This window comes from Streptacidiphilus monticola (assembly GCF_042658505.1).
GTDB lineage: Bacteria > Actinomycetota > Actinomycetes > Streptomycetales > Streptomycetaceae > Streptacidiphilus > Streptacidiphilus monticola.
On record NZ_JBHSQJ010000022.1, the window covers coordinates 1 to 49,363 of the forward strand.

Here is a 49,363-nt window from a genome sequence, read left to right on the forward strand (position 1 = left end):
ACCGCGGCGACCAGCCTCTGTCCATGCCGGCGTGCGTGCCGCCGGCTCAGCCCTCGTTGACGGCGGTGTCGCCGAAGGCCGGGTTCAGCAGGCCGATCACGTTGCCGGTGACACCGGAGACGTTGACCGGGACGTGGACGGGCACCTGGCCCAGGTTGCCCGAGCCGACGCCGGGGGAGTCGGCGGCGCTGCCGGTCGCCTGGGAGCTGGCGAATGCGGCGCCGGCACCGCCGGCGACCACGCCGACGGCGACGGCGGTGAGGGCAGCGCCCTTGACCGCGTTCTTCATGTCAACCTCCGTGGGTAGAAGTCCCGCTCCGCGAGCGGGCACCCCGCACAACTCCCGCGCCGGGCGCGAAGTCACCGTCGCACCGTCAATTCACCCTGAGGCCCCCGCCGTTGACCCGATCGGATGACTGCGGCGCTGCGGGCATTTCCTGGAACCGGTCGGCTCGTTGGCATTCCCGAGGTCCGAAAAGGACACGAACCGATACGCGAAGGATTAATCGCATGAACAGCAAGCGCGGAATTCTGGTCTCCGCCGGTGTGGTCTCCCTGCTCGCGGCCGGCGCCGGTGTCGCCGCCGCCAGCTCCACCGCGACCGGTGCCGCGACCAACTCCCCCGGCGTGCTGTCCGGCAACCTGATCCAGGTCCCGGTCCACGTCCCGGTCAACGTCTGCGGCGACACCGTGAACGTGATCGGCGCGCTCAACCCGGCTTTCGGCAACTCCTGCGAGAACGAGGGCTGAGCACCCGCCGCTCGAGCCCCTCCGCTCCCCGAGGACACCCGGGAGCAGAGGGGCTCGCGGCTTCGGCACCCGCGGCGCACCCGCGCCGCGTCCGGCCCGCGCGCTGGGCTGGACGAGTGGTGCTGACGCCGCTGACGTGCCCTGCCGAGGCGCAGGGTCGTTAGCCGACATGTCCGCTCCACACGGGACGGGCACGAGATACAGAAGGACTTCCCCCATGAGCAACGTCAAGAAGGCCGCGGCGCTCTCCGCCGCCGCTGCTGCCCTGACCCTCGCCGGCGGCGGTGCCGCCATGGCCAGCTCCACCGCGACCGGCACCGCCGCCAACTCCCCCGGCGTGCTGTCCGGCAACAACATCGCCGTTCCGGTGCACGTGCCGGTGAACGTCTGCGGCGACACCGTCAACGTCATCGCGCTGCTGAACCCCGCGTTCGGCAACACCTGCGTCAACAACGGCTGAAACTGGAGTCGATCATGCTGAAGAAGACCGCTGCCGTCGCCACCGCGGCGGCCGGCCTCGCCCTCGCGGGCGCGGGCGTCGCCGCTGCGGACGCCACCGCGACCGGCGCCGCCTCCGACTCCCCCGGCGTGCTGTCCGGCAACCTGATCCAGGTCCCGGTCCACATCCCGGTCAACGTCTGCGGCGACACCGTGAACGTCATCGGTGCGCTCAACCCCGCGTTCGGCAACACCTGCGTGAACGAGACCCCGCCCTGCTGAGCAGTCGCGGAAGCACCGCCGCCCCGGCCCGACCGGGGCGGCGGCCCGACTCCCGAGGTCTCCCTCGGGAACTCCCTGAGGAATGAAGGTGCGCGAGATGTCCCGGAAGCGCCGGTTCCTGAGCGGGGTCGCGCTCGTGCTGGCCGGTGCGGCCGCCCCCGCCCCCGCGTTCGCCGCGAACCAGGTCCAGTCCCCCGAGATCGCCCCCGCGCTGGGCGGTGTCTCCGGTGCGCTGCCCTACGCGGTGCACCCGCTCGAGGCGCTGCGCCTCGACCCCATGGCCAACTCCTCCGCCGACCCGCTGGACAACGGCGTCGCCGTCCAGCCGGACAACGGCGTCCCGGAGGTCTCCTCGCTGCCGGTCACCTCCCCGCTGAGCAACGGCGGAGGCGTCGGCAGCCTCCTGGGCGGCCTGGGCAACTGAGCCCTCGCACCGCCCGAACAGAGTTTCGCCCGCTACGGCCCCGTCCTCCTTGGCCGTAGCGGGCGAATCGTTTCTGGCGCTCTCTTTGCGGGCGCTCCCTTTACCGACGAGCCGTCAGCTTGGCGAGCCGTCAGCCTGGCGGGCCGTCAGCCCGCCTGGTGCAGTGCGCCGTTGGCGCTGGCGATGACCCCGTCGAGCGGCTGCAGCAGCGACGCGTCCGAGGTCTTCTGGTCCACCGACAGCCGACCGCCGGGGCTGGTCTGCATGGTCGGGGCCTGCACCGCGGGGGCGAGGTGGTCCAGGTCCAACTGGGGCAGCGTCTGGTCGGCCGGCATCGCCCGGGTCATCCCCGGTCCGTCGTAGCTGACGGGGTGGCCCAGGCCAAGGCCCGCGCCGAGGCCGTGCACCGGCGCGGCAGGCAGGCCCAGGTGCGCGGCGTCGTCCGCGAGCGTGCCGGTGGTGGTGGGCAGCGGAGCCGAGAGGTCCAGCGCCGGGGTCCGGTCGCCGGTCTGCAGCGGCGGCACCAGCGGGTCCGGCACCAGGTCGGGACCGGCGCCCTGACCCGCCGTGGTCGGCGGGGCGAGCGGGCTCGCCGGGATCGCGCCCTGCACCCCCGCCGAGGAGGGCTTGCCGGTGATGTGCTCGAACAACCCGCCGAGCGGCACCGTGAAGGGCACCTGCTCGGGGGCCACCTGCTGCTCCACCGCCTGGGCCTGCTCCGGCGTCATCCCGGCCGCGTGTGCGGCGGTGGCGCCGGCCACGGCGAGGGCGGGGGCCGAGACGCACGCGGTGAGCGCGGCGGCCGCTCTGATCGACTGCATCCTGCTCATGCTCAACATTTCCGTTCCGTGTACGGGGACAGGCAGTACCGACCGATTGAAGCGGCGCCCCGGCCCGCAGAAACGGTTCCGCCACTCCTTCGAGGGATCGACGGGCCGTCAATTCACCTGTTTGCCACGGAATTCCGCCCGGTCGAATGACCCCGGAAACGGCGTGAAGCTGACCGGGAATCCCCCGTTCGGAGGCGCAACCGGCACTTCCCGGTCTCGTTGAACCCGACGACACGGGCGCTGAATGGCGCCCGCCTCAGAAAGGTAATCCCGTGCTCAAGAAGACCCTCGCCGCTGTCGGGCTCACCGCGGCCGCCATCGCCGCCGGTGCCGCCCCCGCCTCCGCCATCGGTGACGCGGACGGCTCGGCGCTGTCCTCCCAGGGCGCCGGCGGCACCAACGTGACCGGCACGTGGGGCGACAACAGCCCCAACTTCCACTTCCTGGACAACCCGAACATCTGCCTGCCGGAGATCCACCACGTCCAGGTCGGCGCCATCCCGGTCCAGGTCGACGTGCCGGTCGGGAACCAGCAGCTGCACCAGACCTGCAACGTCGGCCAGCCGACGCAGTCGAACGGCGACGCCCCCCTGTCGCACCTGATCGGCTGACCTTCCCCCTCTTCCCCAGCTCACGCTCACCCCGAGGAGCAATCTCATGATCAAGAAGGCTCTCGCCGGCGCCGGCCTCGTCGCCTCCGCCATGGCCTTTGCCGCCGCCCCCGCCTCCGCCATCAGCAACGCGGACGGCTCCGCCCTGTCCACCCAGGGCAACGGCGGCACCAACGTGACCGGTACCTGGGGCGACAACAGCCCGAACTTCCACACGCTGGACAACCCGAACATCTGCCTGCCGGAGATCCACCACGTCCAGGTCGGCCTCATCCCGGTCCAGGCGGACGTGCCGGTCCTCAACCAGCAGAACCACCAGATCTGCAACGTCGGCCAGACCACCCAGGCCAACGGCGACGGCCCGCTGTCGCACCTGATCGGCTGAGACATGCTGAAGAAGGCTCTGTCAGTCGTCGGAACCGCCGCCGCGGCCCTCTCCGTGGCCACGGGTTCGGCCTTCGCCCTGGGCGACACGGACGGCGGCGCGCTGTCCAGCCAGGGCGACGGCGGCACGAACATCACGGGGACCTGGGGCGACCACAGCCCCAACTTCCACGTGCTGGACAACCCGAACATCTGCCTGCCGGAGATCCACCACGTCCAGGTCGGCCTGCTGGTCCCGGTCCAGGCGGACGTCCCGGTCGGCAACCAGCAGTTGCACCAGATCTGCAACGTCGGCCACTCGACCCAGTCGAACGGCGACGGGGCGGCATCGCACCTCGTGGGCTGAGCCACGAACGCTCCGCGCGGGCGGCCGGTGAGACCATCTCCCGGCCGCCCGCTGTGCTGTGCCCGGAAGGATCCTGAACATGATCGACGTCGCCGCTCCGCGCCGGCCGGGCGCCCTGCTTCCCCACGGCATGTCACGTGCCCGTCGGGGGATCCGGTGAGCGGCACCGCCGGACGCCCGGCGGCTCCGCGGACCGGGCCGGCTCAGCCGGCCTTCGGGGTCACCGCAGGGTCCGGGCCACCTCGACGGCCCAGTAGGTGAGGATCTGCTCGGCACCGGCGCGGCGGATGGAGGTGAGGGTCTCCAGGATGGTGCGCTCGCGGTCGATCCAGCCGTTGGCCGCGGCGGCCTCGACCATCGCGTACTCGCCGGAGACCTGGTAGGCCGAGACCGGGACCGGGCTGGCGTCGGCGACCTCGCGGAGAATGTCGAGATAGGCCATGGCGGGCTTCACCATCACCATGTCCGCGCCCTCGGCGACGTCCAACTCCAGCTCGCGGAGCGACTCCCGGGCGTTGGCAGGGTCCTGCTGGTAGGTCTTGCGGTCGCCCTTGAGGGAGGACCCGACCGCCTCGCGGAACGGACCGTAGAACGCGGAGGCGTACTTCGCGGTGTAGGCGAGGATCGACACGTCCTGGTGCCCGGCCTCGTCCAGCGCCTCCCGGACGACCCGGATCTGACCGTCCATCATCCCGGAGGGCCCGACCACGTGGACGCCCGCGTCCGCCTGGACCCGGGCCATCTCGGCGTAGCGCTCCAGCGTGGCGTCGTTGTCCACGGTCCCGTCTGCGGTGAGCACGCCGCAGTGGCCGTGGTCGGTGTACTCGTCCAGGCACAGGTCCGACATGACGACGACCTGGTCGCCCACCTCGCTGACGACGTCGCGGATGGCCTGCTGCAGGATGCCGTCCGGGTTGGTGCCCTCCGAGCCGACCGCGTCCTGCACGGCGGGCACGCCGAAGAGCATGATGCCCCCGACCCCGGCCTCGGCGGCCTCGACGGCCGCCCGGCGGAGGGTGTCCCGGGTGTGCTGCACCACGCCGGGCATGGCGGTCAGCGGCTGCGGCTCGGAGATCCCCTCACGGACGAACGCGGGAAGGATCAACTCGGCGGGGTGCAGCCGCGTTTCGGCGACGAGCCGCCGCATGGCGGGTGAGACCCGCAGCCGACGCGGACGGATGAAAGGGGACTCGATTCCCATGGTGTGCCCTCACTCACTCAGTTGAGGCCCCGGCGACGCGAAGCGTCCGCGGGCCGTCTGCCAGGCGCCCCCACCGCGAGCAACGCACCACCCACGGGGGTCCGGCCCCGACCAGGACGAACCTCCCTGGGTGGTGGGCTGGTCGCGCCCACGCGGGGGAGCCGCACGGGTTCACAGCCTCGCCCCCGGCGGCTGCGCCGCCTGGGCAGGTCGCAAGCTAACGGGCCTTCCGGCGGCTGCCCGGGCGGCGTTCGCTGGGGCGGTAGACCGGCTCGCCGGCCGACAGCGCGGCGTCGCGGCGCTGCGCGCCGAACTCGGCGAGAGCGTCCGCGAGTGCGGCGACGGACGGGGCCGGGGACAGGACGTCCACGCGGAGCCCGTGCTCCTCGGCCGTCTTCGCCGTCGCGGGACCGATGCAGGCGATCACGGTCACGTTGTGCGGCTTGCCCGCGATGCCGACCAGGTTCCGAACCGTCGACGACGAGGTGAAGACCACCGCGTCGAAGCCGCCGCCCTTGATGGCCTCACGGGTCTCCGCCGGGGGCGGCGAGGCGCGGACGGTCCGGTAGGCCGTCACGTCGTCGACCTCCCAGCCCAGTTCGACGAGTCCGGCGACCAGCGTCTCGGTGGCGATGTCGGCGCGCGGCAGCAGCACCCGGTCGATCGGGTCGAAGACCGGGTCGTAGGGCGGCCAGTCCTCCAGCAGGCCCGCGGCGCTCTGTTCCCCGCTGGGGACCAGGTCGGGCTTGACGCCGAAGTCCACCAGGGCCTGGGCCGTCGTCTCGCCGACCGCCGCGACCTTGATGCCCGCGAACGCCCGCGCGTCCAGCCCGTACTCCTCGAACTTCTCCCGCACCGCCTTGACCGCGTTCACGGAGGTGAAGGCGATCCACTCGTAACGGCCGGTCACCAGGCCCTTGATGGCCCGCTCCATCTGCTGCGGGGTCCGCGGCGGCTCGACCGCGATGGTCGGCACCTCCTTGGGGACCGCGCCGTAGCCGCGGAGCTGCTCGCTCAGCGCGCCGGCCTGGTCCTTGGTGCGGGGGACCAGGACGTTCCAGCCGAACAGGGGCTTGGTCTCGAACCAGGACAGCTCCTGACGGTGCGTCACGCCCTCGCCGACGACGGCTATCACGCTGCTCTGCGGGTCCACCGGAGCGGACACCGGCGACGGCAGCACCTTCAGCGCCTTGAGCTCGGCGGCCAGCGTGCCCAGGGTCGCGCACCAGGTGCGCTGCCTGGTCGTGGTGCCGCCCAGCGTCACCGAGACCGGGGTGTCGGGCTTGCGGCCGTGCGCGACCAGCGTCTGGGCCTGGGCGGGCAGGGAGCCCAGGACCGAGCGGACGACCAGCGTGGCGTCGCTGCCGCCCAGTTCGTCCCAGACGGCGTCGGGGAGGAGGCCGGTGGCCTCGACGAAGCGGACGTCCGCGCCGGTGCCGGCGCGCAGCGGGACGCCGGCGTAGGCGGGCACGCCCACGGACTGGGCGATGCCGGGCACCACCTCGAACGGCACGCCGGCGCGGGCGCAGGCCAGCATCTCCTCGGCGGCGCGGCCGTCCAGGCCGGGGTCGCCGTCGACGGTGCGGACCACGCGCTTGCCGGCCTTGACCGCGGCGAAGAAGCGGCTGACGGTGTCGACCGCGGCCGCCGCACCGTCGCCGAGGACGGCGTCGTCGTCGAGGACGAAGGTGTCGGCCAGGTCCGCGCCGTGCAGTTCGACGTTCTCGCGGCAGTGGGCGCGGACCGCCTCGGCGGTCAGCGGGTCGGCCACCAGGACGTCCGCGGAGGCCAGCACCTCGACCGCGCGCAGGGTCAGCAGACCGGGGTCGCCGGGGCCGGCGCCCAGGAAGGTGATCTGGCCGCAGCCGGTTCGCGGGGCGGGAAGGTTCTGCACGGTGCTGGTCCCAATACTGCTCGTGGGGCTCACTTGATTCGCTCCCCCATCAGACCGGCGGCGCCCTCGGCGAGCATCCGGGCCGCGAGCGCGCGACCCAGCTCCTCGGGCGATCCCGTGCCGGTGGCGGACAACTGGACGACGGTGGCTCCGTCGACGGTGCCGACGAGGGCCCGCAGGGTGGTCTCGCCCTGCGGGGTACTGGAGGCGAGCGCGCCGACCGGGGCGGAGCAGCCGGCCTCCAGGGCGGCCAGCAGGGCGCGTTCGGCGGTGACCGCGGCCCGGGTCGGAGCGTGGTCCAACGCGGCCAGGGCACTGGCCAGTTCGGCGTCCGCGGCGGAGCACTCGACGGCGAGCGCACCCTGACCGGGCGCGGGGAGCATCAGCTCGCTGTCCAGGATCTGGGTGGCCTCGCCGAGGCGGCCCAGCCGGTTGAGGCCGGCGGCGGCGAGGACGACGGCGTCGAGCTCGCCGGAGGCGACGTAGCCGATCCGGGTGTCCACATTGCCGCGGATCGCGACGGACTCGATACTCGCGCCCGTCTCCCGCGCCCAGGAGTTGAGTTGGGCCAGGCGGCGGGGGGAGCCGGTGCCGATGCGGGCGGGGCGGCCGCTGTGCGCGGACTTCTCCACCAGCTCCTGCAGGCTCAGCCCGTCCCGGGCGACCAGCGCGTCGCGCGGGTCCTCGCGCTCGGGCACGGCGGCGAGCACCAGGCCCTCGGGGGCGGCGGTGGGCAGGTCCTTGAGCGAGTGCACGGCGAGGTCGATGTCGCCCGCGAGCAGCGCGTCGCGCAGCGCGGAGACGAACACGCCGGTGCCGCCGATCTGCGCCAGGGCCTCGCGGGAGGTGTCGCCGTAGGTGGTGATCTCCACCAGCTCCACCTGACGTCCGGTCAGTTCGGCGACGGCCTTGGCCACCATCCCCGACTGGGCCATGGCCAGCGCGCTGCGCCGGGTGCCGAGACGCAGCGGGGGGTGGTCGGTGCCGATTTGATCACTCATGAGATCATCCTGGGAGGACGGGCGGTGCTGATGCTCGAGACGGCTGCCGGGTCGAGGTCGAAGAGTTCGCGCAGGGCCTCGGCATAGGAGGAGCCGCCGGGTTCGGCGGCAAGCTGCTTGGCGCGCACGGTCGGTGAGTGCAGCAGCTTGTCCACCACGCGGCGGACGGTCTGCTGCAGTTCGGCGCGGGTGCGGTCGTCCAGCTCGGGCAGGCGCCCGTCGAGCCGGTCGAGTTCGGCGGCGACGACCTCGGACGCCATCGCGCGCAGGGCGACCACGGTCGGGGTGATCGCGGCGGCGCGCTGGGCCGCGCCGAATGCCTCGACCTCCTCGCCGACGATGCGGCGGACCACATCGACGTCGCGCGCCCCCGAGTCCGACCGCTGCGCGGCCTCGGCCAGCGTCTCCAGGTCCACCAGGTGCACGCCGTCGATCTCGTGGGCCTCGGCGGAGACGTCGCGCGGCATGGCCAGGTCGAGCAGGGCGAGCGGCGCGGTGCCGGGCGGGCGCTTGGCGGCGGCGGCCCGGATGTCGTCGGTGTCGAGCACGATCCCGGCCGCCCCGGTACAGGACACGACCAGGTCGGCCTCGGCCAGGGCCACCGCGACCTGGTCGAACGGGAGGGCGGTACCGCCGAGTTGGGCGGCGAGACGTTCCGCCTTCTCCTGGGTCCGGTTGGCGATCACCAGTTCGGCGACAGCTTCGCGGGCGAGCGTCGCCGCGGCGAGGCTGCTCATCGAACCGGCGCCGACGACCAGGGCGCGCTTGCCCGCGATCGGCCCGGCGGCCAGGGCGACCCGCTCCAGGCCGAAGGTGACCAGCGACTGGCCCGCCTTGTCGATGCCGGTCTCGCTGTGGGCGCGCTTGCCGACCCGGAGCGCCTGCTGGAACAGCTCGTTGAGGCTGCGTCCGGCGGTGTCCTGCTCCTGGGCGAGGGAGAGCGCGTCGCGCAGCTGCCCGAGGATCTGGCCCTCGCCGACCACCATCGAGTCCAGGCCGCAGGCCACCGAGAAGACGTGGTGGACGGCGCGGTCCTCGTAGTGGACGTACAGGTGCTGGGTCAGCTCGTCCAGGGCGACGCCGCTGTGCTCGGCGAGCAGCCCGGACAACTGCTCCAGGCCGGCGTGGAACTTGTCCACGTCCGCGTAGAGCTCGACCCGGTTGCAGGTGGAAAGCAGCGCCGCCTCCGCGACCGGCGCGGCCGCGGCCATGGCCTGCAGCAGCGCGTCGCGGGCGGCGCCGGTGAGGGAGGTGCGCTCGAGCAGGGCGACGGGCGCGCTGCGGTGGCTGAGGCCGACTACCAAGAGGCTCATCCGGCCGCCTCCTCCAGGGTCACGTGCGGGGCCGCGTGCTCCCGCGCCCGCCGCGAGACTACTGCGACAGAGGCCGCCTCGGGCGCAGCCACCGACTCGTCGGCGGACTTGCGCTGCTCATGGAAGGCGAGGATCTGCAGCTCGATCGACAGGTCCACCTTCCGCACGTCTACCCCGTCCGGGACGGAGAGAACGGTCGGCGCGAAGTTGAGGATGGAGGTGACGCCGGCCGCGACCAGCCGGTCGCAGACCTGCTGGGCGGCGCCGGGCGGGGTGGTGATCACACCGATGGACACCCGGTCCGCGGCGATGATCTCCTCCAACTCGTCCATGTGGCGCACCGGGAGGCCGGCGACCTGCTGCCCCGTCAGGTTGGGGTCGGCGTCCAGCAGGGCCGCGACGCGGAAGCCGCGGGAGGCGAACCCGCCGTAGTTGGCCAGGGCGTGGCCCAGGTTTCCGATGCCGACGATGACCACGGGCCAGTCCTGGGTCAGACCCAGCTCGCGGGAGATCTGGTAGACGAGGTACTCGACGTCGTAGCCGACCCCGCGGGTGCCGTAGGAACCGAGGTAGGAGAAGTCCTTGCGCAGCTTGGCCGAGTTGACACCGGCGGCCGCGGCGAGCTCCTCGGAGGAGACGGTGGGCACCGAGCGCTCGGACAGCGCGGTCAGCGCGCGCAGGTAGAGGGGAAGCCGCGCGACCGTGGCGTCAGGGATTCCCCGACCGCGCGAGCGGCGCTCGCCCGGGGTGGGGCTGCTGGGGGTGGATCGGCCAGTGGACACGATGCTCCTGCGGGTGAAGCTCGGCTGTGCACGCCAGGCTATGCGTTTGTGAACGCGTGCACAAAGATGATGTCCGATTTGTCCATAGGGAGTGACGCGCATCACGCCACCCCCGCGGAACCGGGCAGAACGCCGTACGGTACGGCGTACGCAGCGGGCCGGGGCAGGGTCGGACCCGAACGGGCACGCAGCGTCGGCCAGTTGAGCGCGGACGCGCGTTCGACGACGGCCCCGAGTTCGAGCCCTGCGGCCCGGGCCGGCATCACGCAGCGACGGAACAGGTCCGCGGTGGCCCGGGCGTCCCCGAGCGCGGTGTGCGCGTCGTGCGGAGGCAGCCCGAACGCCTCCAGGCAGGCCGCGAGCGAGCGGCCGCGGTGCGCGGACCCGAGGGCCCGCTCGGTGAGCGCCATGGTGCACAGCGTCCGCAGCTCCGGGAGCACGATGCCGATGCGCGCGAACTCACGCTGGAGAAACGCTTCGTCACAACGGACGTGATGACCTACGACCACGCGGCCGCGCAGGAGGGAGAGGAGCTTCGGCGCGATGTCCCGGAACCGGGGGGCGCCGACGACGTGCGACTGCTCGATCCGGTGCACCTCGGTGGGGCCGACGGGCCCCCGCGGATCGACGAGGGTGCTGAACTCGTCCTCGGTGCGAAGCAGGGGATAGTCGAGCAGCACCACGCCCACCTCCACGACGCGGTGCCGCCAGGGGCTCCGCCCACTGGCCTCGACGTCGACGACGGCGATGCCTCGGGATAGCACGCTCCACCTCTCGAGGTCGTACCCCCCTCGGCACAAAACCTCTCGATGGTAAGCGCACAAACGGGCAAGCCCGTAGCCCTGACATCCCCCTGTACCGGGAGATTCCGGACACAGCGATGCCGTACCGCAACCTCTTCGCAACCAGCGCTACCCCCGGGGGGCGAGCCCCCGGGGGCGCGAGGAACTGCGCGACCAGCCCGCCACTCGGGAAGGTTCGTCCCGCACATGGGGTCGGACCTCCCGCGGGGTGTGTTGCTCGCGCCGTTCCTCGCGCCCCTGAGGGCCCCGGCGGGCCCATGAGAGCGCCTGCGGGGCCTAAGCGCCCAGCGCCTTGCGGAGGCGGGCCGGGTCGACGCGCCAGAAGTCGTGCTGGCGGCCGTCGATGAGGGTCACCGGAATCTGCTCCCAGTACTTCCGGTGCAGCTCCGGGTCCTCATTGATGTTCAGTTCCTCGACGGCGAAGCCGAGTTCCTCCGCCAGCTCCGTGATCACCGCCCGTGCGTCGTCGCACAAGTGGCAGTCGGGCTTCCCGATCAGCGTGACCACGCGGTCCTTGGGCTCGGGGCGGCGACGGATGAGGCTCATACCGACCATTCTGTCCCGGCACACCACTCGGCGTTAACACGGGCTTCCCGCGCCCTGGCTATGCTCGCAGCATGGCCAGGCTGCGCAAGCTCTCCGAGGTGACGCGTCCCTCCACCCTGCTCGCCGGTGCGGCCTCCGCCGAGGCGGCGACCGAGGCCGAAGTCCTGGAGCCGGCGCCGGAGGACCCGACCGCCGCGGCCTTCTTCGACTGCGACAACACGGTCATGCAGGGGGCCGCCATCTTCCACCTGGGCCGGGGGCTCTACAAGCGCAAGTTCTTCAGCAGCCGCGAACTCCTGCGCTTCGCCTGGCAGCAGGCCTACTTCCGGCTCAACGGCGCGGAGAACGCCGGGCACATGGCCGATGCCAAGGAGAGCGCGCTCGGCATCGTCCAGGGTCACAAGGTCGCCGACCTGGAGGCCATCTGCGAGGACGTGTTCGACGAGTACATGGCCGAGAAGATCTGGCCGGGCACCCGCGCGCTGGTGCGCATGCACCTCGAATCCGGCCAGCGCGTCTGGCTGGTGACAGCGGCCCCGCAGGAGGCGGCACGGGTGATCGCGGCGCGCCTGGGGATGACCGGGGCGCTGGGCACCGTCGCCGAGCAGTTGAACGGCGTCTACACCGGCCGTCTGGTCGGCGAGCCGCTGCACGGTCCGGCCAAGGCCGAGGCCGTGAAGGCGCTGGCCGCCCGCGAGGGGCTGGACCTGTCCCGCTGCGCGGCCTACAGCGACTCGGCCAACGACATCCCGATGCTCTCGCTCGTGGGCCACCCCTACGTCATCAACCCGGACTCCGAACTGCGCCGCCACGCCCGGCGCGAGGGCTGGCGGGTACGGGACTTCCGCACCGGCCGCAAGGCCGCGCGGGTGGGCATCCCGGCCGGCGCCGGGCTGGGGGCCGCGGCGGGTGGGACTGCGGCCGCCATGGCCATCTACCGCCGCCGGTACCGTCGCTGACACCTGATCAGTTCTGACCGACCCCGCTCGCGCACGCGATCGGGGTTCTCGGCGCGCACGCCCGGGAACGCGCCGGTGAACAGTCAGCTCACCCTCACGCGGCGTCAACTCCCAGCGCTGTCATGGTCATCCATTCGGTCACAATGCGCCACCAAGCCGTAACGGAAGTGACCGAAGCGGTGAATTCGACAACACGGTGTAGCTGTTGTTGCACGAAGCGTTATCCTCATCCAGCGGTCCCGCACCAAGTCCTGCCCTGGGAGTCCCGTGTACCCACACGTCCGGAACGACGCGCCTGCACTGTCCGCCGGTCTGGAGCTGCTGCGCACACTGGTCCGCCGCGAACTGCAGCTCCCCGTCCCCGCCTACGCACTCGCCGGCGGCCCGGCCTTCGCCACCGTCGCGCCCGTGGCCCTGCGCACCCGGACCTCCTCCCCCGCCCGCCCGCGCACGGCGACCGGTCCCGGTCCCGAGGCGGCGGCCAACCCCGTCATGGAGCTCGTCGGCCGGGCGCAGGAGGGGGACGGCGAGGCCTTCGGCGCGCTGTACGACCACTACGCGGACACCGTCTACCGGTACATCTACTACCGGGTCGGCAGCAGGGCCACGGCCGAGGACCTGACCAGCGAGACCTTCCTGCGCGCGCTGCGCCGGATCGGCACGTTCACCTGGCAGGGGCGCGACTTCGGCGCCTGGCTGGTCACCATCGCCCGGAACCTGGTGGCGGACCACTTCAAGTCCAGCCGCTTCCGGCTGGAGGTCACCACGGGGGAGATGCTCGACTCGAACCAGGTCGAGCCGAGTCCCGAGGAGTCGGTGCTGGAGTCCCTGTCCAACGCCGCGCTGCTGGAAGCCGTGCGCAGGCTCAATCCACAGCAGCAGGAGTGCGTGACGCTGCGCTTCCTGCAGGGCCTGTCCGTGGCCGAGACCGCCCGGATCATGGGCAAGAACGAAGGGGCGATCAAGACCCTCCAGTACCGAGCGGTGCGCACGCTCGCCCGACTCCTGCCGAGCGACGCCCGTTGAGACGGATATCCACCCCGATCGTGTACCCTGCGGGCCCCGTAACCCGCCCCCGTCGCGGCTCGTTGCGCTCTGTGGGAGTAGCCGACAACGACGAGAGGAGGTGCTGCCCGTGACAGTCAGTGTGATGGAACACCGCAGGGCGAGAGCCTTCGCCGACGCTGTGGAGGACCGCTCCGCGGCCGCACCGGACGAGGGCGGCCTGCTGGCACTGGTGGACGCCCTGGGAGAGGTCGCGGCCCCGGGCCTCGACCCGCAGGTGCGGATGACCCAACGTGCCCTGCTGATGGCCGAGTTCGAGCGCACCTTCGCGGGCGGGGCCGGTGCGGCCGTGCCCGCGCCGCGCCGGCGCGGCGCGCACCGGGCCGCCCGGGTGCTCACCCCGGGCACCCGCTGGGGTCGCCGCCTGGCCCTGGGCGGCATCGCCGCGACCATGGCCTTCGGCACCATCGGCGGCGTGGCCACCGCCAGCACCTCGTCGCTGCCCGGCGAGGGCCTGTACGGCATGAAGCGCGGCCTGGAGGACCTGCGGCTGAACCTGGCCGGCAGCGACGCCGAGCGCGGCCGCCTGCTGCTCGACCAGTCGGCCACCCGGATGGCCGAGGCCCAGGCGCTGCTCGCCGAGCACCACGGCGGTCAGGGGCTGAGCCCGGACACGGTCGCCGCGGTGCACCGCGCCCTCAGCGACATGAAGGCGGAGGGTACCCGCGGCCGGGACCTGCTCAACGCCATCTACCGGCGCAGCCACCAACTGGAGCCGCTGCGCCAGCTGGCCGCCTTCGCCGACACGCAGAGCCTGCGGCTGGCCCAGCTGGAGCCCCGACTCCCGGACCAGCTCGACCCGATCGCGGGTCAGGTGCACCAGTTCCTCAGCGGGATAAGCACAGAGGTGGAGACGCTGCTGCCGGCCGCCCCCGTCCCGGGCGGAACGCCGCAGGCGGGCCAGTCGTCCCCGACGAGCCACCTCGGCGACCCCACGTCCGTCCCCCGCGGGGCGACGAGCGCGGGGACCGGCACCAGCCCGAGCATGGCGGCCTCGCCTTCCGCGACCCCGAGCCCGTCCGGTTCCACGACGAGCGGCACCGGTGTCCTCGGCGGGGTGGGCGGTGTCGGCGGCGTGACCGGCGTCCTCACCGGTTCCTCGCCCTCGGCGACGCCGTCGGACTCCCCGAGTCCGTCGTCGTCCACGTCCTCCGACGGCCACGGCCTCACCATCCCGCCCCTCCTGCCGGGCCTCCTCCCCACCATCGGTATCGGCCTCTCCGGCGGCGGGTGACCGCACCGCCCCGAGGAAGTTGCGCCAACAGCACACCACCCGCGGAGGTCCGTCCCGATCAGACGGGTCGAACCTCCGCGGGTGGTGTGCTGCTCACGCTGGTGGCATCTCCCGCCCGAAGGGTGGCAGTTCCTCGCCCCCCGCGGGGTCCCTCAGAAGAAGACGGACCGGCGCTGGACCAGCAGCTTGTAAAGACTGTGCTGGATCGTCTCCCGCACCTGGTCCGTCAGGTTGAACATCAGCATGGGGTCGTCCGCCGCCTCGGGCGGGTACCCGTCCGTCGGGATCGGCTCGCCGAACTGGATCGTCCACTTCGTCGGCAGCGGCACCAGCCCCAGCGGACCCAGCCACGGGAACGTGGGCGTGATCGGCACGTACGGGACACCCAGGATCCGCGCCAGCGTCCGCGCGTTCCCGATCATCGGGTAGATCTCCTCCGCGCCCACGATCGAGCACGGGACGATGGGCACACCGGCCCGCAGCGCACTCGAGACGAACCCGCCCCGGCCGAAGCGCTGCAGCTTGTACCGCTCCGCGAAGGGCTTGCCGATCCCCTTGAAGCCCTCCGGCCAGACCCCGACGATCTCGCCGTTCTCCAGCAGCCGCTGTGCGTCCTCGTTGCAGGCCAGCGTGTGACCGGCCTTGCGGGCCAGCTCGTTGACGCCGGGCAGCACGAAGACCAGGTCCGCCGCGAGCATCCGCAGGTGCCGGTCGGCGTGGTCGTGGACGGCCACCTGGGTCATGACCGCGTCCAGCGGCAGCACCCCGCTGTGGTTGGCCACCAGCAGAGCGCCGCCCTTGGCGGGGATGTTCTCGGCGCCGCGGACCTCCAGGCGGAAGTACTTCTCCGCCAGCGGCCGGGCCAGGTTCAGCAGCACGCCCTCGGTCAGCTCGGCGTCGAAGCCGAACTCGTCCACCTGGTACTCGCCCGTCAGCCGGCGCCGCAGGAAGCCCAGGCCGTTGGCGGCCTTGCGCTCCCAGCCCCGTCCCAGCACCCGGTCGGCCACACCTACAGCCGCCTGCAGCAGCGGGTTTGACGCCCCCTCAGCCACGGCGGGCCGCTCCTCGGACGTCGGCTCCGGCCGCAGCGGGATCACCTTCGCCTCGGACCGGTCCTGCTCCTGCCAGTCCTGCCGCTCCCCCGCCGAGCTCATTCGGTGCCTCCTCTGGTGAGCAACTGGGCTGTCCCGTCGGTCAGTCGGGCCACCGTCCGGGGTGGGACGAGTCCCGGACGGAGGCTGCGGGCGAGATCGTCGAGCGCGGACTCGGTCGTGTGCGCGGGCGTGTAGCCGAAGGCCTCGCGCAGCATCGTGGTGTCCACCACCCGGCCGTGGGTGAGCAGCCGCAGCTGCTCGGGGGAGAAGTCGAGCAGCCGGGTGCCGCGGGCCAGGCCCGCGATCCAGCTGACCGCCGGGAGCAGCATCGGCACCGTCGGCTTGCCGAGCCGCCGGGCCGCCTGCGAGAGCACCATCACGCCCGCTCCGGCGACGTTGAAGGTGCCGCTGTTGGTCGTCCCCCGGCGGGCCTCGCCCGCCGCGAGCAGCAGCGTCTCCACGGCGTCGTCCTCGTGGATGAACTGCAGCCGCGGGTCGTAACCGAGCACGGTCGGCAGCACCGGCAGGTTGAAGTACTCGTTCAGCGGCGTGTCCGCGGCCGGCCCGACGATGTTGGCGAAGCGCAGCACGCACACGGCGACGTCGGGGCGGCGCCGGGCGAAGCCGCGGACGTAGCCCTCGACCTCCACGGCGTCCTTGGCGAAGCCGCCGGTGGGCAGCACCTTGGGCTGCATCGCCTCGGTGAAGACGGCCGGGTCGCGCGGGGCCGAACCGTAGACGCTGGTGGTGGACTTGACGACCAGTCGCTCCACGGTCGGGGACTTCTGCACGGCCGCGAGCAGCTGCATCGTCCCGATGACGTTGGTCTCCTTGACGCTCGACCTGCTCGTCGAGCCGAGCAGGGTGGTGGAGACGTTGAGGTGGACCACGGTGTCGACGCCGTACTCCGCGATCACCCGGGCGATGGTGGGGCGGCGGATGTCGGCGCGGACGAAGGTGTAGCGGGCCGGGCCGTCGAGGTCGTGCTCGGAGGGCTGGGTGTCGACGCCGACCACCAGTTCGACGCCGGGCCGGCGGCGGAGGCTGCGCACGAAGCGGCTGCCCAGGTGCCGCGCCACGCCCGTGACGAGTACGACGCTGCCCATGCCGCCTCCGTTTCCGGATATGAAGAAGCCGCCCGCACCGACCCTATCGTCGGCGCGGACGGCTTTCACGCCGCTGCTTGCGCAGGGCGCTTACTTCTTGTTGCGACGCTGGACGCGAGTGCGCTTCAGAAGCTTGCGGTGCTTCTTCTTCGCCATGCGCTTGCGACGCTTCTTGATGACAGAACCCATCTGACACCCCTCACTCACTGGACAAACCCGCAAGTGCGGGAGTCAGAGTCCAAACGACTGATGTGGGCCAACAGCCTACCGAAGACCCTCACGGTGAACGAAATCCGACCCGGGGAGCCGAGGCCCCGCCGGGTCGGAGGTGGTGCTGTGTCGTGCTGTGGTGCTGTGTCGTGCTGTGGTGCCGCGCGATGGTGCGCCTACGCCGTCTCCCGCCCGACATAGGACTCGCGGAGGTAGTCGTGGACTGCCTGTTCCGGGACCCGGAAGGAGCGGCCCACGCGTATCGCGGGCAGCTCGCTGCTGTGCACCAGGCGGTACACGGTCATCTTCGACACTCGCATCACCGCGGCGACCTCCGCCACGGTGAGGAAGTTGACCTCGTTCAGAGGCCGCTCTCCAGACGCCATGACAACACCGAACCTTCTCCGTGTGACGGGCACCGGCTTCCCCTCCGGTGACTCCAGCCAGCACACGCGTATCCCCAGAGTAGTTGCGGGTGGTACGGGTGGGAAGAGGGATATCCGGCCGGAAATTACGGAGACGGACCAGCCTGTTGCAGTACGTAAGCGGTCAGCAGTTCGAATCAGGCGGTGCCGACCGAGCCGTCGAGGAGGGTGGACGGTACGACGAGGCCCGCTGCGATCCGGAAGCAGCACGCGAGTCGTGTCGCGGTCCGCCGGACCTGCGTTTCTCGGCCTCGCCCTGGGCACGCTCCGCACGCGGCCCGGGCCGCCCGTACCAGCTCGCGGGGCCGGCCGGCCGCCAGGGACGGGGTGTGCGGAGCGAGCCGGACTGGCTGCGGGGAGCGGTTGTGCCGGTGGTGCCGGAGTTTATGCATCGCTCCGGCGGATTGGCCGATTCTGACCGACGACCGCCGCTGCCTTCGGTCACCGGAAGGGTCACGGCAGGATGCCGTGGTGCGGGAACACCGCCTTGCGGGTCGCCCGGACCGCCTGGTCGAGCCGGTCCGCCGGGTCGTAGCCCGCGTCGAAGTCCTGGTACTCGGCCGTGCCGCCGTCGGTCATCCGGCGCGGGGCCAGGGCGCGGGTGAGCCGGGTGACCTCGGCGCGCCAGTCCTCGGGGGTGGGCGTCTGCGGGTCCACCGGGTGCCCGGCCGCGATCGCCGTCAGATGCGCCCATGTGCGCGGGACCACGTCCGCCACCGCGTAACCGCCGCCGCCCAGCGCCACCCAGCGGTCCCCGGTCAACTCAGCCGCCAGTTCCGCGACCGCGAGCGCGACCGCGCGCTGGGCGTCGACGGTCACGGCGAGGTGCGCGAGCGGGTCCTCGACATGGGTGTCCGCGCCGTGCTGACTGACGATCACCTGCGGGTCGAAGGCCCGCAGCAGCGGCGGCACCACGGCGTGGAAGGCCCGCAGCCAGCCGGCGTCGCCGGTGCCGGGCGGCAGCGCGACGTTGGCGGCGAAGCCCTGCGCGTCCGGGCCGCCGTTCTCCTCGGGCCAGCCCGTCTGGGGGAACAGGGTCCTCGGGTGCTCGTGCAGGGAGATGGTCAGCACGCGGGGGTCGTTCCAGAAAGCGCGCTCGACGCCGTCGCCGTGGTGGACGTCCACATCCACGTAGGCCACGCGCTCCGCGCCCAGCTCCAGCAGCCGGGCCACGGCCAGGGCGGCGTCGTTGTAGACGCAGAAGCCGGAGGCGCTGCCCGCGTGCGCGTGGTGCAGACCGCCCGCGAAATTGACGGAGTGTCCGCCCTCGCGCCAGACCTCCTCGGCCGCCGCCACCGACTGTCCCGCGATCAGCGCGGACGCCTCGTGCATCGCGGCGAACGCCCAGTTGTCGTCGGTGCCCAGGCCGCGGCCCGGATCGGGCTCGCCGGTCTCGGCGACCCGACGGACCGCCGCGATGTAGTCGGCCTCGTGGACCAGCCGCAGGGTGGAGTCCCCGGCGGGCGGGGAGGCGACGACCCGGACGCCCGGCAGGGCGTCGATGCCGAGGGCGTGGACCAGGTCCCGGGTCAGCCGCAGCCGGACCGGGTCCATCGGGTGGCCCTGCCCGAAGTCGTACCGGGTCAGGGCGTCGTCCCAGTGGATCCTCAGCGCGTCCGTCATGCCGACACGGTATCGGGCTCCGCAGCCGGGACGGCCTCCGCCCCGAAGGAGGGGGCGACCAGCAGGATGCCCAGCACCAGCACCATCGGCACCGCCATCGCGGCCCGGTAGCCCATGCCCCCGGCCAGGCCGCCGACGAGCGGCGAACCGACGAGGAAGCCCACGTAGTTGAAGATGTTCAGCCGGGCCACCGCGGCGTCCGACTGCTGCGGGAACAGGCGTCCGCCCGCGGCGAAGACCTGCGGCACGATGACGCTGATGCCCAGGCCCACCACGGCGAAGGCGACCACGGCGACCCAGGGCGTGGGCGCGAGCGCGGTCAGCGCGAAGCCGGTCGCGCACACCACGGCGCCGACGCGGACGGTCCGGGCGCTGCCCCAGTGCTGCACCCGGGAGTCGCCGAGCAGGCGGCCCAACAGCATGACCGCCATATAGGCGTTGTAGGGGACGGTGGTCATCTGCTCGCTGGAGTGCAGGCCGTCCTGGAGGTACTTGGCCGACCAGTTGGAGACCGTGGCGTCTCCGATGTACGCCACGCACATGGCCAGGCAGAGCGGCAGCAGCGGCTTCCACGGGATCCGCGCGGGCGCCGCCTGCGCCGCCTCGGCCACGGCCCTGCCCAGCTCGGCCGGCCCGGCGTACCAGACCCCGGCGACGAGGACGACCGCGGCGACGGCGAGACCGGTGGCCCCGAACATCGTCAACAGGCTGAGGTGGAAGTGCACTTGGGCCCAGGCGAGGGAAGCCCCCAGGATGCCGCCGATGCTGTAGGCGGCGTAGAAGCTCTGCATGATGCTGCGCCCGTAGCGGTGCTGCAGCGCGACGGCGGACATCGCCTGGCTGGCGTCCAGCCCGCCCACGGCCAGGCCGAAGGCGGCGAGCGCGAGGGCCGCCTGCCAGAGCCTGTCGCCGGCGCCGATGCCCAGGAGGGTGAGCCCGACGAGGGGTTGGACCACTCGGAGGACGGCACGCGGGGAGGTCTTCTTGACCACCCACTCCATGCTGAGCGAGCCCACCCCGGCCAGGATCGGGACGGCGGCGAGGAAGACCGGCAGCAGGCCGTCGGAGATGCCGTACTGCTTCTGGATGCCCGGGATGCGGGTCACCAGCAGGGCGAACAGGGCGCCCTGCGCCACGTAGCTGACCAGCAGGGCGGCGCGTGCCTCGCGCAGTCTGCCCGAGATCCCGGAATCCATGGCGGCGAGACTACGGTCCAGTAGCTTTCCGGGGAACCCCCTCCGGGTGGGTGATTCCGCGTCGCTGCCGGGCCTGCCGTCGACCGTTCCCTACGGTGAGCCCATGGGTACGCTCGACCGCCTCCGCCGCTCGGCTCCGCCCGACGCCACCGCCACCTTGCTGACGGCCCTGTTCGCCGTCCCCGCCCTCGATGCCGCCGCGATCAGCCCGGCGCTGCTGGCCCGAGTCCCCCTGCCCCGACTGACCGCGATGCTGGCCGCCCTGACGGACCGTCACGGCGCGCTGCGGGCCGTGCGGCCCCGGGAGGGGCTGTACCTGCTGGAGTTCACGGACGGGGAGGAACTCGTCCACGCCGAGCTGGACCCGGAGGGCCGCCTCGCCTCCCTCGTCTCCGGCCCCGGCGCCCTCCTCGCCCGCGCGGCGCGCCGCGCCACCCCCGACGACGCCCCCGTCCCCCGCCCGGCGCCCGCGCCCATCGACCCGGGTGACCACCCCGAAGGCGCCGCCTCGGTCGCACCCGAGCCCCGCTCCGCGCCCGGCGGGCAGGTTGAGGGCGCGAGAGGGCGGGTCACCGCGTACGCCGCGGAGGTCTCCGGCCGCCCGTCCAGGGGAACGGGACCAGTCGGCGCGGCCACGAGCGTTGTCCCGTCAGGCCCCGGACGGGGCAGCAGAGCTGACGGCGCGCCAGCCGGAACGGCTGCACCGGCGGCACCCACCGACTCGGTCGGCGCAGGGGCGGCAGCATCACCATCCGCCCTGGGCGAGCCGACTGACGGCGCGACAGCGAGCGGGGCGGAGGACGCCGACCCCTCGGGCGCGACAGCGGGATCGGCAGGCCCGCCCGCACGCAGGCTGCACCTCCACCACGCGCAGCACCCCCAGGCCGGAAGCTCCGCCCCCGTTGACGCGGACGGGGCCGACCGCCCCAGCGCTGGAGCCGGCAGCGGAGTCGTCTCCCAGCCCCCCGGATCGTGGGTGGCGAGCGACAGCCGGCGGACGTCCGGGCCGTCGGTAGGGAGCGACGGCCTGCGGAACGGCAGCGAGCCCGGCGGGCCACCGCCCGCGCAGAGCGACGACAGCCAGGCCCCCGGCATCCGGACCACCGGCACGCCTCTGGGAAGCGACAACCTCCAGAACCGGAGCAAGCCCGACGCGCCACCGCCCGCACAGAGCGAGAACAACCAGGCCCCCGGCATCCGGACCACCGGCACGCCCCTTGGAAGCGACAACCTCCAAAACCGGAGCAAGCCCGACGCGCCACCGCCCGCGCAGAGTGGGGGCGGCCGGGCTCCCGGGAAGCGCGCTCGGGTCAGGTCGCCCAAGCCGTGGGGGCAGCGCGAGGGTCGGGGGGACGGGGGCGGGCGTGGTGCCCCGGAGGGCGGAAGGGGCTCGCGTGCGGGCGTCGTCATCGGGTTGCAGCGGGCGCTCGGGGCGTACTGTGCGGCGACCGCCGTGGAGTTGGTGCTGCCGTGGCTTGCCGGGACCGGGCCCGGATGGTCCCTGCTCGTGGCGCAGACGCCGGCGTTCGCGTGGTACGTCCTGCGTACCGCGCCGACGCACGCCGTGCCGCCGTGGTTCCGGTGGCTGGCCCTCGCGCCCGCCGCAGGCGGCCTGTTCGCGGGGCTGCGCGCCTGGCAGCTGCCCTGGGCCGCCCGCCCCGGCGTCCTGGAGGTGGTGTTCGCCGTCGGGGTGTTCGGGCTCGCTGCCTGGGCCTGGCGGCGCAGCCGCCCCGTGCGGCCCGCGCCGGTGAGCCACCCGCTGGTGCTCCGGTTCCCGCTCCGCGGCGGCACCTTCGCCTTCACCGAGGCCGGCGGTCCGGCCGTCAACCGCTACGCGGACGAGTCACTGATCCCCGGCGGCGACCGCTCGCGCCGCTACGCCGCCGACATCGTCCAGCTCGGCGACGGCCCCCAGTGGCGCGGGCGCCGCGCCCTCGGGCTCTCGCCCACCGCCAACAACCGCTACGCGGTCTTCGGGCACCCGGTCCACAGCCCTGTGGACGGCGTCGTCCTCGCCGTCCTCGACGGGCTGCCCGACCACCCGCCGCGCTACCTCTCCGCGGCCCATCCGGACGGCAACCACGTCGTCATCGACACCGGCCGGGGGCAGGTCGTGCTCGCCTGGCTGCGGCGGGACAGCATCCGCGTCCAGCGTGGAAAGCACGTCACCGCAGGGCAGTTGGTGGGCGCCGTCGGCAACAGCGGGGCTGGCACCGAGCCGGGGCTGCACCTGCGTGCGGAGACGGGGGTCGGCCTCGGGCTGCCCTTCCGCTTCGCGGAGCTCAAGGGCGTCCCGCTGCGCGGCCGACGCCTGACCGTCCCGGAGTGAGACGGCGCCCGCCCCCACCTCAGTCAAGTCCGAGCAGCTGCGGCACCGCTGACAGGTCGTCGAACAGCCCGGTGGCCGCGGCGAGCCGCTCCTTCGGGGTGAGGGCGGCGTAGCCGAAGACGTCCATGCCGGCGGCGTTCGCCGCCTGGACGCCGAGGGGGCTGTCCTCCAGCACGACGCAGCGGCCGGGCTCGACACCCATCTGCCGTGCGGCGTGCAGGAACAGGTCCGGGGCGGGCTTGCCCCGGCCGACGTCCTGGGCGGAGAAGAGCTGGGCGTCGCCGAAGAAGACGTCGAGGCCGGTCTTCCGGTGGGCGGTGCGGATCCACTCGTGGTGCGCCGAGGAGGCGACGCAGTAGGGAATCCCCGCCGCCCGTACCAGCCTCAACAGCTCGGCCGCGCCCGCCACGGGCGTCAACTGCCGCTGGAACGCGGCGAAGACGCGGGCGTGGAAGTCCTCGTCGAAGGTGGGCGGGAGGGTGGCCCCGGCGAACCGCTCGGCGACGACGTCGTGCACGGCGTGGGCGGCCGCGCCCATGAAGTCCCGGTAGGAGTCCTCGATCGTGGTCGGGAAGCCCAGCTCGGTCAGGTACTCGGCGAGCAGCCGGTTGGCGATGGGCTCGCTGTCCACGAGCACGCCGTCGTTGTCGAAGATCACCAGGTCGTAGCGCACGGGACCGCAGCCTACTTGCCGCCCGCCTGGCGCCCGGCGGGCGGCCTACTTGCCGCCGGAGGCCAGCTCCTGGGAGCGGTTGCGGGCCGCCTCGAGCGCGGAGAGCAGCGCGGCCCGCACACCGTGGTTCTCCAGCTCGCGGATGGCCGCGATGGTCGTGCCCGCCGGGGAGGTGACCGCCTCGCGCAGTTTGACCGGGTGCTCGCCGGAGTCGCGCAGCATCACCGAGGCGCCGATCGCGGCCTGCACGATCAGGTCGTGCGCGACCGCCCGGGGCAGGCCGAGCAGGATGCCGGCGTCCGTCATCGCCTCGACCAGGTAGTAGAAGTAGGCCGGGCCGGAGCCGGAGAGGGCGGTGGCCGCGTCCTGCTGGGACTCGGGCACCCGCAGGGTCTTGCCGACCGGCTTGAAGATCTCCTCGGTGCGCAGCAGGTGCTCCTCGCGCGCGTGCGCGCCGGCGGAGATGACGCTCATGCCCTCGTCCACCAGCACCGGGGTGTTGGGCATGACCCGGACCACCGGGGTGCCGGCGGCGAGCCGCTCCTCGAACCAGGCGGTGGGGATGCCGGCCGCCGCGGAGACGACCAGCTTGTCCGCGCCGAGGTGCGGCGCCAGCTCCTCGACGAGCGCGCCCATGTCCTGCGGCTTGGCCGCGAGGATCAGGGTGTCGGCGAGCTTGGCGGCCTCCTCGTTGGCGACCGCCTCGACGCCGTAGCGCTCGCGCAGTTCGGCGGCGCGCTCCGGCCGACGGGCCGTCACCAGCACGTCCGCCGGGGACTTCCCGGCCCGCAGCAGGCCGGACAGCAGGGCCTCACCGATCTTGCCGGTGCCCAGGACGGCGACTCGTTGCGTCATGCCGCCATCCTCGCACCGGCGCGACGGGTCGCGGCGGAGGCGTCCACTCCTCGGATGGGCGCGGGCGGACCGGGATATCCGGCGAAACTCAGGGTTGCCCCCTATAGGCAAGCGGCCGCGGCAGGCGCACCGTTGAGGCATGACTGGCAATGATGTGTCCCGTCGCGAGTCCGGCACCCTGGCCGTGGCCTCGACGTCGCTCGGCCCGTGGAAGACCGCGGCCGCGGTCGGCGCGGTGGGCGGCGCGGCCGCCCTGGGGATCGACCTGATCAGCCTGCACTGGTCGCTCAGCATCCTGGCCGGGCCGGCCGGGATCGGGCTCTTCCTGTTCTTCCTCGTCGGCGGGGCGGGCTCGGTGCTCACCAAGAAGGGCGGCGACCGCCGGCTGCGCCGCTGGGCCGCGGAGCACCCCTGGCAGACCGCGGCGGTCCCCGCAGCGGGGCTGTTCGTCACCAACACGCTGACGGAGTACTTCCTGAGCACCAGCTCGGGCGTGTTCAGCAGCATCTTCACCGCGCTGTGGCACGCGATCATCCTCTTCGGGATCGTCGGCGTCGTGGGCGCGGTCGCCGGCTCGCGCAACCGGGGCTGAGCAGCGCGGAGTTCGAGGGATCGTGATCTGATCGTTCTCGCACGGGTGAGCGGATCGCCGCCATACTGTCGCGGTGCCGACGACCGATGATCACGATCCCTTCGAGAACCTGACGCTGGACGAGGACTTCGTCAACAGCGCCGAGCACAAGGAGGGTTCCGCCCGCGCCCGGCTGCTCGCCTCCCGCTGGAAGCAGCAGCCGCCGCAGGACACCGCCTGGCGGGCGCCGGTCGTCCCGCTGCGCAGGTCCCGGAGTCGGTGGCAACTGCCGCTCGGCATCGCCGTCGCCGCGGGGCTGGTGCTGGTCAGCATGAACGCGGGCCGGATCCACTCCGCCCTCTACGGCGCCGACCGTGCCGCGACGGCCACCCCGCTGGCTCCGGAGACCGCCCGGCCGAGTTCCGCCGCGCCGACCCCCGACGACCCGGACACGCCCACCCTGGCGCACCCCTTCGCCGGCTCCCCGGCCGCCCAGTGGGCGTCGGGCAGCGCGGGCATCTACGTGCCGCCTGCCCATGGCGTCGGCGTCTACAGCAGCAGCGACGTCGCGTCCTACCTGCGCAAGGCCCGCCAGTTCCTGGTCCTCACCAATCTGGACCCGGCCGTGCTGCGGGGCGGCAACCCCCAGGCGGCGCTCGACCTGATCGACCCGCTGCAGAAGCAGCTGCTGGCCGAGGTGAAGCGCAACCTGGCCCACCCCTCGGCCAAGGGCAGCGCCACCGACCTGGTCACCCGGTTCAACCCGGACCAGGCCCAGCTGATCGGCACGACGGTGAAGGTGCGCGGGGAGCTGGCCTTCAAGGGCGACGGCGACGGCGGCCTCGACATCACCGCGGACGTCACCTTCGTCTACCCGCTGCGGCCGGGCCCCCACCCGGTGCCCAGCGCCGCGCCCAGCACCCCGGTGCGGCAGGCCTCCGATTCGACGGACGTCACCCGCAGCATCGTGCGGCGGATCTACACCCTGAACGTCCCGAACCCGCACAAGTGGCAGCACACCCCGGGCACGTTCTTCATCCAGGCGTGGAACCCCGACATCGGCAACACCGCCTGCGGCGTCGACAACGGCTTCGTGAACCCCGAGTTCCCGGAGGAGGCGCCGCTCGACCCGAGGACCGGAGAGAGCCCCACGGGCCCGGCGGTCGACCCCTACGACCGGAGCAAGGTCCCGGATCCGAAGCGCGCGGGGTGCGGCACCCTGAGCCGGACCTGACGCACCGTCAGCGGCGCCGCTTGGGGCGGGGCTTCGCGCCCTGCCCCTGCGCCCTGCGCGCCGCCTTCGCCCGGGCCAGTTCGTAGCGGGCCCGCCGCACCGACTCGCCCGGGGCCTCGACCAGGCTGCGGAAGAAGTAGGCGGCGAGCGAACCGACGAAGCCGATGACCAGGATGGCCCCGAGCGACTTCTCGTCGGCCATCCAGCCGGAGAGCGACTCCTTGCCCCGGCTCAGTACGTTCCAGGTGCGGACGGCGGCGATGCAGGTGCACACCGCGATGGCGGCGATCAGCAGGGTCTCCACCAGGGAGCCGACCTTGGCGAGGAACACGCCCTGCACCGCGAACCGCAGCAGGAACGCCCCCGCGACGGCGCAGGCCAGCGCGCCGACGCTGACCAGCACCCGCCGGACCCAGTAGGCGCCGCCGCGGTCGACCCAGGTCGTGCCGAAGAAGCGGATCGGGTCCGGGACGGCGGGGCTGCTGGGCTGGTTCGGCACGTCACCGATTATGCGGCACTCCGCGTCCTCCGGTCCGGCCCGGTGCCACCAGGGCTGACCTGCGCATTCCCGGACAGCCGAAAGCTCGCTCGATCGGTGGAACTCCGCGCTGACGACTGTCCCGCGGGCCGCGACGCCGATTGGATGGTGGCTGCGCGGCTGTCACACCGTCAGAAGTGCCGTCGGAAGGGGGGCTTGCCGTGGCGTGGATGGAGACGTGGGTGGCCCGGCTGCAGCGCAGGCTGCTCTGGGTCCTGCTGGGGGCCTACGTGCTGGCGGCGCTTGCGCCCGGGCCCGGGCTCGCCCTGCGCGCGGTCGATCTGGCGCGGCTGGACGGCATCCGGCTGCCGCTGCCCGCGGCGCTGCTGGGGCTGATGCTGTTCAACGCCGGTCTCACGGCACGGGTGGGCGAGCTCTCCCGGCTGGCGCGGGCGCCGAGCCCGCTGCTCGCCGGGGTCCTTTCGAACGCGTTGCTGCCCACGCTGCTGCTGGCTCTGGTGGCCGTCGCCGCGCCGGCCTGGCACAGCTCCCGGGAGGCGCAGAGCCTGCTCGTCGGACTCGTCCTGGTGGGGGCCATACCGGTGGCCGGGGGCGCCACCGCCTTCGCGCAGAGCGCCGAGGGCAACACCGGCCTCAGCCTCGGCCTGGTGCTCGCCTCCACACTGCTCAGTCCGCTGACCGTGCCGTTGGGGCTGCACCTCGGCGGGTTCCTGGCCGAGGGGTCGTGGGGCCGCGAGCTGCATGCCGCCGCCGGGCAGGCGAGCAGTGCCTTCGCGGTGCTCGCCGTCGTCCTGCCGTGCCTGCTCGGGCTGCTGACGGGGCGTCTGCTGCCGCCCGGCCGGGCGCTACCGCTGGTGCGGTCGGCCAGTCTGGCCGTCACGGTGCTGCTCAGCTACACCAACGCCTGCGGCGCGCTGCGCCAGGTGGTGGCCCATCCGGACGTGGACTTCCTGCTGTTGGTGCTGGCCGTCTCGGCGCTGGTCTGTGGCTGCTGTTTCCTGTCCGGCTGGGCACTGGCCGCCCGTCTGGGCGTCCCCCACGCGGACGCGGTGGCGCTGACGTACGCGTCGGGAATGAACAACTCCAGTGCGGGAGCCGTGCTGGCGGCCACCCGGCTGCCGGGGCATCCGGCGGTGCTGCTGCCGATCCTGGCGTACAGCCTGCTGCAGAAGGTCATGGCCGGCGCGGTGGGCGCCTTCACCGCGACGCGCCACGACCCGGTCCGGTGAGGACCGGGTCGTGGCGCGTGAGGGACCCAGCGGGTCCGTGTCAGCCGAGCTTGGAGACGTCGCGGACGGCGCCCTTGTCGGCGCTGGTGGCCATCGCCGCGTAGGCGCGCAGCGCCGCCGAGACCTTGCGCTCACGGGCCCGCGGCGCGTAGACGCCGTTCAGCGCCTCCCGGCGGGCGGCCAACTCCTCGTCGGAGACCAGCAGTTCGATGGACCGCGAGGGGATGTCGATGCGGATCCGGTCGCCGTCCTGCACCAGGGCGATGGTGCCGCCGCCGGCCGCCTCGGGCGAGACGTGGCCGATCGACAGGCCCGAGGTGCCGCCGGAGAACCGGCCGTCCGTGATCAGCGCGCAACTCTTGCCCAGGCCACGGCCCTTGAGGAAGGAGGTCGGATAGAGCATCTCCTGCATACCCGGGCCGCCCCGCGGGCCCTCGTAGCGGATGACGACGACGTCGCCTTCCTTGACCTGCTTGGCGAGGATCTTCTCCACCGCCTCGTCCTGGGACTCGCAGACCACCGCGGGCCCCTCGAAGGTCCAGATGGACTCGTCCACGCCGGCCGTCTTCACCACGCAGGCGTCGGGTGCCAGGTTGCCCCGGAGCACCGCCAGGCCGCCGTCCTTGGAGTAGGCGTGCGCCACGTCGCGGATGCAGCCGCGGGCGGCGTCGTCGTCCAGCGTGTCCCAGCGCTCGGACTGGGAGAAGGCCTCGGCCGACCGCTTGCAGCCGGGGGCGGCGTGCCACAGCTCGACGGCCTCGGCGGAGGGCGAACCGCCGCGCAGGTCCCAGGTCTTGAGCCACTCGTCCAGCGAGGGGGCGTGCACGGTGTGCACGTCCTGGTGGAGCAGGCCGCCGCGGTGCAGCTCGCCCAGGATCGCGGGGATGCCGCCGGCCCGGTGCACGTCCTCGATGTAGTAGGTGCCGGTCGGGGCCACGTTCGGGGCGACCTTGGCCAGGCACGGGACCCGCTTGGAGACCTCGTCGATGTCGGCCAGGGTGTACTCCACCTCGGCCTCCTGGGCGGCGGCCAGCAGGTGCAGGATCGTGTTGGTGGAACCGCCCATGGCGATGTCCAGCGCCATGGCGTTGTCGAAGGCCTGGCGGGTCGCGATGCTGCGCGGCAGCACGGACTCGTCGCCCTCGGCGTAGTAACGCTTCGTCAGTTCCACGACCGTGCGCGCGGCGTTCTCGTACAGGGCGCGGCGGGCGGTGTGCGTGGCCAGGGTGGTGCCGTTGCCCGGCAGCGAGAGGCCGATGGCCTCGGTCAGGCAGTTCATCGAGTTGGCGGTGAACATGCCGGAACAGGAGCCGCAGGTCGGGCAGGCGTTCTCCTCGATGCGACGGATGTCCTCGTCGGAGACGTCCTCGTTGACCGCGTCGGAGATGGCGTTGATCAGGTCCAGCTTGCGGACGGTGCCGTCGACCAGGGTGGCCCGGCCGGCCTCCATCGGGCCGCCGGAGACGAAGATCGTCGGGATGTTCAGCCGCAGGGCGGCCATCAGCATCCCCGGGGTGATCTTGTCGCAGTTGGAGATGCAGATCAGCGCGTCGGCGCAGTGGGCCTCGACCATGTACTCGACGGAGTCGGCGATCAGGTCGCGCGACGGCAGCGAGTAGAGCATGCCGCCGTGGCCCATGGCGATGCCGTCGTCCACGGCGATGGTGTTGAACTCGCGCGGCACGGCGCCCGCGGCCTTGATCGCCTCGGAGACGATCCGGCCGACCGGCTGCAGGTGGGTGTGGCCGGGGACGAACTCGGTGAAGGAGTTGGCCACCGCGATGATCGGCTTGCCGATGTCCTCGTTGGCTACACCGGAGGCACGCATGAGGGCGCGGGCGCCCGCCATGTTGCGACCGTGGGTGACCGTACGGGACCTCAGCTGCGGCACCGGACTCAACTCCTCAGGTGGTGCTCGTGATGCTTTCTGGTGGTCTTGCGAGCCTACGCCTCAGGCTCGCCCTTTGGACACCTTGTCCGGGATGCGGGCAGCGGCGGCGAGGTGCAGCCGGGTGTAGGCGAGCGCCTCGGCCAGGTCGGCCTCGCGTTCGACGGGTCCCGCGGCCCGGCGCGTGTTGACCTCCAGGACGACGTGCCCGTCGAAGCCGCGGCGGGCCAGCCCCTCCAGCACGTCGGCGCAGGGCTGGGTGCCGCGCCCGGGGATCAGGTGCTCGTCCTTGGCGGAGCCGGACCCGTCGGCCAGGTGCACGTGGGCGAGCCGGTCGCCCATCCGGTCCACCATCGCCAGCGCGTCGCCGCGGGAGGTGGCGACGTGGGACAGGTCCACCGTGAAGTGCCGGTAGTCCTCGGTGGTCGGGTCCCAGTCGGGCGCGTACGCCGCGACCTCGCGGTCGCGGTAGCGCCACGGGTACATGTTCTCGACGGCGAAGCGGACGTCGGTCTCGTCGGCCATCCGCCAGACGCCGCGCACGAATTCCCGCGCGTACTGGCGCTGCCAGCGGAACGGCGGATGCACGACCACGGTCGAGGCGCCCAGCTTCTCCGCGGCGGCGCGGGCTCGCTGCAGCTTGGCCCAGGGGTCGGTGCCCCAGACCCGCTGGGTGATCAGCAGGCAGGGCGCGTGCACGGCGAGGATGGGCACGCCGTGGTAGTCGGAGAGGCGGCGCAGCGCCTCGACGTCCTGGCTGACGGGGTCGGTCCAGACCATGACCTCGACGCCGTCGTAACCGAGCCGTCCGGCGATCTCGAAGGCGGCGGCGGTGTTCTCCGGATAGACGGAGGCCGTCGAGAGCCCCACCTTCGCAGCGGGCACGAGCGCACCGCGCCCGCGGGGCGCGTGGACCGTGCCGAGGGAGCGGCTTCCGTCATGTCCTGGTTCCACCACGCCTGCCAGGTTATGCGCCCCAGCCCCCCACTGCGGTGCGATCTCCCTCACGGCGGGCCCCCGAGGGGCGCGAGGCTGTCGACACGTGCGGCTCCGCCGCTTCGGCGCGAGCACCCCCACCCACGGAGGTTCGACCCGCACAAGGGGCCGGACCTCCCCGAGTGGTGTGTTGCTCGCGCCCACGCGGCGGAGCCGCACGTGTCGACAGCGCCCCCGAAAGGGCCCCTGACGGGTCATTCGCCGAGGCGGTCCAGCTTCCGGAGGATGACGCCCTCGCGCAGGGCCCACGGGCAGATGTCGAGGGAATCCACCCGGAAGAGGTCCATCGCGCCGTCCGCGACCAGCGCTCCCGCCAGCAGTTGGCGTGACCGCCCCTCCGAAACCCCTGGCAGCAGGGCACGCTGATCGGCCGTCATGACGGCGAGCCGGGGCACCCAGTCCTCCAGCGCGGAGCGGGTGAGACGGCGGGGCACCAGGGGCCCCTCGCTCTCGCGGGCCGCGCCCGTGATCCGGGCGAGCTGCTTGAACGTCTTCGACGTCCCCACCACGTGGTCCGCAGGACCCAGCCGGGACACCTCCGCCACCGTGCGGGCGATCTCCGCCCGCACGTGGCGGCGCAGTTCGCGCACGTCCTCCGCCGACGGCGGGTCGCCCGGGAGCCAGCCGGCCGTCAGCCGGCCCGCGCCCAGCGGCAGCGAGATCGCGGTGTCGGGCTCCTCGTCCAGGCCGCAGGCGATCTCCAGCGAGCCGCCGCCGATGTCGAGCAGCAGCAGCCGGCCCGAGGACCAGCCGTACCAGCGCCTGGCGGCGAGGAAGGTGAGCCGGGCCTCGTCGCCGCCCGAGAGCACCTTCAGTTCCACCCCGGTCCGCTCGGCGACCCGCTTGAGGACCTCCTCGCCATTGGCGGCCTCCCGTATCGCGGAGGTGGCGAAGGGCAGGATCTCCTCGACGCCCTTGTCCTCGGCGACCCGCATCGAGGAGGCGACCATGTCGACGAGCCGGGTCACCCCGTCCTCCTGGAGCGCCCCGCTGTCGTCGAGGAGTTCGGCCAGGCGCAGTTCGAGCTTGTGGGAGTAGGCGGGCACCGGTGCGGCACCGGGGTGCGCGTCCACCACGAGGAAGTGGACGGTGTTGGAACCCACATCGAGAACGCCGAGTCGCATAACCGCCCACGCTACGCGATTCCCGCCCGGGAACCGGCGGCCGTGTCAGTCTCGTTGCACGTCAGCGGAAGACCCCGTACCGAGGAGAGCGCCGTGACCCTCCAGCACCAGATCGTCGGCAACGCCATGCAGATGGCCGTGGTCCAACTCCAGCCCGGGCAGACGGTCTACTGCGAGGCGGGCAAGTTCCTGTTCAAGACCGCCAACGTGACCATGGACACCCGGCTGTCCGGCCCCGGCGCGAACGGGGCGAACGGCGGGCAGCCGGGCGGTGCCGGCGGTGGCATGGGCGGCTTCCTGCGGCAGGCGATGGGCACGGCGATGCAGGTGGGCCAGCGCATGCTCGCGGGCGAGAGCATCGCCTTCCAGTACTTCACCGCCCAGGGCGGCGAGGGCACCCTGGGCTTCGCCGGGACCATCCCCGGCGAGATGCGGGCACTGGAGATCACGCCCGGCCGGGCCTGGCTGGCCGAGAAGGACGCCTTCGTGGCCGCCGAGACCGGCGTGGACTTCGGGATCGAGTTCTCCGGACTGCGCACCGGCATGAGCGGCGGCGAGGGCTTCATCCTGGAGAAGTTCACCGGTCAGGGCACCGTGATCATCGCGGGCGCGGGCAACTTCATCGACCTCGACCTGCAGGACTTCGGAGGCAAGCTGCACGTCGACACCGGCTGCATCGTCGCCTTCGAGGAGGGCGTCCGCTACGGCGTCGAGCGGGTCGGCCGGATGAACCGCCAGGGCGTCATGAACGCGATGTTCGGCGGCGAGGGCCTGTCCCTGGCCACCTTGGAGGGCCACGGCAAGGTGATCCTGCAGTCGATGACCCTCGAAGGCCTGGCCAACTCGCTGCGCAAGGCGCAGGGCGGCGACAAGCAGGGCGTGACCGGCGGTCTGTTCTCCACCGACGTGCAGTGACGTTCTCCACCGACGTGTGGTGACACCGGGCCCGCTGCCCCCGGGACAGGCAGCGTGCCCTGACGCCGTGTCAGCCGTTCACCCGGTTCGGCGGATTGACGACGTGCCAGCTCAGCGTCACCCCGTTGGTGTCGCCGGGCTGGTCGCCGGTGAAGGTGTAGAGCGGCTCACCGTCGTAGCTGACCTGCTCCCCGCCCTCGGGGCGGGTGACCAGGCCCAGCGTCCCGGCGATGCCGACGGGCAGCTGCAGCGGCACGGCGGGGTCGTGCAGCAGCGGGTGCCGGGTGGCGGTGCACGCGTCCACGCAGCCGATGCTGCCGCCCTGGTCGCCGTCGAAGTGGTAGAGCACGTCGCCGTGGTCGTCGGTGAGGACCCGGCCCTGGGTGTCCGTGTCCGCCACCAGCACCGTGGGTGGCGGCGGGGTGGGCGGGGTGTCGGCCGGCACGGCCGCGCGGGCGGCGGCGCAGCCCGCCAGCAGCAGCACGGCGGGGAGGGAGAGGACTGCTCGGCGCATGACGGCCTCCTCGGGCACGGGGCCCCTCAGTACGTGATCGTAACGCCGCTGACGGCGTGTCGGTCGGTGCGCGAACCGGTGGCCGCGGTGAAGCCGACCAGCACGTTCGAGGGCAGGGTGAGCGCCTTGTCGAGCACGAGGCGCCCGGCGACGGCGACCTGCAGGTGCCTGGTCGCGGTGTAGCTGACGACCACGGCGACCGGCCCGGAGCGCAGCGCGGGGACGGCGGTCGAGGTGGCTGCGTAGACCAGCCTGGTGCTGGTGCTGCCGGCCACGATCGCGGTGAAGTTGGCGGAGGGGTCGCCCGGTCCGCGATAGGTGTCGAGGCTGACGGCGATCCCGGGCAGGCCGGCGTAGCCGAGGAAGCCGCCGCCCCGGCCGAGGGCCGGCAGATGGGCGCGGGCGGCGTCGAGCAGGGTCAGGGTGAGGCCGTCCGCCCCGGTCCCGCCGCCGATCGTCGCACTGAAGGAGGCCCGCAGCCGGGCCGAGGGCACGGCCACGTTCGAGAAGTCGCTGCCCGTCCGGCCGGCGAGGGCGGGCGTGAGCACCAGCGTGGTGCCCGACATCGCGGCGCTGCCCGCGCGCACCCAGGTGTAGGGCCCGGGCGGCGGGACCGCGTAGGAGCGGGCCGTCGCGGTGACGGCGCGCACGGCGTGGATGTCGGTGGCGCCACCGGTCCCGCCGGTGAAGGCCAGCAGGGCGGTCGGCGTCAGGGCGGCGACGGTGGTGTGCAGGACGGCCTTGCCGTCGACGGAGACGTCCAGCGTCCGCCCGGTGACGGCCACGCCGACGACGTGCGGACCGCTGCGCAGGGCGGGGACGGCGGTGCTGGTGGCGGCCCAGACCGGGGTGGCGGAGGTGCTGCCGTTGCTGACGCCGACGAAGTTCGCGCTCGGGTCGCCGGAGTTGCGGTAGGTGTCCAGGGCGACGGCGACGCCGGGCAGCCCGCCGAAGCCGAGGCCGCTGCCCGTCGCGCCGCGCACGGCGGGCGTGGTCCGGGCCGGGTCGAGCAGGGCCAGGGTGAGCCCGTCGCCGCCGCTGCCGCCGCCGATGACGGCGGTGAAGGTGACCCGCAGCCCGTCGGTGAGGACCGGCGTGGGGAACACGGCCGAGCCGGACTGGTTGATCGTGGCCCGGGTCAGGTCGATGTCCGAACCGGCGGGCCTGGCGGCCGAGTTGAGCGTCCAGCCACCCGAGCCGGGATCGGGCAGCAGCACGCTCCCCGGAGGCGCGCCGGTCCCGGTCAGGGTCTCGCGCTGCGCTCCGCTGCCGTCGTCGGCGGTGATCTGGTAGACGCCGGTGGCCGCGCCGACGGCGGTCGGCGAGAAGGTGACCGACTGGTGGATCACGTCGCCGGGGTTGAGCTGCTGTCCTTCGGCGACCGGGTTCGCGGTGACGAAGGGGGCGCCCGGCGGCGCGGCCTTGGTCAGCGTGAGCGGGATGTTCCCGGTGTTGGCGATGTCGAAGGTCCGGGTGACCGACTTGCCCACCGGGACGGTGCCGAAGTCGGTGCGCGCGGGAGTCAGCGTCAGGTGCGCCTGGCCCTGGACGGCGGTGCCGAGCAGGGAGACCGTGGCGGTGCCGTCCGGGCCGGCGACGGTGAGGGTGCCGCTGTCGTTCCCGGCGGCGGTGGGCCGGTAGGTGACCGGGACGGTGACCGAGTCCTTGGGGTGGACGACGGTGCCCGCGGCGGGCAGTCCGTCCGCGCTGAACGGGGCGGTGGGCGCTGTGCTGCCGGTGACCGTCTCGTCGGCGCTGCCGGTGTTGGTGACGTTGACGGTCAGCGTCTTCTCGGTGCCCGTGGCCACGGTGCCGAAGGCCAGCGTCGAGGGGAACGGCGTGAAGCCGGGCGCGATGCCGTAGCCGGTCAGCCCGAAGCCGACGGTGGCGGTGGAGCCGCCCCCGGTGTCCAGGCTGTAGGTCAGCGTCCCGCTCGCGGACCCGGGCGCGGTGGGGTTGAAGGCGCCCTGGACGGTGTAGGTCTGACCGGCCGTCAGCTGGACCGGAAGTCCCGGCGCGGTGACGCCGAAGGGGGCGCCCGCGCTGACGCCGGTGATGGTGACGGCATGGGTGGCCGTGACGGTAACGGCCTGCGGCGCGCTGCCGCTGCCGACCGGGGTGTCCGGGAAGGCGGTGGCGCCGCCGGTGAGCAGGCTGGCCGCCGGGCGGCCGAAGGCGATCACGTGCCCGTCCCTGGTGCCGACGTAGACGCGGCCGCCGCTGGTCGCCGGAACCTCGAACTTGCTTGCGGTGCCGATGGGTTCGGAGTGCAGCAGCTCCAGCGTCCCGTTGCCGTCCGGCACCGCCCGGTAGGCGCGCAGCGTGCCGTCCGCACCGGAGGACCCGGAGGAGTACACCGCCCAGACCACCGCGCTGCCTGCGGTGGTCCGGTCGGACGTGACGACCGGGGATCCGGAGGTGTAGCCGAAGGACTCGGCGCTGGTCCCGGCCAGGCTGAGCACGGGCTGCCCGGAGCCGTCGACCCCGCGCCGGTAGGCGCGCAGCGGACCGCGGCTGCCGACGGCGTAGACCCAGCCGCCCTCGCCGCCGTAGACGGCGGGATGGCCCCACACCCCTTCGAAGGGCCCGGTCACCCCCACGACGGCGTCGGTGCCACCCGGCCCCTGCGCGCGGCCGCCGAGGTGGTCCCGGTCGAGCAGGAAGACCCGCCCGTCCTTGCCGATCTGGACCAGCAGGTGCGGGTGGGCGGCGGTGCCGAAGCCGTCCGGGAGGGCGACCGGGCCGCCGGAGCCGAGGTCGGTGTCGTTCTGGTCCAGCGTGGCCGCGTTCGCGGGGCTGAAGAAGTCCTGGGCCGCCATCGTCCCGTCGCTGTTGACGGCCAGTCGGACCACGGACTCGGACAGCTGCCCCGGCGGCCGGTCGCCCGGGGCGGGCGCGGGCGCCACGCCGTTGCCGGTGGAGAAGATGATCCGGCCCGGGCCGTCGGAGACCAGGCCGCCGCCGCCCATCCACACCCCGGCCATGCCGTTCGCGGAGTTGTCCTCCGTCGCCCACAGCCTGAGCGCGCGGGTGCTGGTGTTGAGCGAGGCCACGTAGCCGACGTAGGGACCGAAGTCGCAGTGGGAGGCGAAACCGATGAACAGCCGGCCGTCGAGCAGCAGCAGGCCGGGGCGCTGCATCGCGGTCTCCGGGTTGAAGGCGCGGGTCGGGTCGTTGCTGGGGGCGCCCGCCACGGTCACCGGCCAGCCGCTGCGTTCGGCGCCGGTGGCGAGGTCCAGGGCGTGCACGTACCAGTGCGGGTGCGCGGCGTCGGGGCCGTCGTTCACCTTGGCGGTGAGGTAGACGGTGCGGGTGGCCGGGTCGAGGACCGGCGTGGAGGTGACGCCGATGTCGGGCACCAGGTCGCCGCAGCCGACCGTGGCGGCCGGCCAGGGCGTGCCGAGGTCGCGACGCCAGCTGACCGCGCCGGTCGTCGCGTCGATCCCGTACACCTTGTCGTTCTCGGTCGCGGCGACCACCAGCCCGCCCGCGACCAGCGGCTGGGCGTAGACCTGGCCGTCCACCGCGGTGCTGAACTGCCGTCCGAAATCCGAGCTCTGCACGTCGGCGGGGCCGAGCGCGCTCTCCTGCGGGTCCCAGCCGGTGCGGGCCGGATCGACCGAGACCGTGGTCACGTCGGCCCGGGCGGGCTCCGCCGCGAGCGGCCCGGCGAGCAGACACGCCGTCAACAGCCCGGCCCACACCGCCGACCGCCGCGTCGGTCGCCCCCGGCCCACCGCACCCATGCCCTGCCTCCCGTCCGCCTTCGACGCTGAAAGCGTGCGGTCATGCTGTCGGAAAGTAAGGACGGCGGCACAGGGCGTGAGCGCAGATTCACGCGCACGGGTGCGCATCCGGGCCCGTCCCACGTCAGCGCCCGGCCTGGTCCGCAGAACGCGGCGCTCCGCATAGGCTGAGTCCGTGGCAGTAGTGGACGTGCAGATCACCGACCCGAAGGCGGCCAGGCGGGCCGCCAAGCAGGCCCGCAAGCGCGAGGTCCCGCTGGACTTCCCGCGCGCCTGGGCGGAGTTCGCCGACCCGGCGGGCCCGGACCCCGGCGAGGAGGAGGCGCAGGTCTTCCGCGTGGACCTGACCTGGCTCACCTCCCGCTGGACCTGCGTCTTCGGCCGCGGCTGCCACGGCATCCGCCCCGGCCGGGCCGCCGACGGCTGCTGCACGCTGGGCGCGCACTGGTCCGACGAGGAGGACGAGCAGCGGGTCCTCGGCCACGCGGCCCGGCTGACCCCGGAGACCTGGCAGTTCCACAAGCAGGGCACCGGCCCCAAGGGCATCACCGAACCCGACGACGACGGCGAGCCGCGCACCCGGCGCATCGACGGCGCGTGCATCTTCCTCAACCGCCCCGGCTTCCCCGGCGGCGAGGGCTGCGCCCTGCACACCCTGGCGCTGAGCGAGGGACGCGAGCCCCTGGAGACCAAGCCCGACGTCTGCTGGCAACTGCCGATCCGCCGCACCTACGACTGGATCGACCGCCCCGACGAGACCCGCTACCTCCAGGTCACCATCGGCGAGTACGACCGCCGCGGCTGGGGTCCCGGCGGGCACGACCTGCAGTGGTGGTGCACCGGCAGCCCGGACGCCCACATCGGGGCGGAGCCGGTGTACGTCTCGTACCGCGCCGAGCTGGTCGAACTGATGGGCCCTCAGGCCTACGCCGTCCTGGTCGACCTCTGCGAGCGCCACCTCTCCGCCCCCTCCGGCCCCGTGGCCCCCCACCCCGCAGACCCAGACCCGGCCTGAGCCGCGCGGGCCCCGGTCAGCCGCCCTGGGGCGCGGCGGCGCCGGACGGGGCGGAGCAGTCGGGGGACGCGCCGGGGCAGTCGGAGGGCGAGGCCGTCGGGGTGGGCGTCGGCGAGGCCGAGCTCTGGGACGGCGTGGGAGTCGGAGTCGGCGAGGCCGACGAAGCGCTCGGCGAGGGCGACGGCATGCCGCGGCGCCCGCCGGACCCGGTGACGGTGACGACGGCGCCACCGGGCGCGAAGCGCACGTGCGCGGTCCAGGAGCCGTCCGGAGCGATCGCGTCGTCCACCGTGACCAGCACCGTGGCCTGCGTTCCAGCAGCGAGCACGCCGGAGTCGCGGCTCAGCCGCAGCCAGGAGGCGTCCGGGCTGGCGTGCCAACTCACCGACGAGCCGCCGGGGTTGCTCAGCGTCAGCACGGTGCGTCCGTTCAACTGCCCTGCGGTGACGACGAGTCGGCCGGGGCCCGCACTGGGCGGCGTCGGTGTCGACCGCGTCGCAGGGGTGCTGACGGTGGTGACCGGCACCCCCACGCCCTCACCGAGGTGGCCGCTGCTGCCCTGACCCGCGGTCGTCGCCCCGCCGGGCGCGGCGGCCACGGTCGCGGGCGCGCTGCCGCTCGCCACGGGCACCGGCTGGGTGGAGGCGGTCGGTTGGGCGGTCGGCGAGCTGACCTGCACCCCGGTGATCCCGGCCGCCCCGCCCGGACCCTGCGCCTGCGGCTCCCCCGAACCCGCCGGAGCACCGTGCAGGGCCAGGGCCACCCCCACCGGCCCCAGCACCGCCGCCGCCACCAGCACGCCGGCCAGGCCCCGGTGACGGGCCGTCAGTGCCCGCTGCTCCTCCGGAGTGCGGTGCACCGGGAAGCCGCGGCGGTCGAAGACGGGTTCCCGAACAGGCTCCCGGTCCCGTGCGAAGAAACCTTCCCCCACCTTCAGCGCCCGGCGCGGCACCCGGATCAGCGGCAGCGCTCCGGCCGCAGCGAGCGTCCCGGGCCACGGCCCCTGCGCCCGGCCACGCTCCACCGCGCCGCGGCAGGTGGGGCAGGCGTCCAGGTGTCGGACCAGCTCCCCCCGCAGGGCGGGCGCCAGCACCGGGCCGCGGTCGCGGCCCAGGCGGCTCAGCTCCGGACAGGCGTCCTCGGCCAGCAGGGCGAGCGCGGCGGCCGTGCGTTCCAACTCCTGCTCCGCCTCGGCCAGCAGCTGCATGGCGCGCTCGGCGCGCAGGTCGAGCACCGCCGCCAGCTCGGGCACGTCCAACTGGTGACGGCCCGTCAACTCCAGCAGCTCACGCTGCTCGGGCGTGGTCCCCGCCGCCTCGGGCCACGCCAGCCGGGCGAGCCGCGGATGCGCGGCCGGATCGGCGGCGTCCACGGGGGCGAGCCCGCCCCGCTCCAACCGGACCAGGCAGACGTACCGCGCCAGCGCGTACAGCCAGGCACGCTGCAGCTCCGGGCGGCGCAGCCGCCGCCCGTGGCGTATCGCCAGCTGCTTGACCTCGCGAACGGCGGTCAGCGCCTCGTCCTGGTCGCACAGCACCGACAGGCAGTAGGTGAAGAGCGCGTCGCCGAGGTGCTCGGCCGCCTCGTCGACGGCGCCGGGGGTTTCGGTGCTCACCACGCCGACGCTAGGGGGGTGGCGCACCCCGACCCCCTCCCCACAGCCCCCGATCCACGCTTTCGGGTGACAACCCGTAACCCCCGGGAGGTCGCCTCCCCGGGAGCGCGAGGCGTCGACACCTGGCTCCGCCGCGTGGGTCGACAGCCCCGCGCCCCCGGGGAGGGGTCCTGTCAGAGGGAACAGCTACGGTTCAGGGCATGGCAGCACGAACGTCCAACTCCAAGGCGCGCTCCACCTACCGGTGCACCGAGTGCGGCGCCACGCCGCCCAAGTGGACGGGTCGCTGCTCCGAGTGCAACGCGTGGGGCACCGTGGAGGAGTACGGCTCGCCCACGGCCGTGCGGACCACCGCGGCGGGGCCGGTCTCGCAGGCCGCCAGGCCCATCGGGCAGGTGGACGCCACCGTCGCGGCCTCCCGGCCCACCGGGATCGACGAGTTGGACCGGGTCCTCGGCGGCGGGCTGGTGCCCGGCGCCGTCGTGCTGATCGCGGGCGAGCCGGGCGTCGGCAAGTCCACCCTGCTCCTCGACGTCGCCGCCAAGGCCGCCGGTCCCGGGCACCGCACCCTCTACGTCACCGGCGAGGAGTCGGCCAGCCAGGTGCGCCTGCGCGCCGACCGGATCAACGCGCTCCACCCCGAGCTCTACCTCGCCGCCGAGACCGACCTCGGCGCGGTCCTCGGGCACATCGAGCAGGTGCAGCCCTCCCTGCTGATCCTCGACTCGGTGCAGACCGTCGCCTCCGCCGAGCTGGACGGCGCGCCCGGAGGCCCCGCGCAGATCCGCGAGGTGGCCAACGCGCTGATCCGGGCCTCCAAGACACGCGGCATGTCCAGCCTGCTCGTGGGCCACGTGACCAAGGACGGCAACATCGCCGGCCCGCGGCTGCTGGAGCACCTGGTCGACGTCGTCCTCCATTTCGAGGGGGACCGCCACGCCCGGCTCCGGCTGATCCGCGGCGTGAAGAACCGCTACGGCGCGACCGACGAGGTGGGCTGCTTCGAGCTGCACGACTCCGGGATCACCGGCCTGCCCGACCCCTCCGGTCTCTTCCTGACCAAGCGGAAGGAGCCGGTCCCCGGCACCTGTCTGACCGTCACCCTCGAAGGCCGTCGGCCGCTGGTCGCCGAGGTGCAGGCGCTGATGACGGACACCCAGATCCCCTCGCCGCGCCGGGCCACCTCGGGTCTGGACTCGCCGCGCATCGCGATGATCCTCGCGGTGCTGGAGCGTCACGGCGGGGTCAGGCTGGGGAAGTTGGACATCTACGCCGCCACCGTCGGCGGCGTTCGGCTGAGCGAACCGGCGGCCGACCTCGCCGTCGCCCTGGCTCTGGCCAGCTCGGCCGCCGACACGCCGCTGCCCCAGGAGCTGGTCGCCGTGGGCGAGGTGGGGCTTGCCGGAGAGGTGCGCCGGGTCACCGGCGTCGAGCGCCGGCTGTCCGAGGCGCACCGGCTCGGCTTCACCCATGCCCTGGTCCCGCCTGACCCCGGCAAGGTTCCCAAGGGGATGCGGGTCATCGAGGTGGCCACGATCGGCGAGGCGCTGGCCGCGATCCCGAAGCCCCGGCGGCCGCGCGCCGCACGTGCCGGCGAGAAGGCCGACGGCCGCCCCGCGGAGCGGTCGGCTGAACGGTCGGCCCCACGCCCGCGGATTCCTGACGATTCGTCTGATCCGATGGCCGGATGGGAGGAAATCGGGCGCAATACGCCCGAGTAACAGCACAGCCGGATCTCAAATCCCCCATGGGGGCAATAAGCAGGCACGTGCCCATGCAGCCGTAGGTAAAGTTGTACGCGCACACCCCACCCCATCGGAGGAGTAGCCCCAGTGGCAGCCAACGAACGGGGGGATCGCTCCTCCCGCGAGGAGGCCCTTCTCCGGGCTTCCCTCAGTGCCATCGCTCCCGGCACCGCCCTGCGTGACGGTCTGGAGCGGGTGCTGCGCGGCCGCACCGGCGGCCTGATCGTCCTCGGCTTCGACAAGCAGGTCGAGTCGCTGTGCACCGGCGGCTTCGTGCTCGACGTCGAGTTCTCCGCCACGCGGTTGCGCGAACTGTGCAAGCTGGACGGCGCGGTGGTCCTCGACAAGGACATCACCAAGATCGTGCGGGCAGGCGTGCAGCTGGTCCCCGACGCGGACATCCCCACCGAGGAGACGGGCACCCGGCACCGCACCGCCGAGCGGGTCAACAAGCAGACGGGGTACCCGGTCGTCTCGGTCAGCCAGTCGATGCGGCTGATCGCCCTCTACGTCAACGGCACCCGCCGTGCCATCGAGGACTCCGCCGCGATCCTCTCCCGGGCCAACCAGGCGCTGGCCACGCTGGAGCGCTACAAGCTGCGCCTGGACGAGGTCACCGGCACGCTCTCCGCGCTGGAGATCGAGGATCTGGTGACGGTGCGTGATGTCGCTTCCGTGGCCCAGCGGTTGGAGATGGTCCGCCTGATCGCGGACGAGATCGCGGGCTACGTGGTGGAGCTGGGCACCGACGGCCGCCTGCTCTCCCTGCAGCTGGACGAGCTGATCGCCGGGGTCGAGCCGGACCGCGAGCTGATCTCCCGCGACTACTTCCCGGAGCGGGCGGCGAAGAAGGGCCGCACGGTCCAGGAAGTCCTCACGGACCTGGAGGCGCTGACCCACACCGAACTGCTCGACCTGCAGACGGTGGCGAAGGCGATGGGGTACGCGGGCACGCCCGAGGCGCTGGACGCGGCGGTCAGCCCCCGGGGTTACCGTCTGCTGGCGAAGGTCCCGCGCCTGCCCAACACCGTCATCGAGCGACTGGTGGAGCACTTCGGCGGACTGCAGAAGCTGCTCGCCGCGAGCATCGACGACCTGCAGGCGGTGGAGGGCGTCGGCGAGTCCCGCGCCCGGAGCGTCCGCGAGGGGCTCAGCCGCCTGGCGGAGAGCAGCATCCTGGAACGCTACGTGTAGGTGCACCGCGCCCCGCCAGGGGCGCGAGGATCACCCACCCTCCCCCAGCCTTCGGCCGGGGTGCCCCCACGGCGGGAGGTGCCCCCAGCGCGAACAACACACCACTCGCGGAGGTCCGTCCCCGATCAAGGGGTCGGACCTCCGCGAGCGGTGGGCTGGTCGCGCGGTTTCCCGCGCGCTGGCGGGGCGCTCAGCTGCCGAAGGGGGCGAGCTTGAACTGGTGCGTGGGCTGGGACTGGAGGCCGCTCACGGCCACGCGGGCCAGGTAGGTGCCGGAGGCCACCGCCCCGCCGCCCGTGCCGGGGGTGCAGCCGGGCTTGGACGTGGTGCGGGCCCACTGGAACGTGGCCGTCAGCGGTCCGCCGGAGGCGGGGACCGCGTACCACTGGGCGGAGCCGTCCTTCGGGCAGTCGCCGGAGGACCAGACCCGCGTGCCGCTGTCGGAAGTGATGGTCAGCACGGCCGACTTGGCGCCCAGGTCGATCCGGCAGGCGGCGCCGCCGGTGTTGGTGACGTCGAGCGTGAACGTCGGCCACTGCGAGGAGTTGTAGGTCTGCTCCGAGCTGTTGAGCGCCAACTCCAGGTCTGCGGGCGCGCACTGGGGCAGGTTGGCCACGCCGGGCGCGTTCCCCTGCGCCGTACCGCCACCGGAACCGGAGCCCGAACCGCCGGCGCCCCCACCCGAGCCTCCGCCGGAGACGCTGACCGGCGCGCCGGCCGACGCCGACGCGGAGGCGGACGCCGAGGGCGTCGCCCCGGCGCCGGCGCTCGCGCTCCCTCCGCCGCTCGGGCCGCCACCCGTCGCCGGAGCCGAACTGCCGCCCGGCTTGCCGTCGTTGGAGCCGCCGCCGGGCGTCAGGGAGCCCGCCGGGGAACCGGACGCGCCTGCCACGGGCGAGTTGCCGCCGCCCCCGCCGAAGACCAGCCAGACGAGCAGGGCCACGACCGCCGCGAAGGCGGCCAGCACGACGACGCGCCGGCGCCAGTAGATGGAGGCCGGCAGGGGTCCGACGGGATTGCGCAGAGAAGGCACGAGCAAACCTTACGAGACGTCAACCCCTGCTCACGGCAACACCACCGCACTCGCGCCCCTTCTTTCACATGATCGTCCATTTGCTCCGTCCGGCGGGTGGTCCGTCCCCCTGTGGGAGGATCGGAGCACCATGACCACGACGCCCCACCCGAGCCTCCCCTCGCTGCACCGCACCGTCCTCGGCTGGTACCAGGCGAACGCCCGCGAGCTGCCCTGGCGTGAACCGGACGCCGGGCCCTGGGCGGTGATGGTCAGTGAGTTCATGCTCCAGCAGACTCCGGTCAAGCGGGTGCTGCCGGTCTGGCACGCGTGGATGGAACGCTGGCCCACCCCGGGCGCGCTCGCGGCAGAGGCGCCCGGCGAGGCCGTCCGGGCGTGGGGAAGGCTCGGCTACCCGCGGCGGGCGCTGCGGCTCCATGCCGCCGCGACCGCGATCACCGAGGAGCACGGGGGCGTCGTCCCCTCCGACCACGCCGCGCTGCTGGCCCTGCCCGGCGTCGGCGAGTACACCGCCGCCGCCGTCGCCTCCTTCGCGTTCCGGCAGCGGCACGCGGTGCTGGACACCAACGTCCGCCGGGTCTTCGCCCGGCTGGTCGAGGGCCAGGAGTACCCGCCCAACGCCACCACCGCGGCGGAGCGGCGCACCGCGGCCGGCCTGCTGCCCGAGCAGCCGGAGACCGCGGCCGCCTGGGCCGTCGCGGTGATGGAACTGGGCGCGCTGGTGTGCACGGCCCGCAGCCCCGAGTGCGGGCGCTGCCCGGTGGCGGCGGAATGCGCGTGGCGGCTCGCAGGTTCACCACCGCATGAGGGGCCGCCGCGTCGGGGGCAGAGCTACGCGGGAACCGACCGACAGGTCCGCGGCCTGCTGCTGGCCGTGCTGCGCGAGGCGGAGGGTCCCGTGACGCAGCGTCAGCTGGACGCGGTGTGGGGCGAGCCGGTGCAGCGCGCCCGGGCGCTGGACGGGCTGGTCGCCGACGGGCTGGTCGAGCCGGTCCAGCCCGGCGTCTACCGGCTGCCGTCGTGAAGCGGCCGGGACCGCCCTGCACCGGGCCTCTTACCGCTTCCTAGCCGGGCGGCTAGGAAGCGTGGACATGGCGCGATAAGCTCGGCCCGACCACTGATGAAGAGGCGGATGGATGACGACCCAGGCACCGCGCACCGACACCCGCGCGCGCATCATCGACACCGCCCTCGAACTGTTCGCCGAGCACGGGTACGAGAAGACGTCGCTGCGTGAGATCGCCGACCGCCTCGGCGTCACCAAGGCCGCGCTCTACTACCACTTCCGCACCAAGGAGGACATCCTCGCCGGGATCGTCGACTCCATGTCCGCCCCCATCGACGAGGCCATCGCCTGGGGCGAGCAGCAGGAGTACAGCCCGGCGGTGCGGGACGAGATCATCCGCCGGTACGCGGAGGGGATGGTCGACCGCAAGCGGCTGGTCCGCTTCTTCCACGAGAACCAGCCCACCATCCGGGACCTGGCGGTCGGCAACCGCTTCAAGGAGCGCATGATCGCGCTCACCCGGCTGCTGCAGGGGCCGAACGCCGGCTACGAGGACCGGGTGCGCTCGGCTGTCGCCCTGATGAGCATCAACGTCGCCCAGTTCGTGGCCGAGGCGCACGTGGACGAGTGCACCCACCGCGAGCTCCCGGACCTGCCCGACGAGGCCACCCGGCTCGCCCTGGGACTCAAGATCGCCCTGGAGATCGCCGACCGGATCGGCAAGCCCGCCTAGGACGACGGGCGCCGCCGGGAAGCCCCCCGCGCGTGAGGCCCCTCACAGGCCCTTGGTCCCCTACGACCCAGGATCGTAGTCACCCGCCCGCGCGGTGGGCAGCCCGTACCCGCGGAAACCCCCGGCCGTCCTACTACCACGCGTCGTAGCAGGGGTGTTTCCGGCCCGCCCGGGCCCGGTGTTACCCAGGAATGGACCTGCTCGGGTCCGAGAGTGCACCGACGTCCCGAGAGCCCTCACCGACTGCTCGGGAGTCCACGCATGTCCGCCTTCGCCGTGTCCGGCCGCATCGCCCAGCGCCGCAAGCGCATCGCCACCGTCGCCGCCACCGCTGCCGCCGTCGCCCTCGCGGGCGGGACCGTGTTCACCGTCTCCGCCTACGCCGACGACACCCGCGCCCAGCTGTCCGGCGGGAACTGGAGCACCGAGCTGACCAGCGCGCCCAAGACCCCCGCCACCACTCCGGTGTCCACGACCAACGCGGTCGCCGCGAGCGCCGTGACCGCTTCCCCCGTCTGGGCCGCCAGCCAGTCCGCCGCCACCGCCGCCCAGGCGAAGGCCGCGGCCCAGGCCAAGGTCCAGGCCGCCGCCGCGGCGAAGGCCAAGGCCGAGGCGGCCGCGAAGGACGCCGCCCAAGCGAAGGCCGTGGCCGCCTCCCGCGCCGCCGAGCGCGCCAAGCTGGCCGCGGCCAAGGCGGCCGCTGCCGCCAAGGCCTACGTGACGCCGGTGGCCCACCCCACCATCAGCGAGAACTTCGGCGTCCCCGGCCCGTGGGCGGCCGGCTACCACACCGGCACCGACTTCGCCGTCAACGTGGGCACCGCCGTGCACGCGGTGACCTCCGGCACGGTCGTCTCCGCGGGCTGGCAGAACGCCTACGGCAACACCGTGGTGGTGCACCTGTCCGACGGCAGGTACGCCCTCTACGCGCACCTCTCGCACATCGGCGTCCAGGCGGGCCAGCACGTGGCCAAGGGCGCGCAGCTGGGCAAGTCGGGCAACACCGGCAACTCGACCGGCCCGCACCTGCACTTCGAGATCCGCACCAGCAACGCCTACGGCGCGGTCGTCAACCCGGTGACCTACCTCAAGCAGCACGGCGCGAGCCTGTAGCGGGCCTCCGGCGGGTACTGCCGAGTACTCCTCGGATTGACGTTCCGTCAATGCCCGTGCACCACAGCAAATCCTCCATAGCAGCCCCTTGACCCCTGTCAGCGGTCGGCATTGTCCGGCCGCTGACCGCGTGTGAGGCTCCTGTCAGAGATCCCCCCAACTCCTCGGCAGGAGCCCGCACATGTCGACGTTCGACCGGTACACCGTGCCGCCGGAAACCCCTCTCTGGTCCGTGCCCGCCGCCGGCGCGGCCCGGCTGAACTGGGAGTACGACGACGGACGCGACCACCTGCTCGCCCTCTACCAGAAGGGCAAGGACAAGCAGTGGGACGCCGCCAAGCGCATCGACTGGTCCCTGGAGGTCGATCCCTACGACCCGCTGGGCGTTCCCGACGAGGCCATGGCCATCTACGGAACCGCGTACTGGGACAAGTTCAGCCCGGCCGAACGCGCGGACCTGCGGCGGCACTTCGCCTCCTGGCAGTTCAGCCAGTTCCTCCACGGCGAGCAGGGCGCCATGGTCTGCGCCGCCCGCATCGTCGAGTCGGTGCCCGACCTGGACGCGAAGTTCTACTCGGCCACGCAGACCATGGACGAGGCCCGGCACGCCGAGCTGTACTCGCGGTTCCTGCACGAGAAGATCGGCATGCTCTACCCGATCAACGACAACCTGCAGTCACTGCTCGGCGACACCCTGCGCGACTCTCGGTGGGACATGCCGTACCTGGGCATGCAGGTGCTCATCGAGGGCCTGGCCCTGGCCGCCTTCGGGCTGATCCGGGACACCACGACCAAGCCGCTGCCCAAGCAGCTGCTGGCGTACGTGATGCAGGACGAGGCCCGGCACGTGGCCTTCGGGCGGATGGCGCTGCGCGACTACTACAAGCAGCTGACGGCCGCGGAGCTGGCCGAGCGCGAGGAGTTCGTGATCGAGGGCTGCTACCTGATGCGCGACCGCCTGAGCGGAGTGGAGGTACTGCAGAACTTCGGCATCCCGGCGGCGGACGCCAAGGCTGTCACCGAGCAGAGCGAGTACCTGCAGTTCTTCCGCAAGCTGCTGTTCTCCCGGATCGTGCCCTGTGTCAAGGACATCGGGCTGTGGGGGCCGAAGCTGCAGCAGGCCTACGTGGACATGGGCGTCTTCGAGCTGGGCGACTCCAACCTGGACGCGCTGATGCGGCAGGATGAGGAGATCGCCGAGCAGCTGGACGCCCAGCGCTTCGCGGCGGAGGAGGCCGCCCGCGCGGCGGAGGTCGCCGAGGCGATCGCGCAGGGCAGGGACTGACGACGGCGGGGGTGCGGTGGAAGGGACGCGGCTGAGCGCCGAACCCCCGGCGGGAGCACGGGACCTGCTCCTATCCTGACGGCATGGTGGGGGTACTCGGCGTCCTGGTGGGCGTGCTCGTGGCGGTCGTTCTCGGCTCCTCCGTCCGCCGGGTGCCGGAGGGGACGGTGGCCGTCGTCGAACGCTTCGGCCGCTACGCGCGCACGCTCCGGCCCGGCACGGCGCTGCTGCTGCCGATGGCGGAGCGGGTGCGCAACCGGATCGACGTCCAGGAGCAGACCGTGCCGCTGCGGGTCGTCGGCACCGACGCGCAGGGGCGCCCCGTCGTGCTGCAACTCCGGCTCCGCTACAAGGTGGTGGACCCCCGGGCCGCCACCTACGGTGTCTCGGCCCCCGGCCCGGCCCTGGTCCAGCTGCTCGACGTCGCCGCACGCGACGCGGTGGCGGCGGAACCGGCCGACCAGCTGCGCCGGCATTTGCAGCCGGTGGCGGACCGGCTGCTGGCCCTGCTGAAGGAGTCCGGGCGCGGCTGGGGTGTCCGGGTGGACGAGGTGTTCGTGGACGAGGTCTCGGGCTGAGTCCGCGACCCCGTGCGACTCTTCACAGTTCCGTGACGGCCTGCGCGAACGCCCGCCCGGCGCGCAGCCGCGCGTCCATGCTGAGCGGCATGAGCCACTCCCGGATCGACCTCACCGACGCCGTGCAGACCATCCGCGACCAGCTGATCGCCGCGGCGGCGCGCGGCAGCGGGCAGCCCGTCTCCTTCGAAGTGGGCACGGTGCAACTGGAGTTCACTGTGCAGCTGGAGGCCGACGCGCAGGCGAGGGGCGGCTTCAAGGCCTGGGTGCTGTCCGGCGAGGCGGCGGCGGGGGTCAAGGCCGGGCACACCCAGAAGGTCACCCTGAACCTGACACCGCGCAACGCCTACAGCCACGGCTCGCTCGAGATCGGCGACGAGGACCTCGGCCGCACCGACCACTTCGGCTGAACGTCGGCGGCCGGGCCGCCGCCCGGTCAACGGGGGTCGGGGAAGCTCCAGTTGAGCAGGACGCAGTCCTCCTCCTCGGCCGCGCCCGCGCTGCGGTAGGCGGCCAGGGCGGCGGGGTTGCCCCGGTCCGTCAGCACCCACATGCCGTAGCAGCCCCGCTGCCGGGCCAGTTCGGCCAGCGCCTCGACGAGGGCGCGGCCGACACCCCGGCGCCGGTGCGCCTCGGCCACGGCGAGTTCGTAGAGGAACATCTCGGTCCCCTTGTCGGGGTGCGTCACCTCCACCCCGCTGACGAAGCCCACCGGCGCCGCGGCGTCGCTCTCGCCCACGCTCCCGTTCACGGGACCGTCCGGGTAGGGTTCCCGGTCCGGGTAGGCCAGCAGCAGGTGGTGGCCGTCCTCGACGAGAAAGCGGCCCACCCCCTCCGGCTTCACCGGACCGTCGAACAGGTGCTCCGCGGCGACGATCTCGTCGACCGTCCTCGCCGCTCGGATCTCGGTCATGGCGGCATCATCCTCGCCCGGTGCCCCGCACACCAGCGAAGGC

At 73.1% G+C, this 49,363-nt stretch carries 50 protein-coding genes; 24 read left to right on the forward strand and 26 right to left on the reverse strand.

All coding sequences use genetic code 11. From position 1 onward, the window contains the following. Positions 1-46 precede the first annotated feature (46 nt). Positions 47-289 carry a chaplin gene (locus tag ACFP3V_RS06965; protein ID WP_380580887.1) on the reverse strand — a complete coding sequence of 81 codons (243 nt, stop codon included), beginning with the start codon at positions 287-289 and terminating at the stop codon, positions 47-49. A gap of 221 nt (positions 290-510) precedes the next feature. Here ACFP3V_RS06965 and ACFP3V_RS06970 point away from each other — a divergent pair, with 221 nt between their 5' ends. The 4 genes from ACFP3V_RS06970 (at position 511) to ACFP3V_RS06985 (ending at position 1,894) form a co-directional block, all read left to right on the forward strand. Further along, on the forward strand, positions 511-750 hold the full coding sequence (locus ACFP3V_RS06970; RefSeq protein WP_380580889.1) for a chaplin: 240 nt from the start codon (positions 511-513) through the stop codon (positions 748-750). Between the two features lie 217 nt (positions 751-967). After that, the gene (locus ACFP3V_RS06975) at positions 968-1,210 is read left to right on the forward strand and encodes a chaplin (RefSeq protein WP_380580891.1); all 243 of its coding nucleotides are present in this window, start codon (positions 968-970) and stop codon (positions 1,208-1,210) included. A gap of 14 nt (positions 1,211-1,224) precedes the next feature. Then, the gene (locus ACFP3V_RS06980; protein ID WP_380580893.1) at positions 1,225-1,470 is read left to right on the forward strand and encodes a chaplin; all 246 of its coding nucleotides are present in this window, start codon (positions 1,225-1,227) and stop codon (positions 1,468-1,470) included. Positions 1,471-1,567: 97 nt separating this feature from the next. Beyond that, on the forward strand, positions 1,568-1,894 hold the full coding sequence (locus ACFP3V_RS06985) for a hypothetical protein (protein ID WP_380580895.1): 327 nt from the start codon (positions 1,568-1,570) through the stop codon (positions 1,892-1,894). Positions 1,895-2,040: 146 nt separating this feature from the next. On the opposite strand, the gene ACFP3V_RS06990 is transcribed toward ACFP3V_RS06985, so the two are convergent. Then, complete coding sequence (locus ACFP3V_RS06990; RefSeq protein ID WP_380580897.1) at positions 2,041-2,715, reverse strand: hypothetical protein; 675 nt, start codon at positions 2,713-2,715, stop codon at positions 2,041-2,043. Positions 2,716-2,996: 281 nt separating this feature from the next. Between ACFP3V_RS06990 and ACFP3V_RS06995 the strand changes: the two genes are divergently transcribed. Genes ACFP3V_RS06995 through ACFP3V_RS07005 form a run of 3 tightly spaced genes read left to right on the forward strand, consistent with a single transcriptional unit; the run spans position 2,997 to position 4,065 of the window. Continuing rightward, positions 2,997-3,335, forward strand: a complete 339-nt coding sequence (locus ACFP3V_RS06995; RefSeq protein ID WP_380580899.1) for a rodlet layer protein — start codon at positions 2,997-2,999, stop codon at positions 3,333-3,335. A gap of 46 nt (positions 3,336-3,381) precedes the next feature. Continuing rightward, positions 3,382-3,720, forward strand: coding sequence for a rodlet layer protein (locus tag ACFP3V_RS07000; RefSeq protein ID WP_380580901.1), 339 nt, complete (start codon positions 3,382-3,384; stop codon positions 3,718-3,720). A gap of 3 nt (positions 3,721-3,723) precedes the next feature. Beyond that, complete coding sequence (locus ACFP3V_RS07005; RefSeq protein ID WP_380580903.1) at positions 3,724-4,065, forward strand: rodlet layer protein; 342 nt, start codon at positions 3,724-3,726, stop codon at positions 4,063-4,065. Between the two features lie 220 nt (positions 4,066-4,285). Here ACFP3V_RS07005 and hemB read toward each other — a convergent pair whose 3' ends face one another. The 7 genes from hemB to ACFP3V_RS07040 form a co-directional block, all read right to left on the reverse strand. Continuing rightward, positions 4,286-5,266 carry a porphobilinogen synthase gene (gene hemB / locus ACFP3V_RS07010; RefSeq protein ID WP_380580905.1) on the reverse strand — a complete coding sequence of 327 codons (981 nt, stop codon included), beginning with the start codon at positions 5,264-5,266 and terminating at the stop codon, positions 4,286-4,288. Between the two features lie 217 nt (positions 5,267-5,483). Beyond that, the gene (locus ACFP3V_RS07015) at positions 5,484-7,160 is read right to left on the reverse strand and encodes a bifunctional uroporphyrinogen-III C-methyltransferase/uroporphyrinogen-III synthase (RefSeq protein WP_380580907.1); all 1,677 of its coding nucleotides are present in this window, start codon (positions 7,158-7,160) and stop codon (positions 5,484-5,486) included. Positions 7,161-7,189: 29 nt separating this feature from the next. Beyond that, a complete protein-coding gene (gene hemC, locus ACFP3V_RS07020; RefSeq protein WP_380580909.1) occupies positions 7,190-8,161 on the reverse strand; it encodes a hydroxymethylbilane synthase in 972 nt (323 codons plus the stop codon). Then, on the reverse strand, positions 8,158-9,474 hold the full coding sequence (locus ACFP3V_RS07025; protein WP_380580911.1) for a glutamyl-tRNA reductase: 1,317 nt from the start codon (positions 9,472-9,474) through the stop codon (positions 8,158-8,160). Before ACFP3V_RS07025 ends, hemC begins: the two co-directional genes overlap by 4 nt. After that, entirely contained in the window at positions 9,471-10,256 is a 786-nt protein-coding gene (locus ACFP3V_RS07030; protein WP_380580913.1) for a redox-sensing transcriptional repressor Rex, read from the reverse strand. The genes ACFP3V_RS07025 and ACFP3V_RS07030 overlap by 4 nt, the downstream gene beginning before the upstream one ends. Positions 10,257-10,357: 101 nt before the next feature. Next, the gene (locus ACFP3V_RS07035; RefSeq protein ID WP_380580915.1) at positions 10,358-11,020 is read right to left on the reverse strand and encodes a 3'-5' exonuclease; all 663 of its coding nucleotides are present in this window, start codon (positions 11,018-11,020) and stop codon (positions 10,358-10,360) included. A 315-nt stretch (positions 11,021-11,335) separates the two neighbouring features. Next, positions 11,336-11,614 (reverse strand): glutaredoxin family protein, encoded by a 279-nt coding sequence (locus tag ACFP3V_RS07040; RefSeq protein ID WP_380580917.1) that lies wholly within the window; start codon positions 11,612-11,614, stop codon positions 11,336-11,338. 62 nt (positions 11,615-11,676) lie between these two features. Here ACFP3V_RS07040 and ACFP3V_RS07045 point away from each other — a divergent pair, with 62 nt between their 5' ends. The 3 genes from ACFP3V_RS07045 to ACFP3V_RS07055 all read left to right on the forward strand — a co-directional run bounded on the left by ACFP3V_RS07045 (position 11,677) and on the right by ACFP3V_RS07055 (position 14,863). Then, positions 11,677-12,564, forward strand: a complete 888-nt coding sequence (locus ACFP3V_RS07045) for an HAD family hydrolase (RefSeq protein ID WP_380580919.1) — start codon at positions 11,677-11,679, stop codon at positions 12,562-12,564. Between the two features lie 267 nt (positions 12,565-12,831). Then, positions 12,832-13,590 carry an ECF subfamily RNA polymerase sigma factor, BldN family gene (locus tag ACFP3V_RS07050; protein WP_380580921.1) on the forward strand — a complete coding sequence of 253 codons (759 nt, stop codon included), beginning with the start codon at positions 12,832-12,834 and terminating at the stop codon, positions 13,588-13,590. 109 nt (positions 13,591-13,699) lie between these two features. Then, positions 13,700-14,863 (forward strand): DUF5667 domain-containing protein, encoded by a 1,164-nt coding sequence (locus ACFP3V_RS07055; protein ID WP_380580923.1) that lies wholly within the window; start codon positions 13,700-13,702, stop codon positions 14,861-14,863. Between the two features lie 152 nt (positions 14,864-15,015). Here ACFP3V_RS07055 and ACFP3V_RS07060 read toward each other — a convergent pair whose 3' ends face one another. From ACFP3V_RS07060 to ACFP3V_RS07085, 6 genes are all read right to left on the reverse strand, one after another. Further along, entirely contained in the window at positions 15,016-16,017 is a 1,002-nt protein-coding gene (locus tag ACFP3V_RS07060) for a lysophospholipid acyltransferase family protein (RefSeq protein ID WP_380580925.1), read from the reverse strand. Then, the gene (locus ACFP3V_RS07065; protein WP_380580927.1) at positions 16,014-17,063 is read right to left on the reverse strand and encodes an NAD-dependent epimerase/dehydratase family protein; all 1,050 of its coding nucleotides are present in this window, start codon (positions 17,061-17,063) and stop codon (positions 16,014-16,016) included. Before ACFP3V_RS07065 ends, ACFP3V_RS07060 begins: the two co-directional genes overlap by 4 nt. A 90-nt stretch (positions 17,064-17,153) precedes the next feature. Then, positions 17,154-17,252 (reverse strand): 30S ribosomal protein bS22, encoded by a 99-nt coding sequence (locus tag ACFP3V_RS07070; protein ID WP_003948845.1) that lies wholly within the window; start codon positions 17,250-17,252, stop codon positions 17,154-17,156. A gap of 197 nt (positions 17,253-17,449) precedes the next feature. After that, on the reverse strand, positions 17,450-17,659 hold the full coding sequence (locus ACFP3V_RS07075) for a helix-turn-helix domain-containing protein (RefSeq protein ID WP_380580929.1): 210 nt from the start codon (positions 17,657-17,659) through the stop codon (positions 17,450-17,452). A gap of 492 nt (positions 17,660-18,151) precedes the next feature. Continuing rightward, positions 18,152-19,321, reverse strand: coding sequence for an acetoin utilization protein AcuC (locus ACFP3V_RS07080; protein WP_380580931.1), 1,170 nt, complete (start codon positions 19,319-19,321; stop codon positions 18,152-18,154). Further along, positions 19,318-20,517: an MFS transporter gene (locus tag ACFP3V_RS07085; RefSeq protein ID WP_380580933.1), complete on the reverse strand. Its 1,200-nt coding sequence runs from the start codon at positions 20,515-20,517 to the stop codon at positions 19,318-19,320. The genes ACFP3V_RS07080 and ACFP3V_RS07085 overlap by 4 nt, the downstream gene beginning before the upstream one ends. Before the next feature lie 103 nt (positions 20,518-20,620). Here ACFP3V_RS07085 and ACFP3V_RS07090 point away from each other — a divergent pair, with 103 nt between their 5' ends. Continuing rightward, positions 20,621-22,846 (forward strand): peptidoglycan DD-metalloendopeptidase family protein, encoded by a 2,226-nt coding sequence (locus tag ACFP3V_RS07090; protein WP_380580935.1) that lies wholly within the window; start codon positions 20,621-20,623, stop codon positions 22,844-22,846. 19 nt (positions 22,847-22,865) lie between these two features. Here the strand turns inward: ACFP3V_RS07090 and ACFP3V_RS07095 are convergent, their stop codons facing one another. Further along, entirely contained in the window at positions 22,866-23,519 is a 654-nt protein-coding gene (locus ACFP3V_RS07095; RefSeq protein WP_380580937.1) for an HAD family hydrolase, read from the reverse strand. Positions 23,520-23,564: 45 nt separating this feature from the next. Further along, complete coding sequence (gene proC, locus ACFP3V_RS07100) at positions 23,565-24,374, reverse strand: pyrroline-5-carboxylate reductase (RefSeq protein ID WP_380580939.1); 810 nt, start codon at positions 24,372-24,374, stop codon at positions 23,565-23,567. Positions 24,375-24,513: 139 nt separating this feature from the next. Between proC and ACFP3V_RS07105 the strand changes: the two genes are divergently transcribed. After that, complete coding sequence (locus ACFP3V_RS07105) at positions 24,514-24,966, forward strand: hypothetical protein (protein ID WP_380580941.1); 453 nt, start codon at positions 24,514-24,516, stop codon at positions 24,964-24,966. Between the two features lie 73 nt (positions 24,967-25,039). Further along, positions 25,040-26,179: an SCO2583/SCO2584 N-terminal domain-containing protein gene (locus tag ACFP3V_RS07110; RefSeq protein ID WP_380580943.1), complete on the forward strand. Its 1,140-nt coding sequence runs from the start codon at positions 25,040-25,042 to the stop codon at positions 26,177-26,179. A gap of 7 nt (positions 26,180-26,186) precedes the next feature. Here ACFP3V_RS07110 and ACFP3V_RS07115 read toward each other — a convergent pair whose 3' ends face one another. Next, positions 26,187-26,678 (reverse strand): EamA/RhaT family transporter, encoded by a 492-nt coding sequence (locus tag ACFP3V_RS07115; RefSeq protein ID WP_380580945.1) that lies wholly within the window; start codon positions 26,676-26,678, stop codon positions 26,187-26,189. Between the two features lie 209 nt (positions 26,679-26,887). Here ACFP3V_RS07115 and ACFP3V_RS07120 point away from each other — a divergent pair, with 209 nt between their 5' ends. Continuing rightward, the gene (locus ACFP3V_RS07120; RefSeq protein ID WP_380580947.1) at positions 26,888-27,907 is read left to right on the forward strand and encodes a sodium-dependent transporter; all 1,020 of its coding nucleotides are present in this window, start codon (positions 26,888-26,890) and stop codon (positions 27,905-27,907) included. 40 nt (positions 27,908-27,947) lie between these two features. On the opposite strand, the gene ilvD is transcribed toward ACFP3V_RS07120, so the two are convergent. The 3 genes from ilvD to ACFP3V_RS07135 all read right to left on the reverse strand — a co-directional run bounded on the left by ilvD (position 27,948) and on the right by ACFP3V_RS07135 (position 31,915). Continuing rightward, entirely contained in the window at positions 27,948-29,798 is a 1,851-nt protein-coding gene (ilvD, locus tag ACFP3V_RS07125) for a dihydroxy-acid dehydratase (RefSeq protein ID WP_380580949.1), read from the reverse strand. A 60-nt stretch (positions 29,799-29,858) separates the two neighbouring features. Beyond that, entirely contained in the window at positions 29,859-30,680 is an 822-nt protein-coding gene (locus ACFP3V_RS07130) for a sugar phosphate isomerase/epimerase family protein (RefSeq protein WP_380580951.1), read from the reverse strand. Positions 30,681-30,985: 305 nt separating this feature from the next. After that, positions 30,986-31,915, reverse strand: a complete 930-nt coding sequence (locus ACFP3V_RS07135; RefSeq protein ID WP_380580953.1) for a Ppx/GppA family phosphatase — start codon at positions 31,913-31,915, stop codon at positions 30,986-30,988. 93 nt (positions 31,916-32,008) lie between these two features. On the opposite strand from ACFP3V_RS07135, the gene ACFP3V_RS07140 reads away from it, so the two are divergent. Then, positions 32,009-32,830 (forward strand): AIM24 family protein, encoded by an 822-nt coding sequence (locus ACFP3V_RS07140; RefSeq protein WP_380580955.1) that lies wholly within the window; start codon positions 32,009-32,011, stop codon positions 32,828-32,830. A gap of 70 nt (positions 32,831-32,900) precedes the next feature. Here the strand turns inward: ACFP3V_RS07140 and ACFP3V_RS07145 are convergent, their stop codons facing one another. Both ACFP3V_RS07145 and ACFP3V_RS07150 read right to left on the reverse strand, forming a co-directional pair. Next, positions 32,901-33,344 (reverse strand): COG4315 family predicted lipoprotein, encoded by a 444-nt coding sequence (locus ACFP3V_RS07145; RefSeq protein WP_380580957.1) that lies wholly within the window; start codon positions 33,342-33,344, stop codon positions 32,901-32,903. A gap of 26 nt (positions 33,345-33,370) precedes the next feature. Continuing rightward, positions 33,371-37,090, reverse strand: coding sequence for a choice-of-anchor D domain-containing protein (locus tag ACFP3V_RS07150; RefSeq protein ID WP_380580959.1), 3,720 nt, complete (start codon positions 37,088-37,090; stop codon positions 33,371-33,373). 196 nt (positions 37,091-37,286) lie between these two features. Here ACFP3V_RS07150 and ACFP3V_RS07155 point away from each other — a divergent pair, with 196 nt between their 5' ends. Continuing rightward, on the forward strand, positions 37,287-38,105 hold the full coding sequence (locus ACFP3V_RS07155; RefSeq protein ID WP_380581052.1) for a DUF3109 family protein: 819 nt from the start codon (positions 37,287-37,289) through the stop codon (positions 38,103-38,105). A gap of 16 nt (positions 38,106-38,121) precedes the next feature. Here the strand turns inward: ACFP3V_RS07155 and ACFP3V_RS07160 are convergent, their stop codons facing one another. Beyond that, complete coding sequence (locus ACFP3V_RS07160) at positions 38,122-39,720, reverse strand: hypothetical protein (protein WP_380580961.1); 1,599 nt, start codon at positions 39,718-39,720, stop codon at positions 38,122-38,124. A gap of 200 nt (positions 39,721-39,920) precedes the next feature. Between ACFP3V_RS07160 and radA the strand changes: the two genes are divergently transcribed. Next, complete coding sequence (gene radA, locus ACFP3V_RS07165) at positions 39,921-41,441, forward strand: DNA repair protein RadA (protein WP_380580963.1); 1,521 nt, start codon at positions 39,921-39,923, stop codon at positions 41,439-41,441. A gap of 111 nt (positions 41,442-41,552) precedes the next feature. Then, entirely contained in the window at positions 41,553-42,659 is a 1,107-nt protein-coding gene (gene disA / locus ACFP3V_RS07170) for a DNA integrity scanning diadenylate cyclase DisA (protein WP_380580965.1), read from the forward strand. A 190-nt stretch (positions 42,660-42,849) separates the two neighbouring features. On the opposite strand, the gene ACFP3V_RS07175 is transcribed toward disA, so the two are convergent. Then, a complete protein-coding gene (locus tag ACFP3V_RS07175) occupies positions 42,850-43,692 on the reverse strand; it encodes a hypothetical protein (RefSeq protein WP_380580967.1) in 843 nt (280 codons plus the stop codon). Positions 43,693-43,822: 130 nt separating this feature from the next. Here ACFP3V_RS07175 and ACFP3V_RS07180 point away from each other — a divergent pair, with 130 nt between their 5' ends. The 6 genes from ACFP3V_RS07180 (at position 43,823) to ACFP3V_RS07205 (ending at position 48,817) form a co-directional block, all read left to right on the forward strand. Then, positions 43,823-44,716 (forward strand): HhH-GPD family protein, encoded by an 894-nt coding sequence (locus tag ACFP3V_RS07180; protein ID WP_380580969.1) that lies wholly within the window; start codon positions 43,823-43,825, stop codon positions 44,714-44,716. 112 nt (positions 44,717-44,828) lie between these two features. After that, positions 44,829-45,431 carry a TetR/AcrR family transcriptional regulator gene (locus ACFP3V_RS07185; protein WP_380580971.1) on the forward strand — a complete coding sequence of 201 codons (603 nt, stop codon included), beginning with the start codon at positions 44,829-44,831 and terminating at the stop codon, positions 45,429-45,431. Between the two features lie 261 nt (positions 45,432-45,692). Continuing rightward, entirely contained in the window at positions 45,693-46,544 is an 852-nt protein-coding gene (locus ACFP3V_RS07190) for a M23 family metallopeptidase (protein ID WP_380580973.1), read from the forward strand. A gap of 181 nt (positions 46,545-46,725) precedes the next feature. Further along, positions 46,726-47,829, forward strand: coding sequence for a ferritin-like domain-containing protein (locus ACFP3V_RS07195; protein ID WP_380580975.1), 1,104 nt, complete (start codon positions 46,726-46,728; stop codon positions 47,827-47,829). 83 nt (positions 47,830-47,912) lie between these two features. After that, positions 47,913-48,407: an SPFH domain-containing protein gene (locus tag ACFP3V_RS07200; protein WP_380580977.1), complete on the forward strand. Its 495-nt coding sequence runs from the start codon at positions 47,913-47,915 to the stop codon at positions 48,405-48,407. 89 nt (positions 48,408-48,496) lie between these two features. Continuing rightward, on the forward strand, positions 48,497-48,817 hold the full coding sequence (locus ACFP3V_RS07205) for a trypco2 family protein (protein ID WP_380580979.1): 321 nt from the start codon (positions 48,497-48,499) through the stop codon (positions 48,815-48,817). 26 nt (positions 48,818-48,843) lie between these two features. Here ACFP3V_RS07205 and ACFP3V_RS07210 read toward each other — a convergent pair whose 3' ends face one another. Continuing rightward, positions 48,844-49,320, reverse strand: a complete 477-nt coding sequence (locus ACFP3V_RS07210; RefSeq protein WP_380580981.1) for a GNAT family N-acetyltransferase — start codon at positions 49,318-49,320, stop codon at positions 48,844-48,846. Between the last annotated feature and the right edge of the window lie 43 nt (positions 49,321-49,363).

What these genes read in the sequence shown, in the direction of transcription:
- ACFP3V_RS06965 (WP_380580887.1), bottom strand. Translation starts at nt 289, where the DNA reads ATGAAGAACGCGGTCAAGGGCGCTGCCCTCACCGCCGTCGCCGTCGGC.
- ACFP3V_RS06970 (WP_380580889.1), top strand. Translation starts at nt 511, where the DNA reads ATGAACAGCAAGCGCGGAATTCTGGTCTCCGCCGGTGTGGTCTCCCTG.
- ACFP3V_RS06975 (WP_380580891.1), top strand. Translation starts at nt 968, where the DNA reads ATGAGCAACGTCAAGAAGGCCGCGGCGCTCTCCGCCGCCGCTGCTGCC.
- ACFP3V_RS06980 (WP_380580893.1), top strand. Translation starts at nt 1,225, where the DNA reads ATGCTGAAGAAGACCGCTGCCGTCGCCACCGCGGCGGCCGGCCTCGCC.
- ACFP3V_RS06985 (WP_380580895.1), top strand. Translation starts at nt 1,568, where the DNA reads ATGTCCCGGAAGCGCCGGTTCCTGAGCGGGGTCGCGCTCGTGCTGGCC.
- ACFP3V_RS06990 (WP_380580897.1), bottom strand. Translation starts at nt 2,715, where the DNA reads ATGCAGTCGATCAGAGCGGCCGCCGCGCTCACCGCGTGCGTCTCGGCC.
- ACFP3V_RS07000 (WP_380580901.1), top strand. Translation starts at nt 3,382, where the DNA reads ATGATCAAGAAGGCTCTCGCCGGCGCCGGCCTCGTCGCCTCCGCCATG.
- ACFP3V_RS07005 (WP_380580903.1), top strand. Translation starts at nt 3,724, where the DNA reads ATGCTGAAGAAGGCTCTGTCAGTCGTCGGAACCGCCGCCGCGGCCCTC.
- hemB (WP_380580905.1), bottom strand. Translation starts at nt 5,266, where the DNA reads ATGGGAATCGAGTCCCCTTTCATCCGTCCGCGTCGGCTGCGGGTCTCA.
- hemC (WP_380580909.1), bottom strand. Translation starts at nt 8,161, where the DNA reads ATGAGTGATCAAATCGGCACCGACCACCCCCCGCTGCGTCTCGGCACC.
- ACFP3V_RS07025 (WP_380580911.1), bottom strand. Translation starts at nt 9,474, where the DNA reads ATGAGCCTCTTGGTAGTCGGCCTCAGCCACCGCAGCGCGCCCGTCGCC.
- ACFP3V_RS07040 (WP_380580917.1), bottom strand. Translation starts at nt 11,614, where the DNA reads ATGGTCGGTATGAGCCTCATCCGTCGCCGCCCCGAGCCCAAGGACCGC.
- ACFP3V_RS07045 (WP_380580919.1), top strand. Translation starts at nt 11,677, where the DNA reads ATGGCCAGGCTGCGCAAGCTCTCCGAGGTGACGCGTCCCTCCACCCTG.
- ACFP3V_RS07060 (WP_380580925.1), bottom strand. Translation starts at nt 16,017, where the DNA reads ATGAGCTCGGCGGGGGAGCGGCAGGACTGGCAGGAGCAGGACCGGTCC.
- ACFP3V_RS07065 (WP_380580927.1), bottom strand. Translation starts at nt 17,063, where the DNA reads ATGGGCAGCGTCGTACTCGTCACGGGCGTGGCGCGGCACCTGGGCAGC.
- ACFP3V_RS07070 (WP_003948845.1), bottom strand. Translation starts at nt 17,252, where the DNA reads ATGGGTTCTGTCATCAAGAAGCGTCGCAAGCGCATGGCGAAGAAGAAG.
- ACFP3V_RS07075 (WP_380580929.1), bottom strand. Translation starts at nt 17,659, where the DNA reads ATGGCGTCTGGAGAGCGGCCTCTGAACGAGGTCAACTTCCTCACCGTG.
- ACFP3V_RS07080 (WP_380580931.1), bottom strand. Translation starts at nt 19,321, where the DNA reads ATGACGGACGCGCTGAGGATCCACTGGGACGACGCCCTGACCCGGTAC.
- ACFP3V_RS07085 (WP_380580933.1), bottom strand. Translation starts at nt 20,517, where the DNA reads ATGGATTCCGGGATCTCGGGCAGACTGCGCGAGGCACGCGCCGCCCTG.
- ACFP3V_RS07090 (WP_380580935.1), top strand. Translation starts at nt 20,621, where the DNA reads ATGGGTACGCTCGACCGCCTCCGCCGCTCGGCTCCGCCCGACGCCACC.
- proC (WP_380580939.1), bottom strand. Translation starts at nt 24,374, where the DNA reads ATGACGCAACGAGTCGCCGTCCTGGGCACCGGCAAGATCGGTGAGGCC.
- ACFP3V_RS07105 (WP_380580941.1), top strand. Translation starts at nt 24,514, where the DNA reads ATGACTGGCAATGATGTGTCCCGTCGCGAGTCCGGCACCCTGGCCGTG.
- ACFP3V_RS07120 (WP_380580947.1), top strand. Translation starts at nt 26,888, where the DNA reads ATGGAGACGTGGGTGGCCCGGCTGCAGCGCAGGCTGCTCTGGGTCCTG.
- ACFP3V_RS07135 (WP_380580953.1), bottom strand. Translation starts at nt 31,915, where the DNA reads ATGCGACTCGGCGTTCTCGATGTGGGTTCCAACACCGTCCACTTCCTC.
- ACFP3V_RS07145 (WP_380580957.1), bottom strand. Translation starts at nt 33,344, where the DNA reads ATGCGCCGAGCAGTCCTCTCCCTCCCCGCCGTGCTGCTGCTGGCGGGC.
- ACFP3V_RS07150 (WP_380580959.1), bottom strand. Translation starts at nt 37,090, where the DNA reads ATGGGTGCGGTGGGCCGGGGGCGACCGACGCGGCGGTCGGCGGTGTGG.
- radA (WP_380580963.1), top strand. Translation starts at nt 39,921, where the DNA reads ATGGCAGCACGAACGTCCAACTCCAAGGCGCGCTCCACCTACCGGTGC.
- ACFP3V_RS07180 (WP_380580969.1), top strand. Translation starts at nt 43,823, where the DNA reads ATGACCACGACGCCCCACCCGAGCCTCCCCTCGCTGCACCGCACCGTC.
- ACFP3V_RS07185 (WP_380580971.1), top strand. Translation starts at nt 44,829, where the DNA reads ATGACGACCCAGGCACCGCGCACCGACACCCGCGCGCGCATCATCGAC.
- ACFP3V_RS07190 (WP_380580973.1), top strand. Translation starts at nt 45,693, where the DNA reads ATGTCCGCCTTCGCCGTGTCCGGCCGCATCGCCCAGCGCCGCAAGCGC.
- ACFP3V_RS07195 (WP_380580975.1), top strand. Translation starts at nt 46,726, where the DNA reads ATGTCGACGTTCGACCGGTACACCGTGCCGCCGGAAACCCCTCTCTGG.
- ACFP3V_RS07200 (WP_380580977.1), top strand. Translation starts at nt 47,913, where the DNA reads ATGGTGGGGGTACTCGGCGTCCTGGTGGGCGTGCTCGTGGCGGTCGTT.
- ACFP3V_RS07205 (WP_380580979.1), top strand. Translation starts at nt 48,497, where the DNA reads ATGAGCCACTCCCGGATCGACCTCACCGACGCCGTGCAGACCATCCGC.
- ACFP3V_RS07210 (WP_380580981.1), bottom strand. Translation starts at nt 49,320, where the DNA reads ATGACCGAGATCCGAGCGGCGAGGACGGTCGACGAGATCGTCGCCGCG.